Below are 57,671 nucleotides of genomic sequence, written 5' to 3' on the forward strand. Positions count from 1 at the left end.
TGTCTGTTTTCTTCCATATCAAAAGTGTTTCCAACTTTGATGAGGCTCAGGAAGCTAACCATTCATTGTTCAATAATTTCTTCCATCAAATGCTGCAGAATGGAGTATATCTTCCACCAAGCGGTTACGAAACATACTTCATCAGTGATGCCATCAAGGATAAAGAAATTGATATGACCCTGGAAGCAGTAAGAAAATTTGAATATTCAAATAAATAAAAATAAATGAAACCGGATTTTTAAATCCGGTTTTTTTATGCAGGAATGTAACTTCAATAATGAGAATTTTAAGCCCGCAGATTGAATTAATAGGCAAATTTTAATTTAAAATATTCATTTTCTCATGTCATATATGAAAATCTGCATAAGCTGAGTGTTCTGCAGGGGAAATTTTCTTTTTAAAATGACTATCTGAAACATAAATATTCACAAAGCATAAATCATACAGATTTTGTAATAAACCATACACTTGGTTCAGAGTACTTCTTTCTAATTTTGTATCAAATAGATTGGAAATGAAGACTTCAGACAATAACATCTCCCGTAAAGATTTTATCCGTAATTCAGCACTGGCTGTAGCGGGATTAACTTTAATACCCAGTATCATGACCGCATCACCTTTTCTTAATGACAGTACTATTTCAGCAAAAGGAAAAATGAGCCTTAAAAATGTTCGTCTGGAAACAGGTTTTAATTACGGGGAAGGAGAAGTTACCTCCACCAAAACTGATCTGTTTTATGTAGAAGTTGAAAACGGAAAAATCACAAAGATCACAGCCAATCAGCCCAATGCTAAAGCTGTAGATGCAAAAGGTCTATTGATGCTTCCTGCATTTAAAGATATGCATATTCACCTGGATAAAACCTTTTATGGAGATCAGTGGCAGGCTGTTAGAAAAAGAACCGGAGGTGTTAAAGGAATGATAGAACTGGAGCAGAAAATGCTTCCTGAGATGCTGAAAAATTCTACCTTCAAGGCTGAAAAACTGATCGAGCTACTGCAATCAAAGGGAACTTCCTATGCAAGAAGCCATGTGAATATTGAACCGACTTCCAAACTTCAGTCTTTAAAAAATCTGCAAAAAGCTTTAGAAAACAAAAAGAAAAGCTTTGGAGCTGAGCTGGTAGCCTTTCCACAGCATGGTGTTTTCTATACGGATTCCGTACCATATCTGAAAGAAGCTGCGAAAATGGACATCGATTTTATCGGTGGAGTAGATCCGTTCAACATTGATGGAGATATCGAAAAAGTGGTTGATTTCACTGTTCAGCTTGCTTTAGACAATAAAAAAGGAATAGATATTCACCTTCATGAAACCGGAGATTCAGGATTGAAAACGGTAGAATACCTGATTAAAAAAGTAAATGAAAATCCTTCTCTGAAAGGAAAAACTTATGTAAGCCACTGTTTTATTCTGGCAAAATTAGAAGCTGCAAAACAGGAAGAAATTGCGGAAAAATTAAGTGAAGCGCAAATTGGAATTGTTTCCACGATCCCTTTTGGCAGACTGATTATGCCTATCCCAACTCTTTATAAACATAATGTGACTGTTCTCACAGGAAATGACAGTATCATAGATCACTGGAATACTTTCGGAACAGGAAGTGTACTTCAGAAAGCCAACCTGATGGCTCAGTTGTACGGATATTCAACAGAGTTTTTATTGTCAAGAAGCTTAAAACTGGCAACGGGAAATATTCTTCCGCTGGATGATAAAGGAACTCAGCAATGGCCGAAATCCGGAGATAAGGCAGACTTTGTACTCATCAATGCAAGCTGTTCAGCAGAAGCCGTATCAAGAATTTCAGAAGTAGAATCATTGGTGCATGATGGAAATGTTGTCTTTTAGACCCAATGATATAAATGTTTACAAATTTATATATATAATTTAGTTGTGTTTTTTAGCCACAAAGGGTATGAAAGCCTGAAAACAATTGTTGATTTTCAGAAACAGCCACGGAATGAAGTAGAAACTGATGAAGAAGTGGTGTATGTAAAGCTTTTATCCCTTTTGTGGTTGTTTTAATTTTTTCTCTCATAAATTTTACTAATTTTAGAGAAAATCAGGCAGGGTGGCTTACCATACAGATCATTTTCCAATTTTAGGAATTCAGGAATTTAGTGAAAATCAGCTGAAAGGCTGTAATCTGCTGTTCAATGAGCTTTCTGGAGCACGTTCTATTGATGATCCACACAAGCACGACTTTTTTATCATCAATCTTTTTGAGCATGGAGCAGGCTCACATACCATAGATTTTACAGAATATGAAGTAAAGGATTACCAGATTCATCTGGTTTTTCCGGATCAGGTACATCAATGGGTGATTGAAAAAGAAACCATAGGATATCAGCTGATGATCAGCAGAGATTGGTTTGAAAGTTTTCTACCTTCGTTAAGGTTTTCTGCATCGTATTACCAGAATCATCCGGTGATCAATCTTTCCAAAGAAGTTTTTGAAACTTTTCTATATGAATTTCATGCCATTCAGAAAGAACTGAACGGAGAAAAAGTATTTTGGGAACTGATTCAAAAAAGAAGTGAACTGATTGGTTTACTGGTGAGTAAATCTGTGGAAGGTGCTTACAAAGATTTTGAAGTTTATAACTCAAATCCTATTATTTCAAAGTTTCTGCATCTTATTGATGAACATTTCAAAACAGAAAGATCCGTATCCTTTTATGCCGATAAACTGTATATTTCTGCCAACTATTTAAATATTGTCTGCAAGAAAACCCTCAATGCTTCAGCTTCATCTCTTATTCAGGATAGAATTTTACTGGAAGCAAAGAGACTGTTAAAAGTTTCTGAAATGTCTGTGAAAGATATTGTATATGATCTTGGGTTCTATGATCATGCAAGCTTTTCCAAATTCTTTAAAGCGCAAACGGGAATGACACCTTCCCAGTTCAAAGAATAATCTGTACAAAACAAGACATAATTGATACACCGGTTTTAACATGAAGTCGGGCTAATTTTGTATTGTTAAATTTTAAATCATGCAATTTCCCTATCAATTAACTGCAAAAGGAAACTATTCCCTAAAAAATGTCCGTCTGGAAACAGGTTTTGAATACGAAAATGAAGAGGTTACCGGAACAAAAACAGATCTTTTCAGTATTGAAATTGAGGACGGAAAAATAAAAACAGTAAAAGCCAATGATCCTGCTTCCAAAGCAATTGATGCAAAAGGTTATCTGATGCTTCCTGCTTTCAGAGACATGCACATTCATCTGGATAAAACACTATATGGTCTTCCGTGGCAGGCACTTTCTCCGAAAAGAAAAACGGTAAAAGATATGATCGCCTATGAGCAGGAAATCATCCCTGAATTGCTGAAAACTTCCGTAAAGAGGGCAGAGCAGCTGATCAGCCTGCAGCAGCATTATGGAACTCACTTTGCAAGAACCCATTTTAATATTGATCCTACATCAGGATTAAAATCTTTGGAACATCTTGAACAGGCACTTGAAAATAAAAAAGATTCCTTCAAAGCTGAACTGGTGGCATTCCCGCAGCATGGAGTTTACTATACAGAATCTGCTCCATTGATGAAAGAAGCAGCACAGCTTAAAAGTGTAGGATTTATCGGCGGACTGGATCCTTTAAGTATAGACGGAAGCATTGAAAAGGTAATGGATTTTACCGTTCAGCTGGCTTTAGATCACAACAAAGGAATTGATATTCACCTGCACGAGGTAGGAGAATCCGGAATGAAAACCATCAATTATCTGATTGATAAAGCGATCGAAAATCCCGTACTTCAGGGAAAAACATTTGTAAGCCATGCGTTTGCCTTAGCTCATCTTTCACCCAAAGAAACGGAACAGATTGCGGAAAGACTGGCTGCCGGAAAAGTAGGAATTGCTTCTTCAGTACCTTTTAAAGGGACAGTAATGCCCATTCCCACTCTGAAAAAATATGGAGTGAATGTACTAATCGGAAACGACAATGTACAGGATTACTGGAGTACGTTCGGTTCCGGAAATATGCTGCAGAAAGCCAATTTGATTGCAGAACTGTACGGTTATGCTACGGAATATGCCCTGTCAAGAGCTTTGCAGTTTGCTACCCAAAGTATTCTTCCTCTAGATGAAAAAGGAAAACAACAGTGGCCAAAAGCCGGGGATGAAGCAGCCATTGTTCTGACAGACGCTTCATGTTCTGCAGAAGCCGTTTCCAGAATGTCTGAAATAAAAGCCCTGATGAACGATGGGAATTTATTCTGGAGAAATTAATTGAAGTATATATATTTTTATACACTTGTTTTTTGTGAATGCCATCGGGAGTTTTCCTGGTGGCGTTTTTTTTATTATGAGCTATGAGTTTCGGGTTTCGGGGTTCTTCTCTATCGATAGGAACGGGCTGTAGCCATTAAATAGAAGAATACATTCGTCCGGCTTTAGCAACCTACCAATAAAATCCCCATGATCAATTTAAAAAATAACTGTTCATATTCCCTTTTTCTGTTTTTACAATATGAACACCTCTTAATATTAATTTCGTGAGACCAACATCATATCGGATAATAACGATAAAAAAAGCCCCCGAAAATACTTCCGGAGGCTTCTATTTGAAATTAAATCTAGGTACTTATATGATGATGTTATAAGTTAAAGTTAGTCCATCCTGCATACCATGTATCTGTAGCATCTTTTACAGCACCTCTGTAAGAAACCTGTGTAAACCAGGTTGCCAATTTAGGGTTTGTAAATGCTCCACCTGTTAACAATGGAGAACCTGCAGTAGGTGTAAAGTTAGGTGTAGTTCCTGCTGGAGCCCAAGCACCGGCAAGTTTTACATCAGCAGTTGAAGCAAGGATGGTGTTTCCTTTAGCATTAAACCATGTAGTAAGATCAGCCAACGTATACGTTGTTGGCGTAGATGTAGATGGTCCGAATTTTAAAGGAGTTGTATTTCCTGCCAATACGTTGTTTTCAAAGAATAACTTGTTTCCTACGATATTGTTATCTGTTGGAGATCCTTTTGTAGCATCAATGAATAAACCAACCGGGAATCCTGTAAATACAGAGTTGAATACAGAGATAGAAGAGTTTCTTCTGATCTGTAATGCATTCTGGAATAAAGCATTGATTGTTCCAGGAGCTGCAGAGTTGATTGGCCCGATAATCGTCATGTTAGAGAACGTAGCTGAAGTCTGAGGCGTTAAAGTAGAACCGTTGGCATCATTATCAGATTCAAATGCGTTAGAACCGGAAACGTCTGCTACCTGAGAATCTCTTACTGCAATACCAAACTGTACATTTCCTGAGAAACCGTTATCCGTATCGAAATCGTCATCAAGACCTTTGTAAGAAATAAGGTGAGAACAGTTTACTGTTCCTCCAAACCACTCGAAACTGTCATCATTAGCATAAGCAACTTCTACATAATCTACTGTAGTTCCGTTACCTACACCACCAAATGTAAGTCCGTTGATCTCTTTATCTGGTAAGAATGCATATCCTGCATATTCTATTCTTACATATTTTAATACACCACTGTTATCAGCAGCATTAGTTCCACCATAAAGTCCAAGACCTTCAGAGTTGTTAATACCCCCTTCAATTTCTCCAACTCCGTTTGTTCCTCCGAAAGATGCATTAGTAGGAGCGTTTCCTAGGATAACTACACCTGCCCAGTCTCCTCTTTTTGGACTTGGTTTTTCTGAAGTGAAGATAATTGGGTTGGCAGCAGTTCCTTCTGCCATTATTTTACTTCCTCTTGTAATGATCAAAGCTCCGTTTTTATCGGCTTCACCTACAATCTTTGTACCTGGCTCGATAGTTAAAGTAGCTCCATTAGTTACATATACCAGTCCTCTTAGCTTATAGATTTTATTGGCTTTAAGTGTAGTATTGGAAGTGATTTTTCCTGAAAGAATTAGGTTTTCAGTTTCTCCGTTTCCGTTACCTCCATTTTGAATAATGGTAGGTCCATCTTCTTCTATATTTCTACATGCGGTAGTTGATACTAGAGCGCCAAGCATTAAAGAATATAAAACGAACTTTTTCATGTTATAAAGAATTAAATTATTTATTAGATTATTTGTTGAGTGAATTAAAAATTGTATCCCAGTGTTAAACTGATATTGGTTCCTGTAAGCCTTTCAATAGCAAGAGCATCTTTGCTGTCATACTTGCCGTTATCATTCAGGTCATGGTAGAATTTGGCACGACGGTTCAGGATATCTGAAACATTCAGCTTGATCTCTCCTTTGTTACTCCATAATTTTTTAGCAAGCTGGAAGTCTAAAAGAGGTCTTGGTGCTTCCCAGATTGGTGGTACCTGATCATTTCCTACATAAAGGATTCTTCTTCCGATCATGTTGAATAATAGCGTAGAAGACCATCCTGATTTTTCAGTGTCATACTGAAGACTTAGGTTCACAGTATATGGAGATTGTCCCTGCATTGGTCTGTCTATGTTGGTAGCTTCGTCCGTTACTCTGTTTTTAATTAATGCTACGTTTCCACCCAGCGTAAAGTTTTTAAGAGCACTTACAAAATCCAGTTTTTTTCTGGCTTCCACTTCCAGTCCGTAAGCATCAGCTTTATCTACGTTAAGGTAGTTGAAAGTGTTACTCGTTCCCACCCCGGATTGGTTGAAGTATAATTCAATCGGTTTTTTGAAATTTTTATAAAAACCTGCCACGGAAATAATTTCTCCGTTTCTTGGGTAGAATTCCCAACGAAGATCGGCACTCGTGATTTTAGTTCTTTCAATAGATTTGTTACCGATTACCGTTGCTCCAAGGTCAAAATCATAATATGCTAAAGGAGAAACCTCTCTGAATTCCGGTCTTACAACAGTCTGAGAACCTGCAAGACGAATATTCATTTTAGGATTTACCTTGAATGTTAAGTTAACAGCAGGTAAGAAGTCTGTAACACGCGTATTGACAAAACGGTCATCACTTTTCTTCGTGCTTCCTACCAATTGGTCAAAGTTTTCAACTCTTAATCCCCAAACCGCTCTTAACCATGGTGTGAAGTTATTGTCAAACTGTAAATACCCCGCGTTAAGGATAGTGTTGGCAATATATCGGTATTGGTTTCCTGCAATTTCATCAAATGTGAATCCTCCGTTTGTTCCGAAATTACCAGGATTGAAAATCGTTTCGAAAGGCTGGGAAAGTAATCCCTGGTTAAAGTTTTCAAGTCTTACAGAAAATGGTCTTGAGTTGTATATTCTGTCTTTTACCTGGAATAAATACCCTCCTTTGATCGTTTGTTTTTGTCCGAACATTGTAAATGTCTTGGATACGTCACCTCCTGCATTATATAAATAGTCGCTTAGAGTAGAGTAGAATACACTTCCTGATTTTTGAGAAAGACCATTAGAAATCAAGGCTAAATAAGGGCTTCCCGGCATGTTCGTATATTGATTATACTGTAAACGCTGCAGCAAAGGAATATACTGATCAAGGATTCCGAAGCTTCCATACCAGTTTACGGTCAATCCGCCAAGAACATCAATTTTGTGATTACCGGAAAGGGTAGAGTTGTAGAAAGTGGTTTCTTTAAATCCGATTTCCCTTGCCATGATGTTTGTTCCATTAATCGGATCAAATTCAAAGTCCTTTCCTGTTCTGAAGGACATATGGTTTACCGTATTGTTGGTAATGATATTCTTTAGGGAAATTTTATTATTGTTGTTCAGCTTTAAAGAAAGGTTCAACATCCCTCCTAAAATAATATCATTGCTGTATTTTTCTGTAAAATAATCGAAATTGGTATCAGCAAGCTGATTGTTGATGGTAAAGAAACGGTTGGTAGACTCCGTTCTTCTTTTGTTGTTACTATAGTTCAAAACAGCAATTACTCCCAAATCTTTTCCGAATAATTTCGTGTTGAAACCTCCGTCTAACTGTAAACTTAAGTTTTCAGGATAACCAATGCTGTTATAGCCAAGATTTTTTGTATATCCTTTACCAATTTCTGTTTTTTGACCTTCAGTCAGAATACTGAAAGCATTCTTTGCAGGCATATTGGTAGGGAGTTTTCTGTAACCGTCATCAATTCCTAGAAAGTCCCATTTTCCACCTTTCTGCATATGGAATTCCTGTCCCATCGTAGCGGTGTTTCCTCCTACACCTACCTGTACATTGAAGAAATTTTTATTAGGAATATCCTTAGTATTTACCTGAATCAATGCACCTCCCCATTCACCTGTATATTCAGGAATGAACGTTTTGTTGATAACAAGAGTTTCAATAACATTCGCAGGGAAAAGGTCAAAAGAGAAAGTCTTTCGGTCTGGTTCCGTACTGGATAACTGAATACCATTCAGCATCGCCTGGTTATAACGGTCTGATAAACCTCTAACGACAATATATTTTCCATCAAATAAACTCACTCCGGAAACTCTTTTCAGAACTTCACCCGTGTTTCTGTCCGGACTCCTTTTGATTGCTTCAACACCAATAACCTGAGAAACTACACCTGCGTTCTTTTGTAAACCGATTGTAGAGGCTATCGTTTCTTTTCGTGCGTTTGATTTTATGACAACTCCTTCAATTTCTTTTTCTTTGGTAGATGGCTTATCCAGAACGATATCAAGATGAGTGTTACCCTCATTCTTTATAATAACTTCACTGATCTCTTTTCTGTTATAGCCGTTAGAACTTACTGTTACGATGTAATTGGCACCGGGAGAAAGATTGATAGAGTAGTAGCCGGAAATGTCAGTGGTTACTTCCTGACCATTTACTTTTACTTTTACCCCTTCTATAGGAGTGTTATCTTTCTCGTCCAATACCCTACCTTCCAAAATCTGACTTTGTGCAAAAGCATAGCCAGCAGAAAACAAGGCAAGTAGCATGATGCTCTTGTGGAGTTGTTTTTTCATTATTACTTCTTTTACTTCTTTTTCAAGGGCAAAATAAAGGCTAAGTTTTTAAGAAAACTTTAGGAGAATCTTAATTAATTATGAAGTTTGTATTAACGGATGGATGAATTTTATAGTTATTGATGTTTAATTTATATAATTATAATTTTTGTGTTAATGTTAAGTATTATTCGCTATATTTGATTTGTGTATATTTAATTATTGATTTTTTTATTGATTTTATAATTTATAGTCGAAATATTGTTTTTTAATAATTAGTTAACATTTGGCAGATAGAGGAAATCAATTGAAATAATTAATTTTGTGGGAATTCTTAAACTAGAAGATGAGCAAAAAAATTCTTTTAATAGACGATGAACTGGACATTTTAGAGATTCTGTCTTACAATTTGGAAAAGGAAGGGTATGATATCTATACTGCTACCAATGGTAACGAAGGTATAGAAAAAGCGAAGGAAATTGTTCCGGATCTTATCTTATTAGATGTCATGATGCCTGAAAAAGATGGTATAGAAACCTGTCAGGAACTTCGTAAAGTGAAAGAACTGCAAAAAACACTTATTGTGTTCCTTTCTGCAAGAAGCGAAGAGTTTTCTCAATTAGCAGGTTTTCAGGCAGGTGCCAATGATTACATCGTAAAACTGATCAAACCGAAAATCCTTATTTCTAAAGTAAATGCATTATTACAGCTAACCTCTCAGGTGTCTGACAATGCTAAACTTATTGAAATCGGAGACCTTGTTATTGATAAAGATAACTTCAGGGTTTCCAAAAGCGGACAGCAATTTCTTCTTCCTAAAAAAGAATTTGATTTGCTTTACCTTTTGGCTTCCAATACTGAAAAGGTTTTCAAAAGAGAAGAGATTCTGGAAAAAGTTTGGGGAAATGATGTGATTGTAGGAGAAAGAACCATTGATGTTCACATCAGAAGACTAAGAGAAAAACTGGGAATCAATACGATTCAGACATTAAAAGGGATTGGGTATAAACTGATCGTTTAATTATTTAAAAATCTTAACTTTACGTTCAATCATTAAAACGTTGTAAAATTGAAATTTTACAGACTTACACTTGTTGCCTCCTGTCTGCTGACACTGGTAATGCTCCTTTTAGGCGTCGTATTTGACTCACTGAAAGATATCTATTATGAGACCCCTTTGTTCAAAACGGGTCTTTTCATCTGTATTATCCTGATCTTCCTGATCAACTGTGTAGTGCTGGAACTCCTTTTCAATTACTACAGCAGAAAACAGGTTAAAGGCCTTTCCGGATTTCTTCCGCAGGAAATCGTACAGAACCATGACGAAAATATCACCATCAAAGAACTTGGCGAAAGGTTTTCAGATCTCAATCAACAGCAGGTATCAGAAATTGATATGATGAAAGAGATGGAAAGTTACCGTAAAGAATACATCGGAAATGTTTCCCACGAACTGAAAACACCTCTGTTTTCTATCCAGGGATATGTAGAAACCTTAAGAGACGGTGGAGTAGATAACCTTACCATCCGAGATAAATACTTGGAGAGAATCGATAAGTCAGTTGAAAGACTGATTGCCATCGTAACAGATCTTGATATGATTAACAGGCTGGAGGCAGGTGAAATTAATCTTACCGTTTCAAAATTCGATGTTAATCTTCTGATCAAGGAAATCTTCGACCTTCTTGATCTTGAAGCCGAAAAACGAAATACAACATTACAGATTCAGACCCTTCATCCGCAGATCTTTGTGGAAGCTGATAAACAAAAGATTTCTCAGGTTTTTATTAATCTGATCTCCAATGCCATTCATTATGCCAACAGACAGGAAGCAAAAGTGATTGTAAAAACCAGTATTCTGAAAAATAAAGTACTGATAGAGGTGATAGACAATGGAATGGGAATCAAATCTGAAATTCTGCCAAGAATATTCGAAAGATTTTATCGTGTGGAAACCAGCAGAAGCAGAAGAGAAGGCGGTTCCGGACTTGGACTGGCTATTGTAAAACACATCCTTGAAGCTCACAACGAAAACATTACCGTAGAAAGTGTCTACCTCGAAGGCACAAAGTTCAGTTTTATGCTCGAAAAAAGTAAATAATTCCTGCAAAATGTAAGAAAAAAAAATATTTTAAAAAATCCTGAAATATTTTTTTGTCACATGTCATTTATTATATATTTGCAACAGAGATTTATCATAATTATAAAGGCAAAAAAGTAATTTAAGAAACTGATATGGTTTACAAAATCCGCGTAATATTAGATGCGAAAGAGGATATTTTCCGTGATATTGAAGTTAAGGGAAAACAAACGTTATGGAACTTACATTTAGGAATTAAAAGTGCATTCAGTCTTCAGGGAGACGAGCTTTCTACTTTTAATCTGTTAGAAGATGACGGAACAATCGTAAAAAGTGTCCCATTGGAAGATATGAGTGATGATGGTGATGGTGAGATCATGTCAGATGTTTATATTGATGAAGCTTTTGAAAACGTAGGGGACAAAGCTCAGTTCCAGTATGGGCTTCTTGATCTTTGGGAGTTCTTCTGCGAGCTTGTAGAAGTTATTGAAGAAACAAAAGGAGTTAATTATCCTATTACCGTATACAGATTTGGAAACGTTCCATTAAAGGCTCCTAGCAAAAACGGAGGTGCTGCAGGTGGCAAAAAGAAATCAGCAATGCCGTTGGTAGATGATGAATTCGGTTTTGATGACGATTTCGTAGCGGGTGGAAACTTTTCAGATGAAGATGATGACAGCTTTGATGATGAGGAAGAAGAAGATTACAATGACGATGTCTTTGATGAGGAAGATGACAATGACGATGAAAGATAGTCAATAAAAATATATCAGCCCTGGATTTTGATCCAGGGCTTTTTTATGGAGTTTTACTTATGCTTTTTTTACAGAATTTCTTTAAACTTTTATTTTTGAAACATTAAGATTGGGATTAAGTTGTTAATATAAGCTTCGCTTTATGCTTAAAAATCAGAATGATTTATCTTAACTAGACTTTATTCTTAAATCCTTCTTAATGGTTTTAATAGATCCAGTATTTTTTATAAGTCTAAATACTACTTATCCTTTTTCTCCAAAAACAATCCTTACTTTTGTTAAAAATAGTTTAATGAAAAAATTAATTTTGTTAGCTGTAATTGGTCTGGGAATTGTTTCCTGTACCACTCAAAAAAATATCCGGAAGATGACAGAACTGCCAAAAGATTGGAAACATAATACAAATATCTACGAAGTAAACATAAGACAATATACTCAGGAAGGAACTTTTAAAGCATTTGTAAAAGAAATGCCCCGCCTGAAATCTATGGGAATAAAAACCCTTTGGTTTATGCCTGTCACCCCCATTGCCCAGCAGAATAAAAAAGGAAGTATGGGCAGTCCTTATGCCGCTTCAGATTATACTTCCATCAATCCTGAATTCGGAACGCTGCAGGATTTTAAGGATATGGTGAATGAAGCACACAGATTAGGATTTAAAGTAATCATTGACTGGGTAGCCAATCATACTGGCTGGGATCATGTTTGGACAAAAACACACCCTGAATTTTATCTTAAAGACCCCGATGGAAAGTTTCATATTGCATCAGGAATGGATGATATTATTGAGCTGGATTATAAAAATCAGGAAATGCGTCTGGCCATGATAGATGCCATGAAATACTGGGTACAGGAAACCAATATTGATGGTTTCAGATGTGATCTTGCTTCATGGGTAGAGGTTGATTTCTGGGAACAGGCACGCCCTGAAGTGGAAAAAATAAAACCTCTTTTCTGGCTGGGAGAGTTCGATGAACTGGAAAGCCCGGAATATGGAAAAGTTTTCGATGCCAGTTATTCCTGGAAATGGATGCATAAATCTGCGGATTATTATAAAAAGAATGAGCCTCTTCAGGAATTAAAAGATCTGTTGAGACAATATTCTAATATCGGAGATACCTCAATGAGAGCATGGTTTACCACAAACCACGATGAAAACTCATGGAACGGAACCGAATATGAGAAATATGGAGTGATTACAAAACCAATGGCAGTATTCTCTGCAACATGGAATGGTGTTCCGTTATTGTACTCAGGACAGGAACTTCCCAATATGAAAAGGTTGGAATTTTTCGAAAAAGATGCCATCCAATGGACCAATACCTATCAGGTGGCTGATTTCTATAAAACATTATTAGATTTAAAAACTTCCAATCCTGCATTGAGAGGAGGAGATTCCAACGTGACAACGTATCTTCTTAATACGACCGCAAATGACAAGATTCTGGCGTATGTAAGGAAAAATGGAAAAGACGAAGTGCTGGTAGTCCTGAATATGTCAAAAGAACCGGTTAATTTCTCCATTGAAGACGAACATCTGTCCGGAACATTCAGAAACGTTTTTGATAAAACCAAAAGGGATTTCAGCAATGGAAAAGACTTTACTTTCAAAGTTTCTGATTATGCCGTATTTGAAAAGTAATATTTAAATCTTTGGCTTTATCTTAATGCATAGTCACTAAGCAGTACCTAATTCCCCTCCGTTGGAGGGGTGTCAAAATCTATGATTTTGACGGGGTGGTTTTTACCGCTCACCATAAAAAACCGTCCATTGAAATGAACAAACAGGAAATAATCAATATCATCAAAGCAAAAGCTGCCGATAAAATCCAGTATTTTGAAAACCTTATTGCAGAAACACGAGCGTCCAACAATGACACCAAAAGCTCAATGGGGGACAAATACGAAACCGGAAGAGAAATGCTTCAACAGGAAATCAATAATCTGCAGAGACAACTTAATGAAGTATTGAATCAGCAGGCAGTTTTGCAGAAAATAACGTCAGATCCTTCGGAAAAAGTTCAGAACGGAGCACTGGTAAAAACCAATAAAGGATTATTTTATGTAGCTGCTTCCATGGGAGAGATTACTGTTGGGAACCAGAAAATCATGACTGTTTCTGCAGAGTCACCCCTGGTGAAAGTCATGTATGGTAAAAAAACAGGAGAAACATTCATTGTCAATACCATTCATCAGACTATTGAAAATATATGGTAAAATTAATATCTGTTAGAGTACAGATATCCAGTTATTTAATAGAAAATAAACATCACCGCTATAAAAAGCATTCATAAAAGTGAGTGCTTTTTTTAATGGTTTTTACTAAATTTGGAACTTAAAATCTCATTCAAAATGCAAAACTACCTGGATCTTTTACAGCATATTTTAGACAACGGAACTGATAAAACCGACAGAACAGGCACCGGAACAAGGAGTGTCTTCGGATATCAGCTGAGATATGATCTGTCAAAAGGATTTCCTTTGGTAACCACAAAAAAAGTGCATTTGAAATCCATTATCTACGAATTACTTTGGTTTCTGAAAGGAGATACTAATATTAAGTATCTTAATGATAACGGAGTAAGCATCTGGGATGAATGGGCAAATGAAAACGGAGATCTGGGACCTGTTTACGGAGCACAATGGAGAAGCTGGAGCGGTGCAGATGGAAAAGTGGTAGATCAGATTACAGAAGTAATCGACCAGATCAAGAAGAACCCGGATTCCAGAAGACTGATTGTATCTGCATGGAATGTTGCAGAAATTCCTAACATGGCTTTGGCTCCTTGTCATGCTTTGTTCCAGTTTTACGTAGCAGACGGTAAATTATCCTTACAACTGTATCAGAGAAGTGCTGATGTTTTCCTTGGCGTACCTTTCAATATTGCAAGTTATGCATTACTGTTGATGATGGTAGCACAGGTTTGTGATCTTGAAGTAGGAGATTATGTGCACAGCTTCGGAGATGTTCATATCTATAATAATCACTTTGAGCAGGTAAACAGACAGCTTGGGAGAGAACCAAGAGCACTTCCGACAATGAAACTGAATCCTGACGTTAAAGATATCTTTGATTTCGATTTCGAAGACTTTACCTTAGAAAATTATGATCCACATCCAGGAATCAAAGCTCCTGTAGCGATTTAATATTCTTATATTACTTTATTTTTTTATTTACGTCTATCATTTTTAATATGAGTAGACAGCATTACCTGTACCCATTAGTTGGGAAATCAGAATATAAATACTTTAGCACACTTTCTTTTGGTAATTGTTTCTTACATTTGAAAGAACAACTCCGGTCGTTTGAACTCCTTTTGTAAAGCGGCTTACTGACTGGTAGTAAATCATCAATGTAAAATGCTTAAAAATAAATTATGAAGTATTTAAAAATTAACATAGAAGAAAATGCAGATATTGAAGCATTGAAAAATGCAGTACTTCAGTTGAAAGGAGTGGCATCAGCAGAAATTGTGGATGACGAAAATCCGGAAAGCGAACTCAAAAAAGCCTTTGCTAAAACAAAAGAACAGCTTAAAAAAGGGGACTATGAAACCCTAGTCAATGATATTTTCGAAATCATCATCAAAAAATAATTCTAAAATAATAAAGCAGACCGATGAGAAAGGCCATTTTATCAATTGCTATACTCGGGATTTTATTTTCCGCCAATGTATCAGCACAAACCGAAACTTCAGGAAGAGAAAAAGTATACAGAGCTACTCCCACCAAAGTAACGGAACTTAAGCACACCAAGCTAAAAGTAAATTTTGATTATCAGAAAGAACAGATGAATGGGGAAGAATGGCTTACCGCCTCACCTTATTTCTATGCAACGAATGAGCTTACTCTTGATGCAAAAGCAATGTTGATTCATGAAGTAGCTCTTGATAATAACGGGAAGAAATCTCCTTTGAAATATGATTATAAAGATGATATTCTGAAAATCAACCTTGATAAAACATACCAGAAAAATCAGGAGTATACAGTTTATATCAAATACACTTCCCGCCCGAATGAGGTAAAACAGCAGGGAAGTATGGCAATTAATGATGCAAAAGGGCTGTATTTCATCAATCCTCAGGGAACAGAACCTGATAAGCCTACACAAATCTGGACACAGGGAGAAACAGAATCGTCTTCCGCATGGTTTCCAACAATTGATAAACCTAATCAAAAGACTACACAGGAAATCTATATGACGGTTCCTGATAAATACGTAACCCTTTCCAATGGTCTTCTGAAAGAATCTAAAAAAGAATCCAACGGGCTTAGAACAGATCACTGGGTGATGGATAAGAGGCATTCTACTTATCTTTTCTTTATGGGCGTAGGAGAATATGCTATTGTAAAAGACAAATGGAAAAATATTCCGGTTGATTATTATATCGAAAAGGAATACGAGCCTTACGCTAAGCAGATCTACGGAAATACTCCGGAAATGATCGAATTTTTTTCCAAAAAACTGAACTATGATTATCCATGGGCAAAATATGCTCAGATTTCAGGCAGAGATTATGTAAGCGGTGCGATGGAAAATACCACTGCAACACTTCATGGAAGTGACATCCTACAGAAACCGGGACAGCTTATTGATGAAAATACATGGGAAGATACCATTGCTCACGAACTGTTCCATCATTGGTTTGGAGATCTGGTAACTGCAGAAAGCTGGAGTAATCTAACAGTTAATGAATCTTTTGCCAACTATTCCGAATACCTTTGGAATGAATACAAATACGGAAAAGATCAGGCGGATTATCACCTGATGACCGATGTGAATAATTATCTTCACAATCCATCCGATTTTAATAAAAATCTGGTAAGGTTCAATTATGAATCCCGCGAAGATGTTTTTGATCTGGTAACCTATCAGAAAGGAGGAAGTATTTTAAACATGCTGAGAAACTATCTTGGAGATGATGCCTTCTTTGCAGGAATGAATGATTACCTGAAAACCAACGAATATCAGAACGCAGAAGCACATCAATTAAGGCTTTCTTTTGAAAAAGTATCTGGTAAAGACCTGAACTGGTTCTTTAATCAATGGTATTTCGGAAACGGAAATCCGAAGATTAATTACACCTCTACATTTGAGCCCGTGAAAAAGCAGGTTGCTGTTACAATTAATCAAACTCAGGAAAAGCCATTTGAATTTCCTCTGGCAATTGATGTATATGATAATGGAAAACCTAAAAGATATAATGTCTGGGTAAATGCAGAATCAAAAAATACATTTAGTTTTGATGTTTCTAAAGCTCCTGATCTTATCAATATCAATGCAGACGGAGTTTTACTGGCTGATATTACAGATACTAAAACTCCGGAACAAAACCTGATGCAGTTTACCAATTCTAAAGAGTTCAAAAGCAGATATCTGGCTTTAAACGGACTTAAAGATCAGACTGCAAAAAGTCCGGCCTCTGTAAAACTGTTGGCTGCTGCATTGAAAGATCCTTTCTTCAGAGTAAGAATAAAAGCATTGAATTTGCTGGATCTTACTAATCCTGAACAAATGAAAGCGCTGGGTGCTGAAGTTGAAAAACTGGCTTCCAACGATCCGAAAACATTATCCCAGGCTGCAGCTATTACGGCTTTAGGAAAAACAAAAGATAAAAAATACCTTCCTTTATTTGAAAAAGGAGTGAATGCTGTTTCCAATGCAGTAAAAGGAAGTTCTCTGAGTGCACTTCTTTCTATTGACCCGTCAAAAGCCAGTAATCTGGCTGATAAAATTGATATGAAAGGAGCATCAGACGAACTCAGAGCACAATTACTTCCGATTATTGTCAAGAATAAAATTGTATCTCAGATAGAAAATATTGCGCCTCTTGCCACTTTTTATCCCTTCATTAAATTCCAGAATCCTGAATTGGGAAAAGCAGCAGAAGATGGTTTCAACTGGATCATGACTTCTGATAACCTGAAAGCTACAGAAAGCATTACAAAAGTAGCAGGATATGCCAAAAATCAGATGACAGGCAATCCACAGGCTAAAATGATGATGGTGCAGATGCTGAAAGATGGTTTGAGCAAAAAAATGGAACTGCTGAAACAGAATCCACAAAACGCTGCGAGCATCAATAAGCAGATTGATGTCATCAATAAAGCAATTGAAAATTATAAGTAAATAAATAAAGCCGGCAGATTTGCCGGCTTTACTTTTATCATGAAGTATACCTAAATTGCAGAATTATATTTTTAAATACATTGGTTTTTAATGATGTTGCAAAAATTAGCATTTTTTACCAATGTTTTTTGCATTATCTTTCATAAATTCGTTTAAAATTTAGACAATTATGAGTTTTGGAATTGAAGCAGCGGGTTATTATGTGCCTGGTTTATATTTGGAGATTAAGGATTTAGCGGAAAAAAGAGGAATAGAACCGGCGAAATTGGAGAAAGGCTTAGGTCTTCATAAAATGGGACTTTCTGACGTTCACGAAGATGCTGCCACTTTTGCAGCAGAAGCATTACTGAAGCTTATAAAAGACTATCAAATCAATCCTAAAGAAATAGCAAGAGTATATCTTGGAACAGAAAGTGCAGTGGATGCTGCCAAACCTACAGCTTCCTATGCCGTACAGATGGTAGAAAAAGTATTGGAAGAAGATTTTGGAACAAGATGTTTCAGAAACTGTGACGTACTTGATATGACATTTGCCTGTGTAGGAGGAGTAGATGCTTTACATAACGCTCTGGATTTTGTAAGAGTAAACCCTGATAAAAAAGTTGTAGTCATTGCCAGTGACTATGCAAAATATGAATTGGCTTCATCAGGAGAATATACACAAGGAGGTGGCGCTGTCGCTCTTTTGATTTCCTCAAAACCGGATCTTCTTGCAATAGAAAATAATTGGGGAGTAGCTTCAGAGAGTGTCTTTGATTTTTTCAAACCGAGAAGATCGTATCATAAAGATGACTTGAAGGGTGCTCCGGAAGCATATCCTGACAAGATTGAAATTTTTACCGATGAACCCGTTTTTGACGGACAATATTCTAATCAGTGCTATCAGGATAGAATAAAAGAAGCTTATCATCATTATAAAGAAATAACCGGGCAGGAAAAACCCTATGAAAACTGGCAGTACATTATTTTCCACCTTCCTTATGCGTTCCATGGGAAAAGAGTTTTTACAGAAATTTACAGCCTGGAGAATGGTCTTTCCTATGAAACAGCAGATGAACAAAAAGCAGTTGCTAAGTCAGAAAACTATCTGAAATTAATTAATGATAAGATAGAAAAGACCCAGAGAGCTTCTTCTGAGATTGGAAATATGTACACTGCTTCTATTTTTATGGCGTTCCTTTCAGCATTACAAACATCTTTCAACGAGAACGAAGACCTTTCTGGAAAAGAAATCGGTTTTGTGGGCTATGGGAGTGGTTCAAAATCAAAAGTGTTTGCCGGAAAAGTTTCCCCGAACTGGAAAAAGGTTGTAGAGAAATGGAATTTGTTTGAAAGTTTGAACCAAAGAACCGCTGTAAACTTTGAAACCTATGAAAGACTTCACAGAAAACAATTGAAAGAATCTGTAAATATAAATTATAAAGGTTTCGGGCTTGTTTCTATTGAAGAGGAAAATCCGGTTTTAATTGGGGCACGATATTATAATTATCAGAAATAAAAATCTTTTTTTAATATTTAAAAACACCTCATATTGAGGTGTTTTTCTTTTTAGAATATTTTTTATGAGAATGATTTATTATTTTGATGTTTTTAGGTGAATTTACATTGTGCAATTTTGAATTTTTTCAAGTCAAATTTTTCATTCTGTTAATTTTTTGTACTGTTTTTTTTAATAGAGTGAAACCTTGTGGTTTTTTTTTCGCTTGTTAAAATATACTCAAATTTCTATTATGATTTATTTTTTTAATTAATAAGAATAATTCTCTATCAGGACGATCATTTATTAACTTTTATTGCGAATTAAATGTTTTTTAAGATGTTGTTTCCCAGTGTTTTGTGAATTGAATCTCTTAAAGATTATTAACATATTTGCTCCATATATTAAAAACTGTTAATATGAATGTGAAATTACGAGTTATAAGTGCTGGAGCATTGTTCTTTATAGGACAGGTAGTGGTGGGACAAAAGTTGAAAGAGGATACTGCAAAAGTAAGTAATATTGATGAAGTGGTCGTTCTGGGGTACAGGACTGTGACCAAAAAGAACGCTGCAACTTCGGTGGCTACCATTGATAGCAAAACTATAGAAAACAGGCCAAACGCCAATGTGATGAATATTATACAGGGACAGTTGGCCGGAGTAAATGTTACAGCAAGCACAGGACAACCTGGTGCGAAACCTACGGTTGTTATTAGAGGCGTAGGTACGTATAGTGGTAACTCAGACCCTCTATATGTGATAGATGGATTTCCTTCCAATAGTGATAATTTTAGGTCAATTAATCCCAATGACATTGATACATTTTCGGTATTGAAAGATGCAGCCGCTATTGCAGAATATGGGTCTCGGGGATCAAATGGAGTTATACTGATCACTACTAAAAAAGGAAAATTTAACCAAAATATGCGTGTCAGGTATAACAACCAGTTTGGTATTTCATTTTTACAAGATCCGAAGTATAACTTGGCTGACTCTAAAGAATTCTTAAGCCTTCAAAAAATATATGGAGTTGGCGCTGGGGCTAAAATGACGGATGAGCAGATTGCAGGCTATGATATAAACACTGATTGGAAGAAAGTTTTTTTTAGACCTGCTATTACTCAGAGCCACAATTTATCATTAGAATCTGGGGGACAGAATATCAATTCCTATACATCTATTGGTTATCTCGAAAATGAGGGGATTTTAAGAACAACCGGATTAAAGAGATTTACGGTAAGAAATAATATTAATGGTAAAAGTGGGAATGATCGTTTTAAGTACTCGTTGGTAACAGGGTTAGGCTTTTCAAAGAATAATGAAGCTATTCTTGATGCAGGAGCAGTGAACAGGAATTTTATTTTAGGAGCATACCGTTCTGCTCCATATTTATCTCCTGGTTTATACCAAAACGGACAACAATTGTTTGATTTATATAGTAAAGATGGAACATTGTTATATACTCCTTTAATGCTAATGGATAAATTAGTGAATTATAATAATCTTACGGAGGAAATGAGGCTAGACATGGCTGCTAATTTATCATATAAAATTACAAATGATTTAACGGCGAAAGCAAGAACGTCCGGACAATATCTTAATACCTGGTTTAATCAGGCAGAATATCCGCTTTCTTTTAATGCATTTTTATTTAAAGGAGCACAGGAGTTTTCAGGTTTTGAAGATATGAACCAAAGACGCGAGTTTATATTAAATAACCTATGGCAACTGGAATATTTCAAAGTACTTGGTAAGCATACCTTCACTCTTCAAGGAAATGCGGAATATAACTATTCGCAGCTCAATACTAATAATAACAGGCAGAAAGGTCTGGATCCAAAGACGTTTGTTCCGGGAACAGGAACGGGATATATTGCAGATACATCAAATAATGATTTTTATGTGTCAGCAACAAGTGCTTCAAAGTTAAAATGGGCCATGATCTCATATTTTGGATCTTTAGATTATGATTTTAATAAAAAGTATGGAATTACTGGAGGTCTTAGGAGAGATGGAACCAATAGATTTTTTGGAGATAAACAATGGGGCACTTTTTGGTCTGTTGGAGGAAGATGGAATGTGGATGAAGAAGAGTTTATGCAAAACGTAAAATTTGTAAATGCATTTAAAATCCGGGCCTCTTATGGTACACAAGGTAATCAGAGAATTGTTGATGGAAGTATTTATGCAGGATTAAATCCTCCAGCATATACTAATATTTATTCTGTAACCAATAACACATATAACGGAAACCAAGGGTATACTATAGCTTTCGGGGATAAAGAGTTGAGATGGGAAACAACTAAACAGTATAATATAGGATCTGACTTCGAATTCTTTAAAAGGAGATTAAGAGGGGCATTTGACTATTACGTGAAAGATACTCATGATTTATACATGCCTGATCCAACAGCGCCAGTGTTAGGTACATTAAGTATTGTGAGAAATACAGATGTTGTTTTACAAAATAAAGGTATTGAAATAAATCTGGCGTATGACGTAATAAGAAATAAAGGTAATGATATTTCATTAACATTTAGAGTAAACGGATCAATAAATAATCAAAAGATAAACGGTATCCAATCCGGTAATGGCAGGATATCTGACGGGCAGGTAGTAACTGCGAATGGAGGCCTTCTTAGAGAATATTTTTTATATAAATATTTAGGGGTGAATACGGCTAATGGTAATTTGTTGTTTGAAGATGCTGATGGAAACACTACAGAAAGTCCAAAGGATTCTGACAGGAAACTTATGGGAGTGAATAGATTACCAAAATATCAGGGAGGATTTGGATTCGATTTTAACTACAAAAACTTCTTTGTTTCATCTACTTTCACATTTGTTGCTAAACTTAAGCGCTTTGATTATGATATGTCTGATTTATATAATCCTAATAATTTAGCTTCGTTTAATGTAGATCGGGATCTTTTAAATGCCTGGACACCCTCTAATACAAATACAGACGTGCCCTCTCTAAAAGCAGCCAATTTTGGATTGCAGGGGAATTCTGATAGATTTCTTGTAGATGCTTCTTATCTCAGACTGAGAAATGTTCAGTTAGGATACAGAATTCCTAAAAGATTTCTGAAGGACACCTTTATCAATGATATGTCATTTACATTACAAGGCGAAAACCTATTGACCTTTACAAAATGGCGAGGGTATGATGTGGAAAGTCCAAACGGATCAGATCAACAGAGGTATCCTTCACCTCGAGTTGTTACATTTGGTTTTGATGTTAAATTCTAGTTTAATAAATTAAGATAAATTGCAATGAAAAAAATATTTAAATATATCGTAATAACATCGGGAATATTACTTACTGCCTGTGATGATTAGCTGATAAGTCCTTTTACTCCCGGATCGTTAACTGAAGAAATGGCTGTTACACAATCCTCAGATCTTCAGAAACTTATGAATTCTACATATAATCTCATTTCAAACAGATCAGAAGCTGTTTTTACTTCTGTTTTTACTGACGAGGTTGGAATTGGATATGCAAACGGAGGACAGGGAATATCTCAAGAATATATCTTTTTATTGATTCCTTCTTCAGGTCTTTCTGGAAATATTTGGGTTGGGACTTATACAGCATTAGCAAGAGCGAACAGAGTAATTAAATATGCTGACAGTATACAACCTGTTAATGCCAGTGATGCTGCATTAATCTCCCAATTGAAAGCCGAGGCACTTACTATGAGAGCTTATGGACATTTAAGGATATTGGCGTATTACTCAACAAATTTAAAAGATGATAATGCACTGGCAGGAATATTGGCTGATAGAATATTTGAACCCGCTGAAAAAGAAAATCCAAGAGTTAAAAACGCAGACTTTTATGCACTAATTCATAAGGATCTGGACGCTGCAATAACAATTTATAATGGTCTGAGTGGGTATATTCCAAACAATAGTTTTGCTAATAAAAACTTTGCAAAGGGTTTGAAAGCCCGCGCTTATGCCTATAAAGGAGATTTTGTCAATGCTGAAAAGTGGGCGGATGATGTAATTAATACATCTGGAGTTACGTTAGCTAATCAAAGTGACTACAGAAAAGTTTTTTTTACTGATAATGAACCGGCCAATAAAGAGGTTATTTTCAGATTAAAGAGAACGGCCCAACAAAATTCGCAAACAACTAATTTACATAACGGATGGTGTTCCGTTGCTCCTAATTTAAATGGTTCTCCATTGTATGAAGTAAGTCGTGCTCTGTTTAATATTCTGAATCAAAACCCAACTGATGTGAGACGAAATGTAATTGTTGCACCATCTTCTGTTATTGATCCCAACTATGCAACCTCTGCTGATTACAGAAACACAGATAAGCTAATTATTCAGAAACATGGTGGGACTGAATCAGGTACTGTTACTGCTGCTACTACAGGAACAAATGGTTTTAATAATGATTTTAAAATAATGAGGATTTCTGAAATGTATCTTATTAAAGCAGAAGCAAGAGCTGCTGCTGGAGATTTACTTGGAGTAGGGAAGGCATTAAAAGTTATTTTGGATGCTAGGTTTCCTGTTGCACAGACTCCTCCTGTATTTACAAATGTTACCACTGCCTGGGCAGGTATTTTGAAAGAAAGAAGATTAGAATTAGCCTATGAAGGACACCGTTTTATAGACATAAAAAGATTGGGAACATTAGCTAATGTTACTATTGATAGAGATCCGGCAGATTATTCTTCAAGTTCTGCTAATTATCCTGCAGCGAATCCGATAAATCTTCCTAATAACAGTTATAAGTTTGCACTACCAATCCCCCAAGATGAGCTAAATGCAAATCCAAATATTGTTCAAAACCCAGGTTATTAAAAGCAAAACTATAATTTCTAATAATTATACATAAAATGCCAAATTACTCTTTATTTTTATTATTATAAACTGAAAAAATTAAAAGCTTTCAACAGATTGAGAGATATAGTATATTAACCTTTTTTTAATGTTAATTAAAGCGAGACCTCTTTAAAATAGGGGTCTTCTGCTTTTTAAGGTGTATTTTTTATATAAAAATTAAGAAAATAGGTTGATTTTTTCTTCATTTTCATCAAAATTTTATATTAATTTATTTTATTTTTTTAGTTAAAAAATGTTTTTAGGTTTATTTTTTTAACCTTTAAATTATTATTGATGTAAATTGATTTTAATTTTCAAATTTATTAAAATTCCGTTAATGTATAAATTGACTTATTTTTTGTTAATTTTTTAAATACAATTAAAATGATTCTCTATCATTTTTCAAGTATGAATGTGAATTTCTCCGTTCTGGAAGCCTGTTTTCAGAGTTTAATGAATTGATGTTACAGATATTTATCTACATATTTGTTCCTTGAATATATTAAAATCTGTTAATATGAATGTGAAGTTACATGTATTAAGTGCAGGAGCTTTGTTTTTTTTAGGACAAGCTGCTTTTGCGCAAAAATCTAAGAATGATTCTGTTCTGAAGGAGAATAAGATCGATGAGGTAATCGTTACTGGATACCAGAAGAAAAAAGCAGATGAAATTACCCAGGCTCAGGCTGTTGTTGGGGGTGACGAAATCAGAAGAAACTCTCCTACAACGTCTATCGGTAACTCTTTACAGGGTAGAGCTTCAGGGGTATTTGTACAAAGTACTACCGGGCAGCCAGGTGCTGCTGCTACCATTCAGGTAAGAGGTATTGCCGGTGTTGGTGGTTCTTCAGAGCCTACTTATGTAGTAAACGGTATGTATATGACTGCAAGACAGTTCAGTGCAATCAACCCTGCAGACGTAGAGTCTATTTCAATTCTTAAAGATGCTGCTGCGACAGCACAGTATGGTGCGAGAGGTGCAAATGGAGTAGTAGTGGTAACTACTAAAGCTGGAAAAGCTGGGAAAACTCACTATTCATTTGAAACTAAGTTTGGTTTTAGTGAAAAGTTGAGAGACAAAAATTACACCATGATGAATTCTAGGGAATTGATGGATTTCCAGAATCAATTAGGTTACCTTGGATTTAAACCAAGAACTCAACAGGAAATTGATGCACTTGCTGTGTATGATCACAACTGGCAAAAGGACCTGTTAAAGCCTTCAAGCATTCAGTCTTACCTATTTAGTGCGCAAGGAGGTTCCAGAGAAAGTACTTTCTATTACTCTTTAGGATACGATTCTGATAACGGGATTATCAGAGATATCGACGGACTTAAGAGATATACAGGTAACTTTGGATTTACAAATAAACTGAGTGAAAAACTGAATGTTGGTATTAACCTTGGTGTCCAGTATCAGGAAACTCAGAATTTCAGAGACAGAAACAATACTCAGAACCCATTTGGAGCCATGTATAAATATGCTCCGTACGAGCCGGTTTATAACGCAGACGGAAGCTATAATCAAACAATGAGAGCGGGTTCTAACGTTGTTGAGCAGATCCGTAATTACAGATTAGATGATCAGAGACTGAGAATTCCTGTAACCTTATTCGCAGAATATAAAATTATCGATGGCCTGAAGTTTAAAACAAACTTTAACGGACTTTTCGATTGGTACATGGGAACTCAGTGGTTGAAAAAAGGTTCAAACCTGGATATTACAGTGAACAAAGTTCCTACAGGTTCATTAAACAAAAATTCATTCTACACATTTAATTATACTTGGAATAACTCCATTAATTATAAAAAATCATACGGAAGCCACAACTTTGATTTCTTAGGATTTATCGAATATAACGATAACTACAACGAAACAATGAATGGTGGTGCTTACGGATTGAAATCTCCGGTAATCAATGTTCCATCTATTACAACACCTTCTGACAGAAATACATTTACTGGTGTTAAGGTAAGAAATACTTTATTCAGTTTAGCAGGTTTACTAAACTATGATTATGAAGGTAGATATTTGGTAACAGGATCATTGAGAAGAGATGCTTCATCAAGATTTGGTGCCAATAACCAAAGTGGTGTTTTCTGGTCTGCAAGTGCAGCTTGGAATATTGCGAAGGAAGATTTCATGAAAGGTGGTTTTATTAATGATTTAAAGCTTAGAGGATCTTACGGTACAACGGGTAACGATGGTACTTTACCAGACTACTATAACGTTAATAATATCAGTTATGGTTTATATGGACCTAACGGTACTTCATATCCTGGTACAGCTTCACAAGGTTATTATATCATTGGTAACAGCAATCTTAAATGGGAGTCTAATGCGATCACCAACTTAGGAGTTGATTTCACGATGTGGAACAGAAGAGTTCGTGGATCCGTAGAAGTATATAAGAATAAGAGAAAAGATTTCGTACAGCTTGTACCTTTGGACAAGCAGGAAGGAGGATACTATCAGTATATCAATGCGGGAGATATGTCTCAGAAAGGTCTTGAAGTTGAGCTTAGCGTAGATGTAATCAAAAAGAAAGATTTCCAGTGGAATTTACATGCTAATATGTCTTTCCAGAAATCAATTCTTGATAAGTTAGCAGACGGGCAAACAGAAAGAAACTTAGGAGATACTTATATGAAAGTAGGAGAAGCTCCATATGTATTCTATAATGTTAGATTTGCCGGAGTAGATCCAAGCAATGGAAAAGCATTGTATTATGATAAGGCAGGAAACGTTACAGATGTTTACAGCGCATCAAATGCAGTTCCTATTACTGATAAATCTCCATTCCCAAAAAGTTTTGGTGGATTCGGAACTACAGTTCAGTACAAAGGACTTGATTTCAGTGCAGATTTCACATTTAAGCTAGGTGGATATACTTATAACAACATGTACGCTGCTGCTGTAGATCCAACATTGGCTGTTGCAGGTAGAAATATGGCTCAGGCTGCTGCTCAGGTTTGGCAAAATCCTGGAGACACAGGAGTATTCCAAAAAGTAGACTCAAACGGTATGCGTGATTCTGATCAGTGGATTGAAAAATCAGATTACCTAAGATTAAGATCACTTACTTTAGGATATACATTTGATAAAGCATTCCTAGGAGATAAATCACCTATCAATAAGCTTAGAGCATACGTACAGGGACAAAACTTATTTACAGTGACTAAATTCCATGGAGAACCTGAGGTTTCAGTAGGATCTGGGGAATCTACAGCATTGTTCGTTCCGGGAGCATATAACCTTTATACTTACCCTGCTGTAAGAACAATCTTGGTAGGACTGCAATTAGAATTTTAATATTGAATAGCTTTATGAAAAAGAATATAATAAAAATAAGTTTAGCTGCGTTAACTGCCTTTGTTACGTTAACGTCTTGCGACAGAAATCTAGATCAAATCTCATCAATCAATGAAGATCAGGAGCAGGCAATGACCAGACCTGAAACCTTCAGACAAGCTATGGATGGTGCCTATACAGCTCTTAAAGGAGCCGGGTATTATACTAGCGATGTGGGAAATCAGCTTATCATGGGTGATCTTACCACAGATAACCTTGTTCGTACAACTACAGGTAGAAATACCAATTTTGCTGCATCAAACTTTGAATTCTCATCAGATAATTCACAAACAACAGGACTGTATACTGCTGCTTACCTTGTGATCAGTCGAGCTAATTTCGTTTTGAAATATATCAATAACGGAGTATTATCCGGAACACAGAAAACAAATCTGGAAGCTGAAGCAAGAGCATTAAGAGCAATAGCTCACTTTGATATTGTAAGAGCATATTCCCAAATCCCAACACAATCTGCAGGAGCTAAATCCAGTATCGGAATTTATTACGCAGAAAAATATGAGCCTCTCAACAATACAGGATCTAGAAATTTAACTGTTGAGCAGGTATATGATAAGATTATAGCTGATTTATTATTTGGTGCCGATAATATTACACAAAATGATGCTGATAAAGGAAGACTAAGTAAAGCTGCTATCTATGGATTATTATCAAGAGTATACCTATACAAAGGAGACTATGCTAAGACTGTAGAATATGGAGAGTTGGCATTAGGACTGTCACCGGGCATTACTGAAAAGAAAAATTTCACTTCTCTTTGGAAAGAAGAAAATAATGCTAAGAATGTGGACGGAATTTTATTCCAGGTGTTAAATGCGGCATCAGAACAAAATACAGTAGGTGTTGCATATAATCAATCAGTTCCTGCCTTAAGATCTGAATTTGTTGTGGATTATGATCTGTATACCTCATATACAGATAATGATGTGAGAAAACCTGTTTATTTCACTACCAGTGTATACAGTAAACAAAATTATAATCATGTAACAAAATATTCAGGAAACGGAGGTCCTGCTAACATCGTTTCAATTAAATATTTAAGAGGAGCAGAAGTGTTGCTAAACGTTGCTGAAGCATATTACAGAACAGGTAATGGAGCACAGGCATTAGTTCTACTAAATAAATTAAGAGCGGAAAGATATTCTTCATTTATTCCTGGTACAGAAACAGGACAGACTCTTTTAGATGCTATCCTGAAAGAAAGAAGACTGGAGCTTGCTTTTGAAAATGACAGATGGTATACATTGAAGAGATTAAATCTTCCGGTTCAGAGATCAGGTAAAGGAGATCTTTTTGACGGTACAGGTACCCCTTCTGTTGCTCAGACGCTAGCAGCTGGAAACTTCAAGTGGCAGTGGCCAATTCCTATTACGGCAATCCAGGCTAATCCAAAAATTGAACAAAATACAGGTTACTAATTTTGTAATTATTGTTTTTTTACATAAGAAGGGCTCCATTGATTGGAGCCCTTTTTTATTGGTATATTGTCTATAGGCTATCTCATAATCATTCTGTCCTGATAACTTTTCGGGGTTACTCCCTCCAGTTGCTTAAATACCCTTGTGAAATAGTTGGTATCTGAAAAACCAGTTTGAAAAGCTGTTTCTTTAATGCTCATCTGGCTGGCTAACAATTCTTTAGCTCTGGTAATTCTTTCTTGCAAAATAAAATCATTCGGAGATGTTCCCAACTCGTCTTTGAACATTTTAAAGAAATTCGATTTGCTTACATAAGCCAGTTTGGCAATACTGTCAATAGACAATTTCTGGTGCAGATTTCTTTTAATATAATCTACTACAAAGCCTATTCTCGATTTATTTTTAACAATATTCTTTTCTACCATACCTCTTGCCTGAGTCTGCATCAATCTGATCAGAAGTTCTTTCAATGCAAAATCGGCCATAATATCTTTTTGAGAATTATCATCCATCGCAATTCTCATGATATTGTTGGTGGCGGAGGCCAAAGCTTTATTATTAAACAGAAAATACTCATCCAGCTGAATATTCCATTGCGAAGTTTCATCCACTTTAGGAAGATGATAATTGAGGTAATTAAGAGAATCCTCAATAAAATCCGGATTAAGGCTTAAGGAAATACATTGTGTAGGCGTTTCATCCGCTTCAGGAAAATCAATGACCATCGTTTCTCCCGGAGCAACCAGAATACTTTCTCCCGGATAATAATCAAAATAATTGGTCTTCTTATCCAGTTTCATATATTTCTTACCTCTAAGCATTGCTGTAAATGCAATATTCTCGAAATGAAGCTTTACATCAAAAGCAGCCTTATGAGTTTCATAAATACTGAATTCACAATTGTTTAGATTGAATTTCGTCTGGTTTTCAACAAGACTCAATAGTTGGCTTTCCTTATGTAATTCAGGAGTATTTAATAAAATCTTACTATTGTTATTCATTTCTAAATTTTTTTGAAAAGGAGGTAACTCAAATATAGAAAATTTGAGAGTACGTTGCTGTTAATAAAATACTAAAATTGAACCCCTTGCACTATTTTCCACTTTTTTTATACGATTGTGCTATACACTTTTTGGCTTCCCAGTGTAATTTGGCAGTATAGAAAAAATAAAAACAATACTAATATGAGCACTATTACAGAACCAAAATCAACAACGCTTTTACAGCGTCCGGAGTTCAAAAGCAGATACGATAACTATATTGATGGAAAATTCACTCCACCCGTTAAAGGACAATATTTTGACGTAGTTTCCCCGGTGGATGGGAAAAACTTTACTCAGGTAGCGCACTCCTCCAAAGAAGACTTGGAATTGGCGGTGGATGCCGCTGAAAAAGCATTTCAGACATGGAAAAATACTTCCTCTACAGAAAGAAGCATCATTCTGAATAAAATTGCAGACAGAATAGAACAGAACTTAGAATATCTTGCAACAGTAGAAACGATAGATAACGGAAAAGCCGTAAGAGAAACACTGGCAGCAGATTTACCTTTGGCCATTGATCATTTCAGATACTTTGCTTCAGTAATCCGTGCTGATGAAGGATCGCATAACGAACTGGATAAAGATACTGTTTCCTTAATTGTTCACGAACCTCTTGGAGTGATTGCACAAATCATTCCCTGGAATTTTCCGATACTGATGGCCGTGTGGAAACTGGCTCCCGCATTGGCAGCAGGAAACTGTGTCGTGTTGAAACCTGCAGAAAGTACTCCTGTTTCCATTATGGTTTTAATGGAATTGATCGGTGACCTTTTACCGGCGGGAGTTATTAATATTGTTAACGGTTTCGGAGCAGAGCTGGGAAGAGCTCTCGTTACCAATCCGAAAGTAGCAAAAGCAGCATTTACAGGTTCTACTGCTACAGGGCGTATGGTGATGCAGTATGCCACAGAAAATATTATTCCTGTAACCCTGGAATTAGGTGGGAAATCACCCAACGTTTTCTTCAATTCTGTAATGGACGCAGATGATGAATTCTTAGACAAAGCAATTGAAGGTGCAGTTCTTTTTGCCCTTAACCAGGGAGAAATTTGTACATGTCCTTCAAGGCTGCTGGTTCAGGAAGGGATTGCTGATGCCTTTATTGAAAGAGTGATTGAAAGGGTAAAAGCCATCAAAGTTGGAAATCCACTGGACAAAACCGTCATGATGGGAGCGCAGGCTTCAAAGATTCAGAAAGATAAAATCCTTTCTTATATCCAGTTGGGAATAGAAGAAGGAGCGGAAGTGCTTGTAGGAGGAGATGTGAATCATTTAGGAGAAGATCTGGAAGATGGATATTACATTCAGCCTACGATCTTTAAGGGAAACAACAGAATGAGAATTTTCCAGGAAGAAATTTTCGGACCAGTACTGGCATTTACCACTTTTAAAGACGAAGAAGAAGCAGTGAAAATTGCCAATGACACTATTTATGGACTTGGAGCCGGAGTTTGGACCAGGGATGCACACCAGCTTTACAATATTCCACGTCAGATTGAAGCAGGTAGAGTATGGGTAAACCAATATCACTCTTACCCGGCAGGAGCACCTTTCGGGGGATACAAACAGTCTGGAATCGGAAGAGAAAATCACAAAATGATGCTCGATCATTACCGTCAAACCAAAAACATGCTGATTTCTTATAACAAGAATAAGTTAGGTTTCTTTTAATATTATTTAGGACGTGCCCGATTGCCTTGGCTTTATCCAGGGCAAAACGGTCGGGCTATCCAGGGCTGCACTTCGTTTCGGTGCTCCATTGCATTCCGCACCGGCTCGTTCCTCGCCGCCCTTCCTATCCCTCACGCAGGGAAATTACCTGTTCAGAAACGGAGATAAAAACTAATAACTTAAAATAACTCAATCCAAAAAATAAAATATGATTCCAAAAACAATGAAAGCGGCAGTAGTTCAGGGCTACGGCCAGCCTCTGAAAATAGAAGAAGTACCTGTAAGAGAGCCCGGAAGATATGAAGTCCTGGTTAAAGTCATCGCCTGTGGAGTCTGCCACACAGATTTACACGCTGTAGATGGCGACTGGCCAGCAAAACCGAAGATGCCGCTTATCCCAGGACATGAAGGGGTAGGGATTGTGGTAGCCTGCGGACCGGAAGCTTTTGTGAAAGAAGGAGATGCTGTAGGTGTTCCATGGCTGTACAGTGCTTGCGGATGCTGCGATTATTGTATTACAGGATGGGAAACCCTTTGTGAAGCACAGAAAAATGGTGGTTACAGTGTCGATGGCGGATTTGCAGAATACGTCATTGCAGATTCAAGATATGTGGGACATTTGAAATCCGATGTTAACTTTCTTGAAATTGCTCCAATTCTATGTGCCGGAGTCACCGTTTATAAAGGTTTAAAAGAAACAGAAACAAAACCTGGAGAATGGGTAGCCATTTCAGGAATCGGAGGATTGGGACATGTAGCCGTTCAATATGCAAAAGCAATGGGAATGCACGTAGCAGCCATTGATGTAGCAGACGATAAGCTCGAACTGGCGAAAAAACTAGGAGCTGATCTGGTAGTGAATGCAAAAAACACTGATCCCGGAGAATACTTACATAAAGAAGTCGGCGGAATGCATGGCGCTTTGATTACAGCAGTTTCACCTATTGCTTTCAAGCAGGGAATAGATGTGTTGAGAAGAAAAGGAACAATTGCCCTGAACGGGCTTCCTCCCGGATCTTTCGAACTTCCTATTTTTGAAACCGTTCTGAAAAGAATCACCGTAAGAGGTTCTATTGTAGGAACAAGAAAAGACTTGCAGGAAGCATTGGATTTTGCCAACGAAGGATTGGTAAAAGCTACAGTCACTTCAGCAAAACTTGAAGATATCAATGATGTATTCGATAAAATGAAAAAAGGACAGATTGACGGCAGAATCGTTTTAGATATTGCTGGCTCAAATTAATTTGATGATGTGTTGCTGATCCCGGTTAATATAATTACCGGGATCTTTATCAATATAAGATGCCTTTAAGCTAAAATAAAAACAATGGAAACAAAAATATCAAGACTCTCCGCTACAGATGAAGCTCTTGAAGTAATCCGGAAACTGGAAGAACAATATGGCCCTCTGATGTTTTACCAGGCAGGTGGATGTTGTGAAGGTACTCAACCTCAATGCTTTGAAAAAGGAGGTTTTTTTCCCAGAATGAACGATGCGATGATCGGAACCATTAACGGACATGAGTTCTGGATAGACCGCGACCTTTTTGAATACTGGAAATATTCACATTTTACCCTTGATGTTACAGACGGTTTCGGACCTGGCGGTTTCTCACTGGAAACTCCTTTGGGAAAAACCTTCAAAGTTCATTACAGACTTTTCACTCCTGAAGAATATGAAAACCTTGAAACGGTAAAACGTAGTGAATAGTGCAATTTAACAAAAACAAGTCAGACTTTTACAAACCGGTTGACAAACATGGCTGCCACAATATCTCCTACAGCATTCAGAACGGTAGCCAACGGATCTACTAAAGTTCCGATGATCATCACCGCAGGAATCGCTTCCTGAGGCAGTTTATAAACAGAAATCATCAGCATCTCACCAATATACCCGCCGTTAGGAATACCACCCGCTACAATACTCACAAAAACGGTAATTCCCAACGCTAAAAGCAGATTGGCAGGATCAAAAAAATCCCTTCCAATAATTAAAAAGGCTACATAAATCTTAATGATAGATGACATAGAAGACCCGTTTTTATGCAGTGTTGTCCCGATAGGAATCACGAGATTGGCAATAGAATTCGGAATTCCTATTTTTGAAGCTGCCTGTAAATTGGCCGGCATTGTTGCAAAACTGCTGCATGTACTTATTGCGGTTAAAGTAGGATAAATGGCATTTGTCCAAAAGCTTTTAACTCCTTTCTGTCCATTGGCCATGAATGCATAGATAGAAAAGAACACAAGGAAATAAATAACTCCGGCAATATAATATAACCCTAAAGGTTTAGCATAAAATCCAAAAAGCTGCGGCCCTAAAGTAGCAACCTGATAGGCAAAATAAGCGCCCAGACCAATGGGTGCTAGTTTCATAACCAGCAAAAGAAGTTCTTTCATCACTTCATACCCCGAAGCAATAAAAACCCTGAAAGGCTGTCCCTTTTCTCCTGTTTTTCTGGCTGCAAATCCTGTCAGAAAAGCAAATACCAGAAGAGCAAGCATATTCCTTCTTGAGAAAAGCTCTGTAAACTCACCCACCGTAAAGAAACTTACAATTCTGTTACCCCAGGTATCCTCATTGGCAGCTTCTGTAATCATCTCGGAACTTCCTGAGACACCCGAGACCGGGAAAAGATATACAGCACAGATGGTAAACACTGCGGCGGTGAGAATAAAGAATAAAAAGGTAAGAGACATCACAAGGATGATCTTTCCGAATTTAGACTGCTGCTCCAGAGAAGCAATAGAATTGGAAACAGCAAAAAATACCAGTGGAACTACACTCACGAAAAGAAGATTAAGAAAAATATCCCCCAAAGGTTTTATATATTCCACAAAACCGGGAGCAACAATTCCTATGATGCTTCCAATAGTGATTCCTAAAAGTAAAAATATGATTCCGGAGTAGTTTTTCAATACATCTTTCATGTATAGCTTTTTATCAAAGATAGGTTTATTTTTAACATTCTGTTATACAATTTTCAGACCTAAAATTCATAAATTTGGGTAAACCACATTTCTATGGCTTATATAGATTACTATAAAATTTTAGGCGTAGATAAAAACGCAACACAGGATGACATCAAAAAAGCTTACCGGAAACAGGCAAGAAAATATCATCCCGATCTCAATCCCGGAGACAAAGAAGCAGAAAAGAAATTCAAAGAACTGAATGAAGCTAATGAAGTGCTGAGTAATCCGGAAAACAGATCAAAATACGACAAGTACGGAGAACACTGGAAGCACGGCGAAGAATACGAAAAAGCCCAGCAGCAACAGCAAAGACAGTATCAGCAGCAAAGTTATAACGGAGGATACTCCGGAGCAGACTTTGGTGGAGGTGAAGATTTCTCCGATTTCTTCCAGGATATGTTTGGCGGAGCAGCTGGTGGATTTGGCAGAAGTTCCAGAGGAAGAGCTTCCGGCAAGTTCAAAGGGCAGGATATCACTGCCGAATTGAATCTCAATTTAAGAGATGCCGCAACCACTCATCCGCAAACTTTTGAAATCAATGGTAAAAAAGTAAGAATCACCATTCCTGCAGGGGTGTACGACGGGCAGCAAATCAAGTTAAAAGGACATGGAAATCCCGGTGTAAACGGCGGACCAAACGGAGATTTATACATTACCTTCAATATCCCGGCAGATCCGGATTTTGAAAGAATCGGTGATGATCTGAAAACCAAAGTTACTATCGATCTGTACACTGCCGTTCTGGGCGGAGAAGTAAAAGTACAAACTCTCAACGGAAGCGTAAACCTTAAAGTGAAACCGGAAACCCAAACCGGAATGACGGTAAGGCTGAAAGGAAAAGGTTTTCCTGTCTATAAAAAAGAAGGAGAACACGGTGATCTTTTTGTAACCTATGAAGTGAAACTGCCAACCAACCTTACCGAAAAGCAGAAAGAACTTTTTGAACAACTAAAAAATTCCTAAGCTATGAGTGAAAGAATATCACGGGAAGAACTCGTAAAAATCTACAATATAGAAATTACTTTTTTTGATGAGCTTGTAGACTATGGGCTGCTGAATATTCAGATTGAAAACAATACTCATTACCTGATGTATGAAGATCTGCCCGCTCTGGAAAAATTTGCCAACTGGCATTATGATCTCGAAATTAATCTGCCGGGTCTTGAAGTCATTCATAATATGCTGAAAAAGCTGGATGCACTGAACCGCAGAAACAGAGAACTGATGAACAAACTTTCTGCAATAAGTGATCAATATGAAGATATTTAGTTTAGTTTTGTAGCTTTTTAAAGCAAACTCTATAATTATGAATGAAGAAAAGGTGATTACACTAAAACCTGACAGGAAGATTTTTGAAGATATTTATTTTAGCGGTAATCAGGGAAGTCTGCTTTTTTCACCCACTACAAAAAGTAAAACTATTGCCACCATTGCAGCAGCCATAGTTGTTTTCATCGTTTTTCTTTTGAAAGATCAACTGAGCAAAGAAAGTAAGGGTATTCTATATTTTTTAAGCTTTATATTTTTGCTTTGTGCGGTTTTTTTATCCGTAAGCGTTAATAAAGTTTCAAGATGGAAAAAACAGGTAAATCATTATCTAAGCACGCTTGAAAGATGTAAAGTATACGAAATAAGATTGGATAATAACTTTTTCACAGTAAATATCGATGGTGAAAAAGAAACCAGCGAATGGAAAGATTTTGAGTATTTTGACAGCACTCATGAATTTATTTCTCTTGAAGGAAAATACAACTATATGTTTCCCAGAAAATCAATGAGTGAGAAAGAATACAGTTTTCTTAAGAATACCTTAAAAGAGAAAGTGAACATCAGCTGATAAAAACAAAAACGGAGCAAAATTATTTTGCTCCGTTTTTTATGATTTATAAGTTAGCTTATTTGCTTTCTTCCAGCCATCCCATTTCCTTCATCCACTCGTCATTGTAGATTTTTCCTACATATCTTGAACCATGGTCATGGAGTAAAACTACAATTACATCATCTTTCGTGAACTGATCTTTCATCTGAATTAAAGAGGCAATAGCGCTTCCTGCAGAATATCCACAGAAAATACCTTCTTCCTTCGCCAGTTTTCTGGCGTAGATAGCACCATCTTTATCAGTCACTTTCTCAAAGTGATCAATTACAGACATGTCATAGTTTTCAGGAATAATATCTTCCCCGATTCCCTCTGTAATATAAGTGTAGGCATGGTCATAATGCAGTTCACCTGTTTCGTGGAACTCTTTAAGAATAGAACCGTAAGTATCTACTCCGATTACTTTAATATCTGAATTTTTTTCTTTGAAGAAAGTTCCGCACCCGGTGATTGTACCTCCTGTTCCGGCTCCTACCACAAAATGAGTCAGTTTTCCTTCTGTCTGTTCCCAGATCTCCGGAGCGGTAGATTCATAATGAGCAGCTCTGTTGGATAAGTTATCATATTGGTTGACATACCATCCGTTTTCTGTCTCTTTTGCCAGTCTTTTGGAAACTGAATAATAAGAACGTGGATCGGTAGGTTTTACGTCAGTAGGACAAACAATTACTTCTGCACCTACAGCACGAAGAATGTCGCATTTTTCTTTAGACTGTTTTGAATTGGTCACAAAGATACATTTGTACCCTTTAATGATGGCAGCCAATGCCAGTCCCATTCCTGTATTTCCGGAAGTTCCTTCGATAATGGTTCCTCCAGGTTTTAATCTGCCGTCTTTTTCAGCATCTTCTATCATTTTAAGAGCCATTCTGTCCTTTACTGAGTTTCCGGGATTGAAGGTCTCTACTTTTGCTAATACTAATGCCGGAAAATCTTCACCTAATACTTTGTTAAGCTTTACCAGCGGTGTGTTACCTATCGTTTCAAGGATATTTTTTGCGTATTTCATAAATGTTTTATAAGCGGCACAAAGATAAGGCTTTTAAAATTATCTGCGCTGTGGATAACATGTGGATAAGTTGTGGATAACACTGGAACCAATTGAAAGACAACCGATAACTTTCAATTATCAATTATCAATTATCAATTATCAATTATCAATTATCAATTATCATGTTAGTTGTACTTAATCGCCTTCACCGGAGAAATCTTACTGATCAGGTAGCTTGGAATAATCAGCGCCAGTCCTGAGATAATAAGAATTCCTACTGATATGGAGATAATGGCAATCGGATTAAGATCAACCGGAACAGTGCTTACGTAGTAATTTTCAGGATTAAGCTTGATGATTCCAAAGAATTTCTGGATTAAAATCAATCCCAGTCCGATAGCGTTTCCATACAAAAGTCCCGGAATCATAATAATCAGGGTATAATTGATGAAAGTGGCTCTTATCTGTGAATTGCTTGCGCCTAATGTTTTAAGAAGACCGATAGAATTGGTTCGTTCAATAATAAGGATCAGAAGAACCATAATGATATTGATAACCACTACAATCAGCATGATGATGATGATTAAAGCAATATTGGTATCAAAAATACTGATCCAGTCTGTAATCTGCGGGAATTTTTCTGTCGCTTTTTCAGCATAGTTTTTATACCCGATCAGTTTTTCAATACCAGGAAAATCCTTGTCGATATCATTCACGTTCTTCAGGAAAATATCGATTCCGCCAATTTCATCAGGTTTCATATCCTGAATTTTTCTGGCATGATTGATTCCGCCAATAACAAATTGCTCGTCAATGAGCTTGATATCGGTTCTGTAAATTCCAATAACTCTGAATTTACGGTAAAGCGGTTTCTGATCAGCTTTTAAAAATACGGTTACAATGCTGTCGTTCAATTTAAGATGAAGGTCATTGGCTACTTTCTGCGAAATGGCTACATCACTATTGAATCCCTTTTCTGTTACCTTTGGAGTTGTTCCGGCAATAAGGAATTTTTTGAATCTTAAACTGTCAAAATCTTTTCCTATTCCTTTAAATATAATGCCTGCAAAATTATGCTCATTACGCATAATTCCGGTGACCGTCACATATTTTTGAGTGCTTTCCACATCGGGAAGCTCTTTTATTTTGGCAATATTCAGTCCCTGATTATCCAGTACAGAAGTATTGTACGAAGAATTGGACCGCGTGGATCTTACTGTAATATGTCCGCTGAAATCGGCCAGCCTTTCTTTGATAGCTTTTTTTGAACCAAAACCGGTGGCTACGGTAATCAGGGAAACGATAATTCCCAATGCTACGGAAAGCCTGCCAATGAAGATGATAACCCTTGAAAGGTTATTTTTGTTATCTTTGGAAAATGCTATTTTTCTAGAGAAATATAAAGGAAATTTCAAGCTTATGAATTTAGATTTCAAAATTAAAAATTTACTTCTGATTTGCCTAATTTTTTTAGGAGTATTCAATCAATATTATTCTCAGACTCAAGTTCAACCGGATTTTAAAACGGGTGCCGATCAGCCTGAAATCTACCTGCCGCTGTTAAAAAATAAAACAATAGGCGTGGTAACCAATCAGACAGGTTTAATGAGTGATAAAACCCACCTTGTTGATTTTCTGGTAAAAAACGGGATTAAAATCAAGTCCATTTTTGCTCCCGAACATGGTTTCAGAGGGGATGCTGATGCGGGTGCAAAAGTGAAAAACGGAGTAGATGTAAAGACAGGTATTCCCATTGTTTCTCTATATGGCAATAATAAAAAGCCAAAACCGGAACAGCTTTCCGGAATTGATATCGTTGTTTTTGATATTCAGGATGTGGGCGTTAGGTTTTATACTTATATATCCACTTTGTCTTATCTGATGGAAGCAGGGGCTGAAAACAATGTGGAAATCATGGTATTGGATCGTCCCAATCCTCATGACGGATACACAGACGGCCCTGTATTGAGAAAAAAGTGGGCAAGTTTTGTAGGAATGCATGAAGTTCCCGTTGTTTACGGGCTTACGATAGGAGAGTATGGAAAAATGGTTAACGGTGAAAAATGGTTAAAAAATGGTGTTCAGGCTCAATATACGCTTGTTCCGATGAAGAATTATCATAAAAAGCAGCGTTATCCGATGCTTGATAAACCTTCTCCTAATTTACCCAATGATAAAGCCATTAATTTATATCCGAGCCTTTGCTTCTTTGAAGGTACTCAGGTTTCCGTGGGAAGAGGAACAGACCTTCCTTTTCAGATTTATGGTTCTCCATGGACGGAAAACCTTCCTTATCAGTTTACACCAAAACCAAGCTACGGAGCTAAAGATCCCTTCCTGAATGGAAAATTATGTTATGGTGAAAATCTTTCCAATTACCCTAAAGATTTAAGAGAATTGAATCTTGAATGGGTAATCAAAGCCTATCGGAATTATAAAAACCCTCAGCAGGATTTCTTCCTGAAAAATCTGTGGTTTGATACCTTATCCGGAACTGATGAATTGAGAAAACAGATCATCGCAGGAAAATCAATTCCGGAAATTAAAGCTTCATGGAAAAAAGATCTGGAAAATTTCGAAAAGATCAGAACCAGATATGTGGTGTATAAAGATTAATTAATCAAAATTCTGGGGCGGATTTTTATCATTTCTGCCCTTATTTAATATAAAAAGTCCGATTGTCAAGCCGACAACACCTGCAAAAGCAGTCATTAACGCTCTTTGTAATTTATCAGGCAGATCATTCCCGATATAATTCATTAAAAAAAGGATCACAAAAGTGATCACTAAAATGATGATATGATTTTTTCCAAATAATTTCATTGTCTTATTTTAGCTTGTAAGAGATCATTATTCCTCCTCTGTACGGAATGATTTCGCCGCTTTTGTTAAACTCTTTTGCAGAATCATAGCGTCTTCCGGTAGTACGGTCGTATCCTTTGTAAAACCCCTGTGATGTACCTACAGTAGCATACAGATCAAGATTCCATCGTTCGGATAGCTGGAACTGATACCCTGCTGTTACCCCCAGCATAAAAGAAAACCCTCTTTGATACAGATTGGAGTTGGTAAGGATTTCCCCATTCCAGTTTTCAAAACTATTATCATTCCAGTAATTCCATTTTGAAGCATTGTAGGCCGCAAAACTAATGTTGGCTCCTATATACCAGTGTTTGAAAGCTTCATTAAAATAGTATCTTCCTTCTGCGGATACAGAATAAAACTGTAATTCATGTCCTGCGAAAGATTTCCATGGTGAAATGAAAACATCTCCCTGAAGGGTGTATTTCGGACTAATCTGTTTTTCTATTCCTAAGTTTAAAATTCCTATCGGAGCAAATAAAGCGTTCCCTTTTATGTATAAACTTTTATCCTGTCCTCCTTGTTCCTGTTCCTGAGCGCTCAACATAGTTGTGGACAGGAAAGCTAAAATGCCTGCTGCTAATAATTTATAATTCATCCGGTTTATAATGTTTATTTTATTTGCTTTAATAGTTCATCTGCCAGTTGAGAATCCTTATTACCCTGAACGGCCATATTTCTTGCCATTTCAGCATAGTTTTTTGCCATTTCCTTATTTCCTGTAAGATGATAAAGTTTGGCAAGAATATATGTGTTTTCTGAAGTTTCGCTTCTCATGACAGATTTTTCTGCCCATTCCGTAGCCTTCTTTAATGAAGATGGGGTTTTCACATGATCTGCAAATATCCATGCAGCTCTCAGGAGTTCATTCGGATCAAAAGCATCAGAATTTTTATAATAGTCTAAAGCTGCTTTTTCGTATTCAGGAAAATTACTGTTCTGTTCATAATAACTGAGCTTAGTCTGATTCAGCTTTTTAACAGCCGCTTCTTTTCCTACCAACGGTTCAGCCGCTTTCATGAAGTGATCGTCATTGATTTTTTTATTTTTATCATCAATAGACTGTTCTACTATTTTCCCCAATTTCAGCTGGGCATCAAATTCATTGTAAGTTTCTTCAGGAAGGAATTTAATAATCTCTGCTTTTCTGGATGCAAAAACAGGATAGTTGATATCTTCCGATGATTTTACGAAGTAAAGAAGAAATCCGATTTCATCTTTTGTCAGTTCTTCGGTTTTCTTTTTGTTCTGGAAGTATCTTTCTGAGGCTTTTTTGGCAAATTCATAATCTGAATTGGCATTAAGCTTCATGATGTTAATCAGGAATTCCGGGTCTTTTTCACCACCGGCAAAGCGGTCTTTAAGAGATCCTTTTTTATTTCCGGGTGAATTGATGTCCTGAGCCATTGCCACAAACAGGCTTTCTTCCAAATATCCGGTATTTCGGGAAACCAGTTCTCCTTCACCGTTCAGGAAAAGATAAGTAGGATAGGAACGTACTCCGAATTTCGAAGCGATGTCTCTTCCTTCTCCTTTTTCCATATCAAATCTTGCATTAATGAAGTTGGTATTGTAATAATCACTTACCGCTTTCTGAGTGAAAACATTTTTTTCCATCATTTTGCATGGACCACACCAGGATGCATAGGCATCAATAAAAACCAATTTCTTTTCTTTTTTGGCTTTTGCAATAATATCCTTGAATGGCAGCTCCTGAAACTGGATGGCTTCCTGAGCAGAAATCGCGATGGCACAAAAAATAGATATCCCGGAGATGATCTTCTTCATTTTCAAATAAGATTTGTAGGCGAAGATAATTAATTTTCAAAATATAGCGTACTGAATCGGTAGTCTGAATGACGATATTAACGAACTTTAAGACTTAAGCGTATCCGGATTTTCGTTTTTTAATTTAAAATATGAAAGGGCTCAAATGCTTTTACTAGTGGTTTATTTTCAATATGCTGTATCTGTTTTTAAAAAATTGAAATCAAAATTTAATTCACTCTATAGTCCTGAAATCTTTGTTATATCTTTGCAAACGAATAATTTATATGTTGAGGAACCTACAATTTTGAGAATTTGATTATTAATTTTAAGCACGCTTTATCCAAAAAATCCATTTACATTACCGCTTTATCTGCCTGCCTTATCGCAGTGGCAGCATTTGCTGTTTTGAGTCTTTTGATCACAGAAGACAGCCGTAAAAATACCGATGATTTTGCAAAAAAGACCTTTTTCCGAAAGTATGAATCCATAGAACATGAGTTCAGGAATATTGAGGATTATCAGTACCTGCTTCGTGCCCTGATTCAGAAAGACGGCCTGAAGAATTACAAGGATTATTCTTCGGTTCTCAATGAGTTAAACAAGAAAAGAAACCTGTTGCCTTATAGCTGGTATTATTATGAAAATACCGTTTCAGGAAAAACAGATAGTAATAATCCTTTATCCGCTATTTTCAACAATACCCAAAATAATGAGAACTCTCTTGTTCTGAAAAATAATGGACCGGGACATTTCAAAGACCTTTTGCTTACTAAAAAAGACAGCATGTACTGGATAAGCTATGATTCTTTGGTATTACCCGATAAAAACAAATTGTACTATGGGTCTACGGTAAGTCTGGATGATCTTCATCAATATTTTATCAATGTTGATAAAAGCTCCAATACCTACGCTTATGTCTTTACTAAAGAAGGAATCTGTATCACTCATCCTGAGAAAAAATATATAGGAAAGAATATTTTTGATTTCACCGATATTAAAGCTAATGACACGTTAACCAGCAAAACTGAAACTGGATATACTAAAGGAACAGCCGTTTCAGAGTATCTTGGAGTTGAGGTAACCCGATTCATAAAACCTTTAAAGACCGATAATTTTGATGGTTACACAGTGGTGAATCATGTAAACTTTATTATTGATGAAAATCTCAGCAAGATAAAAGCTTATACCGTTTATATTTTCCTGGCCGCACTTTTTCTCATCGTAACGGTTTTTATATTATTCCAGAGAGCAACCAATCTGGCTTATCAGGAGAAAGAGAAAATACAGTCTGAGAAGAATTTATTGCTGATAGAAAACGAAAAAATGCACAAGGCAGAAGTGATCAATCAGCTTCAGCAGCTTAAAAATAATATCAATCCGCACTTTCTTTTCAATTCATTGAACTCCCTTTACATGCTGATCGGGATTAACAAGGAAAACGCACAGAAGTTTACCATGAACCTCTCTAAGATATACAGGTATCTTATCGTGCCTCCGAAAGATAATATTGTTCCGGTTTCGCAGGAAATCAAGTTTATTCAGCAATATATGGAACTGCTGAAAAGCAGGTTTGATGAAGAAATGAAGTTTGAACTGATTGTTAATGCTCCGGAAAGTCTTGAAAAAAGAATACCGTATTTATCCCTTCAGATTGTCACGGAAAATGCTACCAAACACAATATTGCAACGATAGACCAACCTCTGGAAATTATCATTATTGTTGATGAGGATGGGGTCACGGTAAAGAATACCTGGCAGCCTAAAACTGAACCGGTGCAGGGAGAGAAGTTCGGGATTGATTATTTGAATCAGGTTTATGGATATTTTAAGAATAATCTTCTTCATATTTCTGTAGATGGTGAATATTTCGTATGTTTTTTGCCTTTAATGGAGTAAAAATAAAAATCCATTCACTCCCAAAATATCACCATTCACTCCCTAATATTATATATATGATTCACGATACCTATAGCTTTGCTTGCTGAAACTAAGATATTTACTATTTGGAATGAATCGGACTATTTTAATGAAGAATTACAGACTTGCGCTGTATCTCGGTCTCGCTATGGCCTCACCAATGGCAGTAGCTCAGAAAAAAGATAAGGATACGGTAAAGGTCAATAAAGAAAAAACGGATAAGACAGAAACATCCTCATCAAAAAAAACAAAAAAAATTGAAGACCTGATTAAAAAAGGGACCTATAAAAAGGGACTTTTTAATACCATTCAGGTAAAAACGGATATTTATTTTGAAATTCCTGACAGTTTAATGGGACGTCAGTATTTGGTAGTTAACAAACTTTCGCAGGTACCCATGCAGGTAAATGAAGCGGGTTTAAACAAAGGAATGAATTATGAAAATAAGGTCATCTCTTTTCACCGCGATCCTGTAGCTAAAAAGGTCTGGGTAAAAACTGTGGTTCCTAAAGTGTCATCCCCAAAAAATGATGCCATTACAAAATCTGTGAAAGATAACTTCTCAGAATCTGTGATTGAAGTTTTTGATATTGAGGCACAAAATAACGACTCTACAGCGGTGGCTATTAAAGTGAACAAAGTTTTTGACGGAAATCAGAAGAGCTTTAATGATGTGTTGGCCAATGTAGGATTAGGAGGATCTGTGAAATCAAGCCTTTCTTATATAGAAGGAGTGAAAACATTTCCTAAGAACCTTGTGGTGAAGTCACAATTGTCTACCTCTGTCAATGAAGGTGGAGTAGATCTTCCGGTAACATTAGGAGTGACTACCAATCTGGTTCTTCTTTCTGAAATACCGATGAAACCGAGAGTAGCGGATTCAAGAGTAGGATTTTTCTCCGAAAAACACTGGTCGTTTAATGACAATCAGCAGAAAATGGATGAAAAATTCTTCATTACCAAATGGAATCTTGAACCTAAAGATGAAGATAAAGAAAAATACTTAAGAGGTGAGCTGGTAGAACCTAAGAAACCGATTGTTTATTATATCGACCCGGCAACACCAAAACAATGGCGTGAGAAAATCATTGCCGGAGTACATGACTGGCAGGCGGCGTTTGAGCAGGCAGGATTCAAAAATGCAGTGATTGCGAAAATGCCGGATGAAAAAGATGAAGATTTTGATATTGATGATGTAAGATATTCTGTAATTACTTACGCCGCTTCGCCAAAGTCAAATGCAATGGGACCATCAGTAGTAGACCCGAGAAGTGGAGAAATCATTGAAGCGGATATTATCTGGTGGCACAATGTAATGACTTCTCTTCATGACTGGATGAGAATTCAGACAGGGCCTATTGATCCTAAAGCAAGAGGAAATAAATTCAGTGATGAACATATGGGTGAAGCCATCCGCTTTGTTTCATCTCATGAAGTGGGACACACTTTCGGATTGAAGCACAATATGGGGGCATCCTTTGCCTTCCCGGTAGAGTCGCTTCGTTCCAAAGAATTTACGGACAAAATGGGGGGAACGGCACCTTCCATCATGGATTATGCCCGTTACAATTATGTCGCTCAGCCGGAAGACGGAGTAACAGCAATCACCCCGAAAATCGGTATTTACGATAAATATGCGATAGACTGGGGGTACCGTTGGTATCCGGATGAATTTGTCGAGAAAAAAGCGCTGAAAAACTTAATTGAAAAACACGAGGACGACCCGATGTATTTCTACGGTGAGCAGCAGAGCTACCTGGAAACTATTGATCCGCGTTCGCAGTCTGAAGATTTAGGTGATGATGCGATGAAAGCCAGCGAATATGGAATAAAAAACCTTAAAGTGGTGATTAACAATCTTTTGAAATGGACGTATGAAGACGGTAAAGAATACACAGATGCCGGAAAATTATATCTGGGAGTGATCGGGCAGTGGGATCTGTATACAGGTCACGTAATGGCAAATGTAGGAGGAATCTATCTGAATAATACTGTTTTTGGAAATAAGAAGAAAGCCTATGAAGCTGTTCCTGCAGAAATTCAGAGAAGAGCCGTTGATTACCTTGTTAAAAATGCTATCAACCTTCCGGAGTGGTTATTCTTTAATCCGATTACAGAAAAAACGTATCCGGTAAAAGATTCACCAATGGGACCATTCGAGCAGACGCCGTATACCATGGCAAGAGGAATGCAGTATGCCAATATCTATTCTTTGTTTATGGATGACAGATTGTTGAGGTTGCTTGAAAACGAGCTGAAGCATCAGGTTTCAGGATCAAAAGAAGAAATCTATACGGTTGAGAACTTATTTGATCAGGTAAGAACAGCCATTTTCAGTAAAAAAGGAAGCCTTACGATGCTTGAAAAAATGACTCAGAAAAATTATGTGGATGCTCTTATTGTTTCGGTGAACAAGTTGTTTGAAAAAACGGCAGTGAAAGGATTGAAAGTAGATGATACACTGAATATCCCAACCATCTGTAATTTCCATGAAGATGATCACGGCTTGAGGAATATCAATTATTCATCCATGAAAAGAGTATCTGAAGTGACGACTTACAAGAGAGCGGAACTTCAGAAAGTTCTGGACTTACTGAACAGAACCAGGTACAGAGGTGATGATGCTTCGAGAGCACATTACACAGATTTAATCATTCGTATTCAGGAGGCTTTAAACAAATAAACGGCAATGAAAAAAACTCTAATACTTTTACCTCTTTTGGCTGCTAATATAGCAATGGCCCAGCAAAAGAAAACCATCACCGGGAAAATAGAAGATGCCAATACTTCTAACATTATCAGCGGTGCATCTATAAAAATCGAGACCCAGTCGGTGTCTACAAAAACAGAATTAACTGGAATTATCGAAAGTGTATCAGTAGGTACAGTAACCGATAAAGACGGAAAATTTATCCTGGAAATTCCTGAAGATACAAAAACAGTATTGGTCAGTTATCCTGGGTATGAATCCAGAGTCATTCAGCTGAATGAAGGACAGACCAATTATACCATCAGACTGACTTCTGAAGTTTCAGAAAAAAATAAAATCCAGGAAGTCATCATCACCGGATATCAGAAGATTGAAAAACGTAAGCAGACCTCAGCGGTTTCTACAGTAAAAATGGACAACATCAGCCAGGCTGGTGTTGCCAGTGTAGACCAGATGCTGGCAGGACAGATTGCCGGTGTGGCAGTAACTCCTGAGACCGGTGCTCCTGGTAGTCCGGCGAAGATCAGAATCAGAGGTACAGCTTCCCTTTCCGGGCCGCAGGATCCGCTATGGGTAATTGACGGTTTGCCATTAGAAGGAAATGATGTTCCGAACTTTACGGATAAAGATAATATTGACCAACTTCAGAACTTCTCTATCGCAGGATTGAACCCTAACGATATTGAAGATATTACCATCCTTAAAGATGCCGCAGCAACAGCTATTTATGGAGCAAGAGCAGCAAACGGAGTGATCTCCATTACTACCAAAAAAGGGAAAAAAGGAAGTCTGAAACTGAACTTTTCAGCAGATACTTTTGTTACATCACGCCCTGATTTTGATAAACTGAATCTTTTAAATGCCTCTGAAAAAGTAGACCTGGAACTTATGCTTGCTAAGCGGGCAGATCTTACTTACCGCGCAGATAAAGGAGAAGTAATGAGAATACTGACTCAGAATAACCAGCTTGATGTTTTCAGAAACGGAGGTTTTGATGCGTTGAATTCATTTACACGCCAGCAAATTAACGGTTTAAGAAATAACAATACAGACTGGGGTAAACTGTTGTACAGAAATGCCATCAACAAACAATACGGATTAAGTGTTTCCGGAGGAAGTGACCGTGCAGACTACTATTTCTCTCTGGGATACTATGATGAAGAAGGAACAACTATCGGAACGGGTTTTAAACGGTATAACCTGACTTTAAAAAACAATTATAAATTAAGCGATAAGTTAAATGCAGGAATCTCTATTTTTGGAACGCAAAGTGAGCGAGAATCTTTTGTAACGGATGCTGATGCCTCAATCAACCCTGTGAATTATTCAAGAAATGCTAATCCTTACATGAAGCCTTTCAATGCAGATGGAAGCTACAATTATGATAGAGATATGGATGGTTTTGAAGACCGTTATATTCCTTTCAACTTCCTCGAAGAAAGGGAAAATACCAACTATTCGCTGAAAAACAACTCTTTGAAGGCAATTTTAGATTTAGAATATAAAGCTTCAAAAAGTTTAAGATTTACCTCTCAGTTAGGAATTCAGTATGATGCAAACAAAACAGAGAAGTTTGCAGCAGAGAATACCTATTTCACCAGAAAAATGAAAGAAAATACCCGCTATTACAAAGACGGTAAATACAATTACTTTCTGCCGGCTGGTGCGGTAAAACAAAACTGGGATAATGATTTCTTCCAGTACAACTGGAAATTGCAGGCGGCGTACAGCACAAAGATCAATAAGCATGAAATTGATTTGATGGCAGGTACGGAAATCCGTAAAACAGAGGATAACACAACGATTACAAGAGCTTTCGGATATGATCCGAAGACCAGAAGAGCGACTGCAATTGTTTTCCCGAATTCAGGTTTTGCAGCTGACAAAAGATATGAAACCTACCGTGAAGCAGCTCCTATAGAGAATGCTTACGCTTCCATGTTTGCAACAGCATCATATACCTACGATCAGAAATATACCTTCTTCGGAAGTGTAAGATATGATGGAACTAACCTTTTCGGGGTAAATAAAAAGTATAAATATCTTCCCATCTGGGCAGTTTCAGGATCATGGCTGGTAACGAAGGAAGATTTTATGAAAAATATTTCTGCCATATCGAACCTTAGACTGAGAGCATCTTACGGTCTTCAGGGAAATATCGACAGAAACACTTCACCTTTCTTTATCGGTGAATATAACGATGCAACCATTCTTCCGGGTGGAAAAGAACCGATCATCAATGTGATCAGCCCTCCGAACGATAAACTGAGATGGGAAAAAACAACCAATACCAACCTGGGGCTTGATTTAGGATTGTTCAACAACCGTGTAAGCCTTACTGCTGATGTTTACAGCAGAAAAGGAACGGATATGATCAGTATGAAAGAAACCCCTCTTGAAACAGGATTCGAATATACAATGATGAACTGGGGAAGCTTGACCAACAAAGGTTTTGAACTGGCAATATCTACCAGAAACATCAATCATGATAATTTTAAGTGGACAACTACCATCAACTTTGCTCACAACAAGAGTAGAGTATTAAGCGAGCAGCCACGTGATAATGCATTGCTTCCATCAAGAGAAGGACTGCCTGTAAATGCTGTTTTTGCGTTGAAAACCGCAGGAATGGACGAACAAGGAAATCCATTATTCTGGAAAGGAGATCAGAAGATTTCAGCAGCAGAATTCTTTAAGTTATATGATGTATATGCAGATTTCTTACCGGGACAGCTTGTAGATACCAAACTTTCAAACGCTGAGTTGAGAAGCCTGTTTACCTATGTGGGAGACAGAGATCCGAAATTTACCGGAGGAATTATCAATACCTTTAAGGTAAGTAATTTTGATCTTACCATCTCTGCAACATTCAACCTGAAGCAGACGGTGATGAGAACGCCTTCTTACAGAGGTATGGAGCTGGACAGAGGAAGAAACTATACAAGAGATATCTACGAAGCAGGAGGCTCACTTCCGGGAATTACAAGTCCTGATATGGATGCTAATCCGGATGGATGGATGGCTAATAAATGGTTTACCGGAAACCGTTCCAATGCATACAGTTTACTGGATGTATGGGCAAAAGAGATCAGCTATATCAGAATCAGCAGCATCCGTTTAGGATATACACTTCCTAAAGAATTTACAAACCCTATGGGGATTTCGAGTCTGAGACTGAGCGTTGAAGGGCGTAACCTGTTTGTATTCAGCAACGGATATAAAGGATATTTCGATCCGGAAACGTATGGTAATATTTATGCACAGCCTATCACTAAGTCGGTGACCGTAGGATTTAATGTTTCTTTTTAAAACTTGAGAAAAATGAGAAAAATTACAGCAATTATAGCTCTTGCAGCAATCAGCTTTATCAATATCGGATGTGACAGATTTCTGGATATTCAGCCTGAAGGAAAAGTTATTCCTACCACAGTTGAAGACTACAGAAAAGTACTTACTTCTGCCTATTCAAAATACCCAGTTCATAAATCTCTGGTAGCCCTTCGTACCGATGAGGTGAATATTGATGACAATGCCGCAGATTTTATTTCCTACCGTGAAATGGCCATGTGGAAAGATTCCAATAATGATCAGGCTTCTACGGAATTTCCATGGGTAAGCTTTTATTCCGTGAATTTCTATCTGAACCAGATTATCATCGAAGGAAGCAAAACCATGCAGGATTCACCGGAGAAAAATCAGATTTTAGCAGAAGCCTATGCTCTTCGTGCCTATTTGTATTTTGATATGGTAAATCTATACGGAAAGCCCTACAACAGTGCTACAGCTTCTACAGACAGAGGAGTTCCAATCAATCTTGAAATTGATCTTGAGCAGGTATTGAAACCATCTTCTGTACAGGAAGTATACAATCAGGTTCATGCAGATCTTAAAAAGGCGGAAGATCTGATGGTAGGGCAGAAGCAGGCATTAGGCCTTAATTACAGGTTCTCAAAAACAGCATTGCTGGCTTTTGAAGCTAGAGCAGCACTTTATGAAGGAGACTGGAACAAAGCTGTGAACTATGCAGATCAGGTGCTGGCGGTAAAAAGTGATCTGAGCAATCTGAACACTGTCAATACCCCACCTAACCATTATGCTTCCCCGGAATCTATTATGGCTTTGGATAATACATGGGATAATTCTATAAAAAACTTATCTTTTGTATCTCCGGAACTTATTTCTTCTTACAATAATACCGCAGATAAAAGGTTTGGCATGTATTTTGAAAAAAATGGTAGTAAGTATAAAGTCATTAAAGGAGGAAGTTTAGAGTTCAAAGTGTCTTTCAGAACAGCAGAGCAGTACTTTATAAAATCTGAAGCATTGTTAAAGTTGAATAAACTGGCAGAAGCTAAAGAAACACTTCTGAAAGTATTAAAAAACAGATATACTCCGGAAGGATACACTTCTGTACAAAATACAGTATCTTCAATGGATTCTGCCACATTTATGACCTTTATTCTGGATGAAAGATTCCGGGAGTTTGCTTTAGAAGGACAAAGATGGTTCGACTTAAGAAGAGCAAATCAGAAAAAAATAAGCCATACCATTAGTGGCAAAGAGTATATTCTTCAGCAGAATGATCCGCGATATACCATTGAATATCCAATGAGTGCGAAGAAGAATAACCCTAATTTATAGAACTTCATATCAAATTCAATACAGAGGAAGCCGCTTGAACTTAATTGTTTCAGCGGTTTTTTTGTACTTTTGCACCGTTATGAAAATTGCCATTATAGAAGATGAACTGCTGGCTGTAAATTATCTGAAAAATCTTTTAGATACACAGAGCATAGTCCCTGTTACAGAGACGGTTATTCTTCGTTCCAAAAAACAGGCAATTGACTTTTTTGAAAAAGATTCCGCAGACCTTATCTTTATGGACATTCATCTTGGTGATGGAATGAGCCTGGAAATCTTTGAACAGGTTGAGCTTTTTACTCCGATTATTTTCATAACTGCATTTGATGAATATGCCATGAGAGTCTTCAGGCATTTTACCATTGATTATCTTCTGAAGCCCTTCGAAGAAGAAGATCTGCATAAAGCGTTACAAAAATTTATTTCCATAAGAAATAATTTTGATCCTGAGCCTGTTCTTAAATCGATGTCCACATTACGACAGGCAAACGATGAGGTAATGAAACGTTTTATGGTAAGAGAAGGCAATAAGCTTAAATCAATAGATGAACATAACACTGCTTATTTTTTTGCCTCCGGGAAATACCTTTTCCTGACCACAAAAGATCATCAGACCTATATTTATGACGATACCATTAAAGATATTATTCAGAAGCTGAATCCTGAAATTTTCTTTAAAATAAACCGAAAGTTTATCATTAATAAAGAGGCAGTTTCCGAAATTATCAAACATTCCAGCCAGAAAGTTGAACTTAGACTTTCTCCGGAACCGGAAGTGAATGCGGAAGTTTTTATCAGCAAAATGCAGATTGCGGAATGTTTAAGCTGGCTGAATAAATAATTTTTGTTCTGTATTCGGAAAACATCTGATACATTTTTTCATCATCCTCTCTTTTTCTGATTATTTGTTCTCAGATGTGAAAATTATTAATTAAAAAGAAGAAAAAATCCTACTACACCCATCCTACGTTATGCTTGTGTAATTTTAATGTTTTGCTATTCAGTGTTTTATGTTTTGTTATATTAATGATGTATAATACATTTATTAATGAACAAATAACATTTTTAGTAAAATTTTTATTGGTGTCTTATTCTCTATTTTAACCTGCTGCAAAATGCACTTGAGCTTAAATTAAGCCTTCTAACTATTTATTATTTTTCGAAAGACCTTGTGCTTTTCCGGTCTTAAAAATTTAAGCAAACTCATTATTGTAATCGTAGCGATTTAAATTTATGATTGTAAGTGATTGAAAGTCAATACTATTTTTTTGCAGTGTATGTCTGTAGTATCTGTTTTTTTTGTTTTTTATTGGAAATAGATAAGTTTTGTGTTATTAAGATTTCATTCTGAATTACAAATCACCATCCTGCATTAATAGTTTTAGCAGCCGGAATGGGCAGCAGATACGGAGGCAGTCTAACGACAGGTGTTTCGGAGTTACCTATCCCGAAGATAAAACAATTGTACAAAAAAGTATTTCAGAATTAAGAATGAAAAAGCTTTATCCGGAGAATCTGTGGGAATAATAACAGTTTGAAGATAAGTTTAATTTCAATCGTATCGTAAACATTAGAGCAGATAGATAATACATTTTTCTAAGTTTCAACAATTAGAATTTAAACCTCCAGAAACAATAGAATCCGGATATGAGAAATAGTGAAATGTGAAAATACTATTCTTATGACTGAAAAAATAGTAATTAAAAATTTAGAAATACAAATTCTATATATAAATTTAATGGTAGTAATTCCCAAAACCCAATTAATATGTTAAAAAGCACAATAGATTCCTCTACAGGATTTGAAAAAAGATTTGAAAAGATAGAAACAGTTATTTTCACGGATTCACTTTCAGCTTCAAAATCCGTAGCAAAAGAAATCTCAGACCTTATACGTGTAAAGCAAGCTCAAAAGCAACCTTGTATTTTAGGGTTGGCTACAGGTTCCTCGCCTAAAAGTTTATACGCTGAATTGGTACGGATGCACAGAGAAGAAGGCCTGAGTTTCAAAAACGTCATTACTTTCAACCTTGACGAATATTATCCTATGGAACTGGATTCCGTACATAGCTACGTTCGGTTTATGAAAGAATTATTGTTTGATAAAGTAGATATCCTTCCTGAAAATTATCACATTCCTGACGGAACATTATCTAAGGAGGAAATAGCAGATTATTGTACAGAATACGAACTTAAAATAGAAGCCGTAGGAGGGATAGATTTGCAGATTCTGGGTATTGGTGGCAATGGTCATATCGGGTTTAATGAATCAGGGTCCTTACAAAATTCCAAAACCCGTCTTGTAGCATTAGACCATATCACAAGAGTAGCGGCAAGCAATGAGTTTTTAGGGCTGTCAAATACTCCCAGAACTGCTATTACATTGGGAGTGAAGAAAATAATGGAAGCGAAAAGAGTAATACTGCTCGCGTGGGGGGAATCTAAATCAAATATTATAAAAGAGTCTGTAGAAGGTCCTGTAACCAATCTGGTACCGGCTTCCTATTTGCAGGAACACAAAAACGCAACTTTTGTATTAGATCAGTCAGCCGCTCATAAACTTACCCGAATTAATACTCCATGGCTGGTAGAAAAAATAGAATGGACTGATGCATCGATCCGGAAAGCAGTTTTAGGGTTAGCTCAAAAAATCAAAAAACCGATATTAATGCTTACCGATTCGGATTATATAGAAAACGGGATGAGCGATTTGCTGGCGGATAAAGGACCAGCTTATGATATCAATATACAGATTTTCAATAAATTACAACATACCATAACGGGGTGGCCAGGCGGTAAACCAGGAGCAGATGATACCAATAGACCGGAAAGGAAAACCCCGGCTAAGAAAAGAGTTCTTATATTCAGTCCGCATCCGGATGATGATATTATCAGTATGGGGGGAACGTTCATAAGACTGCACCAACAGGGGCATGAAGTTCATGTTGCTTATCAAACGTCCGGTAATATAGCTGTAGCAGATTCTGAAGCATTGAGGTTCGCAAATTTTGTGTGTGATTACAATGAAATGTTTGGCATAGAAAATAATGCAGCGCGAAAGATTTTTGACAAAGCGATCAAATTTTTACAAAATAAGAAAAACAGTGATATAGACATTCCTGAAGTAAGGCATATAAAGGGTCTGATAAGAAAAGGAGAAGCAAGGTCCACCTGCAATTATGTGGGAATACCAGACAGGCAGATCCATTTTTTGGAAATGCCCTTCTATGAGACAGGCAGAATAGAGAAAAAACCTTTGAGTACAGAAGATATAGAAATTGTGACCGATATAATAGACAGGGTAAAACCACATCAGATATATGCTGCTGGTGATTTGGCAGATCCTCATGGAACCCACAAGGTGTGTTTAGATGCCGTTTTTGAATCCGTTAAAAATCTGAAATCGGAGGAATACATGAAAGATTGCTGGTTATGGCTATACAGAGGAGCATGGAAAGAGTGGTCTATAGAAGAAATAGAAATGGCAGTACCACTAAGCCCGGACCAGATTTTGGAGAAACGCTATGGGATTTTCAAGCATCAGTCTCAAAAAGATGGAGTCATATTCCAGGGGACAGACATGAGAGAATTCTGGCAGAGAGCAGAAGAAAGAAACAGAGAAACAGCAGAGACTTATCATAAAATGGGACTTGCTACTTACGCTGCCATGGAAGCTTTTGTAAGGTGGAAATTCTAAAAATAATGTCTTAAGCGAATATTGGGTATGCGATGAAGAACTGAAGCCATTGAAAGGCGGTATTGCAGCCGTAACTTCAAAGCAGCAATAAGCTAAGAATGATATTGTTGAAGTAGTTTGATCTAAAGAGCTCCCCCGAGGCTTGTCTCGGGGCAGTAGAGAAAGCTTGAAAAACTATATGTTTTAAAAGTAGACTATGCACATTCGATGGATTAAGAGATTGTATAATTTTTTCCCCTGACTTGCATTATCCCAAAACATATAAGCACAAAAAAACCTCTAAAATAAATTAGAGGTTTTAAAGTGGTTTCTCCAGGAATCGAACCAGGGACACATGGATTTTCAATCCATTGCTCTACCAACTGAGCTAAGAAACCATTTATGTTTTTGTTTATTACTTCGTTGTTTTAAAGTGATGCAAAAGTATAACATTTTATAATACCGCGCAAGTTTTTCAGTTAATTTTTTTGAATAAATGTGCTGGTACAGCTGGGTCATATCTTCAATTCATTGTTCATCAGTGTTTTGGTGTGTTTTATTTTTTTTCTGTTTTTTAGAATATAATTTTTCTAGAACCTTATTAAAAGATTTTCAGTGCTGATTTTTAAAATTTTCCTTAGAAACTATTGTGCTTACAGAGGATGAGCCAGATGATTTTTTCTATAGGGCTATTTTGAGAACCTATTGTTGCTTCTTTACATCATGTTAAACAGACAATAAAAATACTCCGATTTCAGTTGTAAATAGTAGCAAACACTTGATTTATAACAGATAATAAGCCTAACAAGTGTTAGTCGTACTATTACGACATTTTTTTAAATTTAATAATAAACTCTATTTGCTTTTTACAAATACATCTATATTTGGTGATATAGAAAACGAACAATCACAATATATTAACCATTAAAATTTACAATCATGGCAGAAAGAAATTCAAGAGGAATTTTAAAATTCAACAACGGTGAAGGACAAAAGCTGTTAAAGCTTAATTACAGCGTATCAAGATCTACAGACGTTTCAGGACGTGTAGCATCCGATCCTTCCAATGCTCTTATCAAAATCACAGTGGAAGCTACTGATAAATCAGACATCCTGGAAAGTTTACTGAACGGAAAATATAAGCCTACAGTAGGAGAGATCACTTTCAACAAATCTCACGAAGAAGGAACATTAACAACATTGAAGTGGAACAACGGGTATGTAATCCAGCATGAGGTAGATTTCGATGCTGTAGATGACAACAGTATGTATATCAGTTTTGTGGTAAGTGCAGAACAGATAGATCTGGGGAATTCTTCTTATTTCGGAGCATGGCCTTCTTAAGCTTATTCAGAATTTAAATATCAGGCAGAATAGTAGACCTATTCAAGGAACACTGTTCTGCTTTCTTTAACCTTACAGAACGACTGTTTATTCGAATAAAGTGCTGAAAAACATCTAATCACTATACTCAACAGTTCAAGCACTAAAAATGGACTTTTCATTTCAGATTTGAACATGAACCATAATGAATAAAAACAAAAAAACCTCTAAAATGAATTAGAGGTTTTAAAGTGGTTTCTCCAGGAATCGAACCAGGGACACATGGATTTTCAATCCATTGCTCTACCAACTGAGCTAAGAAACCATTATATTTTTGTTTAACTTACTTCGTTGTTTTAAAGTGATGCAAAAGTAGTAAGTTTTAATATACAAAGCAAGTATTCATCATACTTTTTTTGAATAAAGTTAAAAACTTACTGATTATCAGCCGGATTATTTTCCTGCTCTTTTCTGATCTGCTCGCTCATCTCTTCCAATACCGGTTTAATCGTGTTTTCCGGAAGATCACTGATTCGGATATACATCAAGCCGTCAATTGCATCATTGAAGTTAGGATCCACATTAAACGCAATTACTTTAGCGTTTTGCTTAATATATTTCTTGATCAGAACAGGAAGCCTCAATTCAGGTTCAAGATCATCAATAATCTTGTCCAGCTTATTCAAATCAGACTCCATTTCCTCAAAGAAAATGTTTTTATCCCTGTCACGAAGCTTTACTTTATATTCATTCCTTGGAGTGATATATTGAGCTACTGCAGAATCAAAATAATTAGAACGCATGAACTCAATCATCAGTGATTTTGAGAATTCCGAGAATTTGTTGGAGATACTCACACCACCCATCAGGAATTTATGGTCAGGATTTCTCAGGCATACGTGTACAATCCCTCTCCATAAAAGGAAGAGCGGAAGTGGCTTCTGCTGATATTCCTGGCAGATGTATGCACGCCCCATTTCAATCACCTTTTTGAAGAAAGGGTGAATGTCCTGCTCAAACTCAAATAAAGAGCTTGTATAAAAGCCTTTGATGCCATATTTCTTCATGACTTCTCTACCCAGTGCCATTCTGTAAGCACCGGCCAGTTTTTTCTCACCGTTGTCCCAAAGGAACAGGTGATGATAATGCTTGTCATACTCATCCAGGTCAAACGGAAGATTGCTTCCTTCCCCTACAGCACGGAAAGTAAGCTCTCTCTGACGTCCGATTTCCCTCATAATAGATGGGATTTCCTCGTAAGTCGTAAAGTAGATCTCATAATTTCCGTTACTGAAAAGCATTTTATCAG

At 36.8% G+C, this 57,671-nt stretch carries 42 protein-coding genes and 2 tRNA genes (2 of these 44 only partly in view); 31 read left to right on the forward strand and 13 right to left on the reverse strand.

Annotation, left to right across the window (positions count from 1 at the left end):
- Together hemL and J2786_RS13255 are read left to right on the forward strand one after the other, a co-directional pair.
- Positions 1–218, forward strand: partial view of a glutamate-1-semialdehyde 2,1-aminomutase gene (hemL, locus tag J2786_RS13250; protein ID WP_047434211.1) — the end only. The gene continues 1,072 nt to the left of window position 1, outside the view; only the last 218 of its 1,290 coding nucleotides appear in the window; its start codon lies off the left edge, out of view; its stop codon occupies positions 216–218.
- 296 nt (positions 219–514) lie between these two features.
- Positions 515–1,849 (forward strand): amidohydrolase, encoded by a 1,335-nt coding sequence (locus J2786_RS13255; RefSeq protein WP_047434206.1) that lies wholly within the window; start codon positions 515–517, stop codon positions 1,847–1,849.
- A 52-nt stretch (positions 1,850–1,901) separates the two neighbouring features.
- Here J2786_RS13255 and J2786_RS13260 read toward each other — a convergent pair whose 3' ends face one another.
- A complete protein-coding gene (locus J2786_RS13260; RefSeq protein ID WP_156121561.1) occupies positions 1,902–2,039 on the reverse strand; it encodes a hypothetical protein in 138 nt (45 codons plus the stop codon).
- Positions 2,040–2,072: 33 nt separating this feature from the next.
- On the opposite strand from J2786_RS13260, the gene J2786_RS13265 reads away from it, so the two are divergent.
- Complete coding sequence (locus J2786_RS13265; protein ID WP_047434203.1) at positions 2,073–2,918, forward strand: AraC family transcriptional regulator; 846 nt, start codon at positions 2,073–2,075, stop codon at positions 2,916–2,918.
- 79 nt (positions 2,919–2,997) lie between these two features.
- Positions 2,998–4,236 (forward strand): amidohydrolase, encoded by a 1,239-nt coding sequence (locus J2786_RS13270; RefSeq protein ID WP_047434202.1) that lies wholly within the window; start codon positions 2,998–3,000, stop codon positions 4,234–4,236.
- 368 nt (positions 4,237–4,604) lie between these two features.
- On the opposite strand, the gene J2786_RS13275 is transcribed toward J2786_RS13270, so the two are convergent.
- Both J2786_RS13275 and J2786_RS13280 read right to left on the reverse strand, forming a co-directional pair.
- Complete coding sequence (locus J2786_RS13275; protein WP_047434199.1) at positions 4,605–6,014, reverse strand: beta-helix domain-containing protein; 1,410 nt, start codon at positions 6,012–6,014, stop codon at positions 4,605–4,607.
- Positions 6,015–6,058: 44 nt separating this feature from the next.
- On the reverse strand, positions 6,059–8,848 hold the full coding sequence (locus J2786_RS13280; RefSeq protein ID WP_034695118.1) for a TonB-dependent receptor: 2,790 nt from the start codon (positions 8,846–8,848) through the stop codon (positions 6,059–6,061).
- 325 nt (positions 8,849–9,173) lie between these two features.
- On the opposite strand from J2786_RS13280, the gene J2786_RS13285 reads away from it, so the two are divergent.
- The 13 genes from J2786_RS13285 (at position 9,174) to J2786_RS13345 (ending at position 28,904) form a co-directional block, all read left to right on the forward strand.
- Positions 9,174–9,848, forward strand: a complete 675-nt coding sequence (locus J2786_RS13285) for a response regulator (RefSeq protein ID WP_002977493.1) — start codon at positions 9,174–9,176, stop codon at positions 9,846–9,848.
- Positions 9,849–9,896: 48 nt separating this feature from the next.
- The gene (locus tag J2786_RS13290; protein ID WP_047434197.1) at positions 9,897–10,928 is read left to right on the forward strand and encodes a sensor histidine kinase; all 1,032 of its coding nucleotides are present in this window, start codon (positions 9,897–9,899) and stop codon (positions 10,926–10,928) included.
- A gap of 134 nt (positions 10,929–11,062) precedes the next feature.
- Positions 11,063–11,662, forward strand: coding sequence for an IS1096 element passenger TnpR family protein (locus tag J2786_RS13295; RefSeq protein WP_047434196.1), 600 nt, complete (start codon positions 11,063–11,065; stop codon positions 11,660–11,662).
- Positions 11,663–11,954: 292 nt separating this feature from the next.
- A complete protein-coding gene (locus tag J2786_RS13300) occupies positions 11,955–13,304 on the forward strand; it encodes an alpha-amylase family glycosyl hydrolase (RefSeq protein WP_047434194.1) in 1,350 nt (449 codons plus the stop codon).
- A gap of 134 nt (positions 13,305–13,438) precedes the next feature.
- Positions 13,439–13,879 (forward strand): hypothetical protein, encoded by a 441-nt coding sequence (locus J2786_RS13305; protein ID WP_047434193.1) that lies wholly within the window; start codon positions 13,439–13,441, stop codon positions 13,877–13,879.
- Between the two features lie 135 nt (positions 13,880–14,014).
- The gene (locus tag J2786_RS13310; RefSeq protein ID WP_047434191.1) at positions 14,015–14,809 is read left to right on the forward strand and encodes a thymidylate synthase; all 795 of its coding nucleotides are present in this window, start codon (positions 14,015–14,017) and stop codon (positions 14,807–14,809) included.
- Between the two features lie 230 nt (positions 14,810–15,039).
- Positions 15,040–15,258, forward strand: coding sequence for a hypothetical protein (locus J2786_RS13315; protein WP_047434188.1), 219 nt, complete (start codon positions 15,040–15,042; stop codon positions 15,256–15,258).
- A 23-nt stretch (positions 15,259–15,281) separates the two neighbouring features.
- Positions 15,282–17,792 carry a M1 family metallopeptidase gene (locus J2786_RS13320; RefSeq protein ID WP_047434185.1) on the forward strand — a complete coding sequence of 837 codons (2,511 nt, stop codon included), beginning with the start codon at positions 15,282–15,284 and terminating at the stop codon, positions 17,790–17,792.
- Positions 17,793–17,961: 169 nt separating this feature from the next.
- Complete coding sequence (locus J2786_RS13325) at positions 17,962–19,290, forward strand: hydroxymethylglutaryl-CoA synthase family protein (protein ID WP_047434182.1); 1,329 nt, start codon at positions 17,962–17,964, stop codon at positions 19,288–19,290.
- Between the two features lie 398 nt (positions 19,291–19,688).
- Complete coding sequence (locus J2786_RS13330; RefSeq protein WP_310025530.1) at positions 19,689–22,523, forward strand: SusC/RagA family TonB-linked outer membrane protein; 2,835 nt, start codon at positions 19,689–19,691, stop codon at positions 22,521–22,523.
- Positions 22,524–22,652: 129 nt separating this feature from the next.
- Positions 22,653–24,095 (forward strand): RagB/SusD family nutrient uptake outer membrane protein, encoded by a 1,443-nt coding sequence (locus J2786_RS13335; protein ID WP_310025532.1) that lies wholly within the window; start codon positions 22,653–22,655, stop codon positions 24,093–24,095.
- A 538-nt stretch (positions 24,096–24,633) separates the two neighbouring features.
- Positions 24,634–27,429: a SusC/RagA family TonB-linked outer membrane protein gene (locus tag J2786_RS13340; RefSeq protein WP_047434174.1), complete on the forward strand. Its 2,796-nt coding sequence runs from the start codon at positions 24,634–24,636 to the stop codon at positions 27,427–27,429.
- A 14-nt stretch (positions 27,430–27,443) separates the two neighbouring features.
- Positions 27,444–28,904 carry a RagB/SusD family nutrient uptake outer membrane protein gene (locus J2786_RS13345; protein ID WP_047434172.1) on the forward strand — a complete coding sequence of 487 codons (1,461 nt, stop codon included), beginning with the start codon at positions 27,444–27,446 and terminating at the stop codon, positions 28,902–28,904.
- Positions 28,905–28,981: 77 nt separating this feature from the next.
- Here J2786_RS13345 and J2786_RS13350 read toward each other — a convergent pair whose 3' ends face one another.
- Positions 28,982–29,905, reverse strand: coding sequence for a helix-turn-helix domain-containing protein (locus J2786_RS13350; protein WP_047434170.1), 924 nt, complete (start codon positions 29,903–29,905; stop codon positions 28,982–28,984).
- A gap of 183 nt (positions 29,906–30,088) precedes the next feature.
- Between J2786_RS13350 and J2786_RS13355 the strand changes: the two genes are divergently transcribed.
- From J2786_RS13355 to J2786_RS13365, 3 genes are all read left to right on the forward strand, one after another.
- Complete coding sequence (locus tag J2786_RS13355; protein WP_047434167.1) at positions 30,089–31,618, forward strand: aldehyde dehydrogenase family protein; 1,530 nt, start codon at positions 30,089–30,091, stop codon at positions 31,616–31,618.
- Positions 31,619–31,826: 208 nt separating this feature from the next.
- Complete coding sequence (gene adhP / locus J2786_RS13360) at positions 31,827–32,861, forward strand: alcohol dehydrogenase AdhP (RefSeq protein ID WP_047434164.1); 1,035 nt, start codon at positions 31,827–31,829, stop codon at positions 32,859–32,861.
- Positions 32,862–32,945: 84 nt separating this feature from the next.
- Positions 32,946–33,329, forward strand: a complete 384-nt coding sequence (locus tag J2786_RS13365) for a DUF779 domain-containing protein (protein WP_047434162.1) — start codon at positions 32,946–32,948, stop codon at positions 33,327–33,329.
- A 20-nt stretch (positions 33,330–33,349) separates the two neighbouring features.
- On the opposite strand, the gene J2786_RS13370 is transcribed toward J2786_RS13365, so the two are convergent.
- Positions 33,350–34,549, reverse strand: a complete 1,200-nt coding sequence (locus tag J2786_RS13370) for a dicarboxylate/amino acid:cation symporter (protein ID WP_047434160.1) — start codon at positions 34,547–34,549, stop codon at positions 33,350–33,352.
- Between the two features lie 93 nt (positions 34,550–34,642).
- Here J2786_RS13370 and J2786_RS13375 point away from each other — a divergent pair, with 93 nt between their 5' ends.
- From J2786_RS13375 to J2786_RS13385, 3 genes are read left to right on the forward strand one after another with little or no spacing between them, the layout of a single operon-like run.
- Positions 34,643–35,557: a DnaJ C-terminal domain-containing protein gene (locus J2786_RS13375; RefSeq protein WP_047434158.1), complete on the forward strand. Its 915-nt coding sequence runs from the start codon at positions 34,643–34,645 to the stop codon at positions 35,555–35,557.
- A gap of 3 nt (positions 35,558–35,560) precedes the next feature.
- Positions 35,561–35,863 (forward strand): chaperone modulator CbpM, encoded by a 303-nt coding sequence (locus tag J2786_RS13380; protein ID WP_047434156.1) that lies wholly within the window; start codon positions 35,561–35,563, stop codon positions 35,861–35,863.
- A 37-nt stretch (positions 35,864–35,900) separates the two neighbouring features.
- Positions 35,901–36,431 (forward strand): hypothetical protein, encoded by a 531-nt coding sequence (locus J2786_RS13385; RefSeq protein ID WP_310025538.1) that lies wholly within the window; start codon positions 35,901–35,903, stop codon positions 36,429–36,431.
- Positions 36,432–36,489: 58 nt separating this feature from the next.
- Here the strand turns inward: J2786_RS13385 and J2786_RS13390 are convergent, their stop codons facing one another.
- Both J2786_RS13390 and J2786_RS13395 read right to left on the reverse strand, forming a co-directional pair.
- On the reverse strand, positions 36,490–37,482 hold the full coding sequence (locus J2786_RS13390) for a PLP-dependent cysteine synthase family protein (protein ID WP_047434153.1): 993 nt from the start codon (positions 37,480–37,482) through the stop codon (positions 36,490–36,492).
- 167 nt (positions 37,483–37,649) lie between these two features.
- Positions 37,650–38,879: an ABC transporter permease gene (locus J2786_RS13395; protein ID WP_047434151.1), complete on the reverse strand. Its 1,230-nt coding sequence runs from the start codon at positions 38,877–38,879 to the stop codon at positions 37,650–37,652.
- Between the two features lie 4 nt (positions 38,880–38,883).
- Between J2786_RS13395 and J2786_RS13400 the strand changes: the two genes are divergently transcribed.
- Positions 38,884–40,080, forward strand: a complete 1,197-nt coding sequence (locus J2786_RS13400) for an exo-beta-N-acetylmuramidase NamZ family protein (RefSeq protein WP_047435865.1) — start codon at positions 38,884–38,886, stop codon at positions 40,078–40,080.
- Here J2786_RS13400 and J2786_RS13405 read toward each other — a convergent pair whose 3' ends face one another.
- Genes J2786_RS13405 through J2786_RS13415 form a run of 3 tightly spaced genes read right to left on the reverse strand, consistent with a single transcriptional unit; the run spans position 40,081 to position 42,114 of the window.
- The gene (locus J2786_RS13405; RefSeq protein ID WP_047387374.1) at positions 40,081–40,287 is read right to left on the reverse strand and encodes a hypothetical protein; all 207 of its coding nucleotides are present in this window, start codon (positions 40,285–40,287) and stop codon (positions 40,081–40,083) included.
- A gap of 4 nt (positions 40,288–40,291) precedes the next feature.
- On the reverse strand, positions 40,292–40,924 hold the full coding sequence (locus J2786_RS13410; RefSeq protein ID WP_047434149.1) for a DUF3575 domain-containing protein: 633 nt from the start codon (positions 40,922–40,924) through the stop codon (positions 40,292–40,294).
- Positions 40,925–40,938: 14 nt separating this feature from the next.
- A complete protein-coding gene (locus J2786_RS13415) occupies positions 40,939–42,114 on the reverse strand; it encodes a thioredoxin family protein (RefSeq protein ID WP_047434147.1) in 1,176 nt (391 codons plus the stop codon).
- A gap of 294 nt (positions 42,115–42,408) precedes the next feature.
- Between J2786_RS13415 and J2786_RS13420 the strand changes: the two genes are divergently transcribed.
- The 6 genes from J2786_RS13420 to nagB all read left to right on the forward strand — a co-directional run bounded on the left by J2786_RS13420 (position 42,409) and on the right by nagB (position 55,060).
- Positions 42,409–43,992 carry a sensor histidine kinase gene (locus tag J2786_RS13420; RefSeq protein WP_047434146.1) on the forward strand — a complete coding sequence of 528 codons (1,584 nt, stop codon included), beginning with the start codon at positions 42,409–42,411 and terminating at the stop codon, positions 43,990–43,992.
- A 130-nt stretch (positions 43,993–44,122) separates the two neighbouring features.
- Positions 44,123–46,696, forward strand: a complete 2,574-nt coding sequence (locus tag J2786_RS13425; protein ID WP_310025550.1) for a zinc-dependent metalloprotease — start codon at positions 44,123–44,125, stop codon at positions 46,694–46,696.
- 6 nt (positions 46,697–46,702) lie between these two features.
- Positions 46,703–50,032 carry a SusC/RagA family TonB-linked outer membrane protein gene (locus J2786_RS13430; RefSeq protein WP_047434142.1) on the forward strand — a complete coding sequence of 1,110 codons (3,330 nt, stop codon included), beginning with the start codon at positions 46,703–46,705 and terminating at the stop codon, positions 50,030–50,032.
- Positions 50,033–50,044: 12 nt separating this feature from the next.
- Positions 50,045–51,364 (forward strand): RagB/SusD family nutrient uptake outer membrane protein, encoded by a 1,320-nt coding sequence (locus J2786_RS13435; protein WP_047434140.1) that lies wholly within the window; start codon positions 50,045–50,047, stop codon positions 51,362–51,364.
- A 79-nt stretch (positions 51,365–51,443) separates the two neighbouring features.
- Entirely contained in the window at positions 51,444–52,205 is a 762-nt protein-coding gene (locus J2786_RS13440) for a LytR/AlgR family response regulator transcription factor (RefSeq protein WP_047434138.1), read from the forward strand.
- Positions 52,206–53,131: 926 nt separating this feature from the next.
- Entirely contained in the window at positions 53,132–55,060 is a 1,929-nt protein-coding gene (gene nagB / locus J2786_RS13445) for a glucosamine-6-phosphate deaminase (RefSeq protein ID WP_047434137.1), read from the forward strand.
- Positions 55,061–55,364: 304 nt separating this feature from the next.
- Here nagB and J2786_RS13450 read toward each other — a convergent pair.
- A tRNA-Phe gene (locus J2786_RS13450) sits at positions 55,365–55,437 on the reverse strand.
- A gap of 541 nt (positions 55,438–55,978) precedes the next feature.
- Here J2786_RS13450 and tssD point away from each other — a divergent pair.
- Complete coding sequence (gene tssD, locus J2786_RS13455; RefSeq protein WP_047434135.1) at positions 55,979–56,383, forward strand: type VI secretion system tube protein TssD; 405 nt, start codon at positions 55,979–55,981, stop codon at positions 56,381–56,383.
- A 231-nt stretch (positions 56,384–56,614) separates the two neighbouring features.
- Here tssD and J2786_RS13460 read toward each other — a convergent pair.
- Both J2786_RS13460 and J2786_RS13465 read right to left on the reverse strand, forming a co-directional pair.
- A tRNA-Phe gene (locus J2786_RS13460) sits at positions 56,615–56,687 on the reverse strand.
- A gap of 109 nt (positions 56,688–56,796) precedes the next feature.
- Positions 56,797–57,671: the end of a bifunctional lysophospholipid acyltransferase family protein/GNAT family N-acetyltransferase gene (locus J2786_RS13465; protein WP_047434134.1), read on the reverse strand. It continues 967 nt past the right edge of the window; only the last 875 of its 1,842 coding nucleotides appear in the window; its start codon lies beyond the right edge, outside the window — the gene reads right to left on this strand; the stop codon is at positions 56,797–56,799.

It is taken from the genome of Chryseobacterium vietnamense, from assembly GCF_031454475.1.
Taxonomy (GTDB): domain Bacteria; phylum Bacteroidota; class Bacteroidia; order Flavobacteriales; family Weeksellaceae; genus Chryseobacterium; species Chryseobacterium vietnamense.

Coding starts and splice junctions, on each gene's coding strand:
- J2786_RS13255 (WP_047434206.1), top strand. CDS start 515: ATGAAGACTTCAGACAATAACATCTCCCGTAAAGATTTTATCCGTAAT.
- J2786_RS13260 (WP_156121561.1), bottom strand. CDS start 2,039: ATGAGAGAAAAAATTAAAACAACCACAAAAGGGATAAAAGCTTTACAT.
- J2786_RS13270 (WP_047434202.1), top strand. CDS start 2,998: ATGCAATTTCCCTATCAATTAACTGCAAAAGGAAACTATTCCCTAAAA.
- J2786_RS13275 (WP_047434199.1), bottom strand. CDS start 6,014: ATGAAAAAGTTCGTTTTATATTCTTTAATGCTTGGCGCTCTAGTATCA.
- J2786_RS13280 (WP_034695118.1), bottom strand. CDS start 8,848: ATGAAAAAACAACTCCACAAGAGCATCATGCTACTTGCCTTGTTTTCT.
- J2786_RS13285 (WP_002977493.1), top strand. CDS start 9,174: ATGAGCAAAAAAATTCTTTTAATAGACGATGAACTGGACATTTTAGAG.
- J2786_RS13295 (WP_047434196.1), top strand. CDS start 11,063: ATGGTTTACAAAATCCGCGTAATATTAGATGCGAAAGAGGATATTTTC.
- J2786_RS13300 (WP_047434194.1), top strand. CDS start 11,955: ATGAAAAAATTAATTTTGTTAGCTGTAATTGGTCTGGGAATTGTTTCC.
- J2786_RS13305 (WP_047434193.1), top strand. CDS start 13,439: ATGAACAAACAGGAAATAATCAATATCATCAAAGCAAAAGCTGCCGAT.
- J2786_RS13310 (WP_047434191.1), top strand. CDS start 14,015: ATGCAAAACTACCTGGATCTTTTACAGCATATTTTAGACAACGGAACT.
- J2786_RS13315 (WP_047434188.1), top strand. CDS start 15,040: ATGAAGTATTTAAAAATTAACATAGAAGAAAATGCAGATATTGAAGCA.
- J2786_RS13320 (WP_047434185.1), top strand. CDS start 15,282: ATGAGAAAGGCCATTTTATCAATTGCTATACTCGGGATTTTATTTTCC.
- J2786_RS13325 (WP_047434182.1), top strand. CDS start 17,962: ATGAGTTTTGGAATTGAAGCAGCGGGTTATTATGTGCCTGGTTTATAT.
- J2786_RS13330 (WP_310025530.1), top strand. CDS start 19,689: ATGAATGTGAAATTACGAGTTATAAGTGCTGGAGCATTGTTCTTTATA.
- J2786_RS13335 (WP_310025532.1), top strand. CDS start 22,653: ATGGCTGTTACACAATCCTCAGATCTTCAGAAACTTATGAATTCTACA.
- J2786_RS13340 (WP_047434174.1), top strand. CDS start 24,634: ATGAATGTGAAGTTACATGTATTAAGTGCAGGAGCTTTGTTTTTTTTA.
- J2786_RS13345 (WP_047434172.1), top strand. CDS start 27,444: ATGAAAAAGAATATAATAAAAATAAGTTTAGCTGCGTTAACTGCCTTT.
- J2786_RS13350 (WP_047434170.1), bottom strand. CDS start 29,905: ATGAATAACAATAGTAAGATTTTATTAAATACTCCTGAATTACATAAG.
- J2786_RS13355 (WP_047434167.1), top strand. CDS start 30,089: ATGAGCACTATTACAGAACCAAAATCAACAACGCTTTTACAGCGTCCG.
- adhP (WP_047434164.1), top strand. CDS start 31,827: ATGATTCCAAAAACAATGAAAGCGGCAGTAGTTCAGGGCTACGGCCAG.
- J2786_RS13365 (WP_047434162.1), top strand. CDS start 32,946: ATGGAAACAAAAATATCAAGACTCTCCGCTACAGATGAAGCTCTTGAA.
- J2786_RS13370 (WP_047434160.1), bottom strand. CDS start 34,549: ATGAAAGATGTATTGAAAAACTACTCCGGAATCATATTTTTACTTTTA.
- J2786_RS13375 (WP_047434158.1), top strand. CDS start 34,643: ATGGCTTATATAGATTACTATAAAATTTTAGGCGTAGATAAAAACGCA.
- J2786_RS13380 (WP_047434156.1), top strand. CDS start 35,561: ATGAGTGAAAGAATATCACGGGAAGAACTCGTAAAAATCTACAATATA.
- J2786_RS13385 (WP_310025538.1), top strand. CDS start 35,901: ATGAATGAAGAAAAGGTGATTACACTAAAACCTGACAGGAAGATTTTT.
- J2786_RS13390 (WP_047434153.1), bottom strand. CDS start 37,482: ATGAAATACGCAAAAAATATCCTTGAAACGATAGGTAACACACCGCTG.
- J2786_RS13400 (WP_047435865.1), top strand. CDS start 38,884: ATGAATTTAGATTTCAAAATTAAAAATTTACTTCTGATTTGCCTAATT.
- J2786_RS13405 (WP_047387374.1), bottom strand. CDS start 40,287: ATGAAATTATTTGGAAAAAATCATATCATCATTTTAGTGATCACTTTT.
- J2786_RS13410 (WP_047434149.1), bottom strand. CDS start 40,924: ATGAATTATAAATTATTAGCAGCAGGCATTTTAGCTTTCCTGTCCACA.
- J2786_RS13415 (WP_047434147.1), bottom strand. CDS start 42,114: ATGAAGAAGATCATCTCCGGGATATCTATTTTTTGTGCCATCGCGATT.
- J2786_RS13425 (WP_310025550.1), top strand. CDS start 44,123: ATGAAGAATTACAGACTTGCGCTGTATCTCGGTCTCGCTATGGCCTCA.
- J2786_RS13430 (WP_047434142.1), top strand. CDS start 46,703: ATGAAAAAAACTCTAATACTTTTACCTCTTTTGGCTGCTAATATAGCA.
- J2786_RS13435 (WP_047434140.1), top strand. CDS start 50,045: ATGAGAAAAATTACAGCAATTATAGCTCTTGCAGCAATCAGCTTTATC.
- J2786_RS13440 (WP_047434138.1), top strand. CDS start 51,444: ATGAAAATTGCCATTATAGAAGATGAACTGCTGGCTGTAAATTATCTG.
- nagB (WP_047434137.1), top strand. CDS start 53,132: ATGTTAAAAAGCACAATAGATTCCTCTACAGGATTTGAAAAAAGATTT.
- tssD (WP_047434135.1), top strand. CDS start 55,979: ATGGCAGAAAGAAATTCAAGAGGAATTTTAAAATTCAACAACGGTGAA.